The organism is Bacillus cereus group sp. BfR-BA-01408 (assembly GCF_022663305.1).
GTDB classification, from domain to species: Bacteria; Bacillota; Bacilli; order Bacillales; family Bacillaceae_G; genus Bacillus_A; species Bacillus_A pacificus.
Genome location: NZ_JAKUFF010000017.1, coordinates 1 through 57,671 on the forward strand (window position 1 = coordinate 1; position 57,671 = coordinate 57,671).

A 57,671-nucleotide genomic window follows, 5' to 3' on the forward strand; every position below is an offset into this window, starting at 1 on the left:
AGAAGAAGAAAAACGTAAGCAAGAAGAGAAGAAAGCTCAGCAACAGCAGTCTACACAACAGGAGAGAACACAAAAACAAGAAAAACCAACACAAGCAACAGGTGGGAAACCAACAAGATCACAAATTTCAGTTGGTTCGCATGTAGTTATTCAATTGGATAATGATTATAGTAAAACTGTAAGTGGCGTTGTAAAAGACATTTTGACACATAGTGAAACACATACATACGGCATTAAAGTTCGACTACAAGATGGACAAATTGGCCGTGTTCAAAGTGTTAAATAATGAAAAAAAGATTTGACTACTTTTCAAAGAAATAAGAACTACAAAAACCGGTTCTTTCGTAAAGGAACCGGTTTTTTGTAGCGTTTTGTTGATGCCACCATACCTGTATCAAGTTATCACATACAAGGCAATAGATGTTTTTATAATTTGACATAAGAGGAACCGAACTTGGAGGGAGTACTGGAACCATATAATCAATACACTGATGGGCATGTTTGAGCTATGGACCTATCCTCTCGTTCTAATCCACTAAAAAAAGAACTTCCCCATACCCATTAGACTACTAAGCATTCCAATTCCATTCATAGTGCCTTTTCCTACTGTAAGTAAGTTTCCAAGCATTCCTGGCTGACCGTAACCGCCGTTATTCCCCCATCCCATGGGACTTATCTGTCCTCCCCATCCGGGAGAGTTTCCGAAAATACCCCAGTTATTGCTATTAAATTTAAAAGCCTTAGCTGGCGGTGAGAGTAAAGCGGCAAGATGACCTTGTGCGAACATCCCTGTATGGTTGAATGGTTGAGCCCAGGGTAAGGGAGGTTTTTGAAAATTACTTGCATGGCCTGGGAATGGAGGCCAATTAGCGGGATGTCCTTGGGGCATCATCCCTGCATAATGGATTGGCTGATCCAAAGAGAAGGGAGGGGACTGAGGATGGAAAGCTGTATAATTGATTGGTGAATCCGAACCAACTGGATAGAAGCGATAACTCCAATTCTCAGGAATCTTCAAATCATTCATTCCCTCAGCTTTAGCTATTTGGGGCTGTACATATAATGATGACATTGAATTTTGGTGATTATAATGCTCCTGATTTCCTTTTGAATTCAAATACCGATATTGGTGCATAAGCTTATTCCCCTTACTGTAAAAATGTAATGTTAGACTTAGCCTATGTGATATTCCTTTTTATGGATGGTTACATAACTAGATTTACAAGCCTGTATTTAAAGGAATAGGTGTGGTCTTGTCTTGTTGATTTATCCTGCTATTTGTGAGCGATAAGACAACTTTACCTCAAAATGCAGCCTAATTTAATTTCGGTTAACAAACGCGCTTATAAAGGTTTAATCAATAAAAAAGATTTTCAGATGTAACGTTGAGCAAGTAGAATTGCTAAAAAGAGAATATCCATTCGAAGAGTTTGGCAAAATACTGCAAGGGCAATGTATTCTTGTGCAGATATGCAAACGGCTTAAACGAATTAATGGAATATATAATGAAGGGGTAAATGAATATATGAGTGAAACATTACATAAAAGAAAGCCACCATATTTAATGCTTGTCATCCTTTTTATTGGAGCATTTGTTTCATTTCTAAATAACTCGCTTTTAAATGTAGCCTTGCCATCAATAATGAAGGATTTAGACATTCAAGATTATTCAACGATCCAGTGGCTTTCTACAGGATATATGCTTGTAAGTGGTATATTAATTCCGGCATCAGCATTTTTAATAACCCGCTTCTCCAATAGGAGTTTATTTATTACATCAATGTTGATTTTTATCCTTGGTACGGCCTTAGCGGCTGTAGCACCGAACTTCGGTTTATTACTTACTGGCCGGATGGTTCAAGCAGCAGGTTCTTCAGTCATGGGACCTTTGTTAATGAATATTATGCTAGTAAGCTTTCCAAGAGAAAAAAGGGGAACAGCAATGGGGATTTTTGGATTAGTTATGATTACAGCTCCAGCCATTGGGCCAACATTATCAGGTTATATTGTAGAGTATTATGACTGGCGTTTGCTTTTTGAAATGATTTTACCGTTAGCAATCATAAGCTTACTGTTAGGGATTTGGAAATCGGAGAATGTCATGAGACAAAACAAAAATGAAAAACTGGATTATCTCTCATTACTATTATCTTCTGTCGGTTTTGGCGGTCTGTTATATGGATTCAGTTCTGCAAGCTCCAATGGTTGGACGAATAAAGTTGTCTTAACAACCTTAATCGTAGGCGCTATTGCCCTAATTGCTTTCATTATCCGTCAATTAAAAATGAATGAACCGTTATTGGATTTACGTGTTTACAAGTATCCAATGTTTGCACTTGCGTCTGTAATTGCAATTGTCAACGCAGTAGCCATGTTTTCGGGTATGATTTTAACACCAGCTTATGTACAAAATGTCCGCGGTATTTCACCGCTGAGCTCTGGGCTGATGATGCTTCCAGGTGCGGTAATAATGGGAGTTATGTCACCAATTACAGGTAAACTATTCGATAAATATGGCCCTCGGATTCTTGGTATAGTGGGACTTTCCATTACAGCCGTTTCAACTTATATGCTGGCAAACCTGCAAATCGACTCTAGTCACACACATATTATTCTTATTTACACGCTGCGGATGTTTGGGATGGCGATGGTGATGATGCCACTTATGACAAATGGTCTTAATCAATTGCCAACTCGCTTAAATCCGCACGGTACAGCTGTTAATAATACAGCTCAACAAGTGTCCGGTTCAATTGGTACTGCTATTCTTGTTACGATTATGAATTCTGTAACAAAAACAAAAGCTGAAAGTCTAATGTCTGAATTAGATCCAACAACCTTCACAGAAGCTACGAAGGTAATAGTAACGCAGAAGGCTTTATTATCTGGAATCCAATATTCGTTCTATGTAGCGCTTGGCATGAATGTTGTTGCACTACTATTAGTTTTTTTCGTTAAACGTGTAGATACAAGCCCGGAAGCAGTCGAGAGATTAAATCGATAGAGTGAAATAAACTCTACATAATGATTTCTACGAGTTTTTTGCTGCTCAGAAGCTGATAATTAAAATGGGAAAAGAACTGAAAGAAACAGTGAAATAATTACACATAATGAAAAAGGATCTGATCTTCATATCAGATCCTTTTTTATTAGCAACACAGTATACTTGGTTATCGTATTTGTTTGAAGAGACATTAGAAACTATTTGTTTTCCCAATACTACAATTTTTGATAAACATTATAATAATACCCCTTATTTTAATTTAGTATTTTTTCTGCAAGTTATAAATCTAATATCAACCTTATAAGCAATATCATAATCATGAATAGTTAGGGGAAAGATAAATTAAGGTAATTAATTACATATTTTTATCCCAGGCGATTCATTGCTAGCTTCTTTTTATTGAATGGGATATTTTATTTCATACTTTTTGAAAGGGTGTTTTTAATGGATAAAAAAGTATCTGCCATTCCTCAGCCGAAAACATATGGACCGCTAGGGAATCTCCCATTAATCGATAAAGATAAACCGACCTTATCCTTTATCAAGATAGCGGAAGAGTATGGTCCCATTTTTCGAATGCAAACTTTAAGTGATACGATCATTGTCGTTTCTGGACATGAACTGGTAGCAGAAGTCTGTGACGAAACACGATTCGATAAAAGTATAGAGGGTGCTTTAGCAAAGGTTCGTGCCTTTGCTGGAGACGGATTATTTACAAGTGAGACTCAAGAGCCTAACTGGAAAAAAGCTCATAATATTTTGATGCCTACATTCAGCCAACGGGCAATGAAAGATTACCATGCCATGATGGTCGATATTGCCGTACAACTCGTTCAAAAATGGGCAAGACTGAATCCGAATGAAAACGTAGATGTTCCAGAGGATATGACTCGCCTTACATTAGATACAATTGGTCTATGTGGTTTTAATTATCGATTTAATAGCTTTTATCGTGAGACCCCTCATCCTTTTATTACTAGCATGACCCGTGCTCTAGATGAGGCAATGCACCAATTGCAGCGGCTGGATATAGAAGATAAACTCATGTGGAGAACGAAACGTCAATTTCAACATGATATTCAATCCATGTTTTCTTTAGTAGATAATATTATTGCTGAACGTAAAAGTAGTGGGAATCAGGAAGAAAATGATTTACTTTCCCGTATGTTACATGTGCAAGATCCGGAAACTGGTGAAAAATTAGATGATGAAAATATTCGTTTCCAAATTATTACCTTCTTAATAGCTGGACATGAGACAACAAGTGGATTGTTATCTTTTGCAATCTATTTTTTATTAAAAAATCCAGATAAATTGAAAAAAGCCTATGAAGAAGTAGACCGTGTTTTGACAGATCCTACTCCAACATATCAACAAGTTATGAAACTTAAGTATATACGTATGATTTTAAATGAATCGCTACGTCTATGGCCTACTGCTCCAGCATTCAGTCTCTATGCAAAAGAAGATACAGTGATTGGTGGGAAATATCCAATTAAAAAAGGAGAAGATCGTATTTCTGTTCTTATTCCACAGTTACATAGGGATAAAGACGCGTGGGGAGACAACGTGGAAGAGTTCCAACCTGAACGATTTGAAGATCTGGATAAGGTTCCTCATCATGCTTATAAGCCATTTGGAAATGGTCAACGAGCATGTATCGGTATGCAGTTTGCACTTCATGAAGCGACACTCGTAATGGGAATGCTTCTTCAACATTTTGAATTCATCGATTATGAAGACTATCAGCTGGATGTAAAACAAACATTAACGCTAAAGCCTGGTGATTTTAAAATTAGGATTGTACCCCGAAATCAAACTATTAGCCATACTACTGTTCTTGCGCCTGCAGAGGAGAAACTGAAAAACCATGAAATTAAGCAGCGAGTTCAGAAGTCTCCTTCTATTATTGGAGCCGATAATCTTTCGCTTCTTGTTCTGTATGGCTCGGATACAGGGGTAGCAGAAGGTATTGCAAGAGAGCTAGCAGATACAGCTAGTTTAGAAGGTGTTCAAACGGAAGTGGCAGCTCTTAACGATCGAATTGGAAGTTTGCCAAAAGAAGGAGCGGTTCTTATTGTAACTTCTTCTTATAATGGAAAGCCGCCAAGTAATGCAGGACAGTTTGTGCAGTGGTTGGAAGAATTAAAACCGGATGAGCTAAAAGGTGTTCAATACGCAGTTTTTGGTTGTGGAGACCATAATTGGGCTAGTACCTATCAGCGAATACCAAGATACATTGATGAGCAAATGGCTCAAAAAGGAGCAACAAGATTTTCTACACGTGGAGAAGCGGATGCAAGTGGTGATTTCGAGGAACAGCTCGAGCAATGGAAAGAAAGTATGTGGTCTGATGCGATGAAGGCATTTGGATTGGAACTTAACAAAAATATTGAGAAAGAACGCAGTACTTTGAGTCTGCAATTTGTCAGCCGTCTTGGAGGATCTCCTCTTGCGCGAACATATGAAGCAGTTTATGCATCTATACTAGAAAATCGTGAACTTCAATCATCTAGCAGTGAAAGAAGCACGCGACATATTGAGATATCCTTGCCAGAAGGCGCTACGTATAAAGAAGGAGACCACCTTGGGGTGCTGCCAATTAATAGTGAGAAAAATGTCAACCGAATTTTAAAACGCTTTGGATTAAACGGGAAGGATCAAGTCATATTAAGCGCAAGTGGGCGCAGTGTAAATCACATACCTTTAGACAGTCCTGTTCGTTTATATGACCTTCTTAGTTATAGTGTCGAAGTGCAAGAAGCAGCCACTCGAGCACAAATACGAGAAATGGTGACATTCACAGCATGCCCTCCTCATAAAAAGGAATTGGAATCATTATTGGAAGACGGAGTTTATCATGAACAAATATTAAAGAAACGTATTTCAATGTTAGATCTTCTTGAAAAGTATGAGGCTTGTGAAATTCGATTTGAACGTTTTTTAGAACTTCTTCCGGCGCTCAAACCGCGTTACTATTCAATTTCAAGCTCTCCACTCATTGCACAGGATCGTCTGAGTATTACGGTTGGTGTTGTGAATGCGCCCGCATGGAGCGGGGAAGGGACATATGAAGGAGTCGCTTCTAATTATTTAGCTCAGCGTCATAATAAAGATGAGATTATCTGTTTCATTCGAACGCCACAATCAAACTTTCAATTACCTGAAAATCCAGAAACACCAATTATTATGGTTGGACCAGGTACTGGAATTGCACCATTCCGTGGATTCTTACAAGCGCGTCGCGTTCAAAAGCAAAAAGGTATGAACTTAGGCGAAGCACATCTATACTTTGGTTGTCGTCATCCTGAAAAGGATTATCTCTATCGTACAGAACTAGAAAATGATGAAAGAGATGGATTAATCTCTATACACACAGCTTTTTCTCGCTTAGAAGGACATCCTAAAACATATGTACAGCATTTAATAAAAGAAGATAGAATGAATTTAATTTCGTTATTAGATAATGGGGCCCATCTTTATATATGTGGTGATGGAAGTAAAATGGCTCCTGACGTAGAAGACACCCTTTGTCAAGCCTATCAAGAAATTCATGAAGTCAGTGAACAAGAAGCAAGGAATTGGTTGGATCGAGTGCAAGATGAAGGGCGATATGGAAAAGATGTTTGGGCTGGTATATGAATGTTTCTTAATTAGATAAGTAATATGTAACGAATGAAAAAACGAAAGAAGCTGGAGGCATCTATGTATTTGAAGAAAAACAAGATGCTGAAAAATACGCCGAAATGCACAACCATAGACTTCAAGGATCTCGTGTTAAAGATATTAGAGTAAGAATTTTTCACATCAATGATAAGTTAACGAAATTGAATCATGGTTATAGTAAATAATAAGGGACACAGGATGCAAAAAAGAAGGGATTATCCCTTCTTTTTTGCATTCTTCCTTTATAAAAAAATTCCTATATAAATAGGAATACGTATGTCGGCATATAGTTCCTTAGAAAAGGGTACGCCCCTTACTGGGAGGTAAGGGGCACAGGAAATGCAAATTTATTGTAATTTGCTAAGTTGATTATAACATATATACCTGTCTATACATGTTACGAAATTATGAACAAAACTATTATTCAGTAACTAGGGGAGGGAAGGTTGTATGATTTAAGCTGTTTTTAAAGGGGATAACAGAGAAAATACAAGAAAAGACCTGGTAACAGGTCCATTTTTTTATTGCTTTTCAGAATTCCCTTGTTCTAGAATATATGCTTCTTCTTGTTTTGATGTCGCTAATTCGTATGCTTGACCAGTGCTGTTATTTTCCAATTCCCATAATAAATTATGCTCCTCAACGGATTGAGAGAAATCGCCTTCATACCAACGAACCAAAATCTTGAGGTACTGTTCTTTATGTTGTAAGGTTCCACTATTACTTTCATCAATTACTTGACGTACTGTTTCGATGTTTTCTGGAGTCATTTTAATGAATCCTTGCTTTTCATGAGATAATACTTTTTGATGAGTCATTTTGTGCATTGCACTAATTATATGACGATCAGAATTGAGGTCAAGTATTACCTCTTCCCCTTTAATTTTATCAGTCTGCTTTTCCTTAACGTCTGAACCTGCATATGTACCGACTTTGTAACCAGTAAAACTACCAACTGCTATAGCAATAACGAAGCTTGATGTGATTTTAATCTATTTTTTCAAAATTATTCCCCCTTTTGATTGAAGTGTAACAAAAAAGAAGAGCTGTATACCGCTATCTATCTGTGTGATTTACATAAAGTATCATTATTGGTCAATAGATGCATACCGTCTTACTCCGGATGGTATTGCAAATAAGTCAAATTGGTTATCGGCGTTAGTTAGTACCGGGGATTCTGATCGAAAAGGAAAGATTTGTGGTTGTATAACGGAAGTCACTTTAGAAAGAAGTAAAGCTTTAAAGGCTGCTGGTCATGAACCTGTAGGACGTTTTAGGTGGTAAAAATAAAAAGGATAGTAGTAAGTTATCCTTTACACTTCAACTTGCTGAAATAGCGAGATATACGTATTATTATGATTGTAAGACTGAAGGACTCTCTGGATATTATCATGATGTAAAACGCTTCAAAGAAGTAAAAGAGTTATAATAAAACTACTTCTAATAGGGATACAATACCCTTATAGGAAAAGGGAGGAGACTTTTATTTGTGAAAAGATTGATTCAAGTCATCTTAGTAAGTACATCATTCCTAATTCTTAGTGGCTGTTATTTCTCTAAAGATAAACTGAATCACCCCATACAAGAATATTTAAAAACAAACTATGGAATACAAGGGGAGTTTTCTGTTATTCAGACAGATAATAATTGGTTTGGAGGAATTGGTCATCAAACTTATGTAGAAATGAAAAAGCCATATCATGCTTATCCGTTTTTAATGATTGAAAGGGGTACTTTGAAAATTTTAAATGATGACAGTGACGATATCTATTTTGAACAATTCAAGGGTGCATATATTGAGCAACATCCAGAAGTAGTTCAAGTAATTGAACAGATCATAAAAAAATATGGATTAGTGAAATATCCTAATAAATTTATTTCGGTAGAAAATGGTCCTGTTTATATATTTCCTTACGACAACCTTAAGTTTAATATAATTTATTCTCAAGAGCTACTTGATGATTTTAAAAAGACCCAAAAGATAGATACTACTAAACTTTTACCTACATTAATACCGAGTGACCCACGACGTGAAAATTATAATGTCAGGTATTTAGGTGTAGTAAATTTTCTATTTAAATTTGACATGTCTAAAAATAAACATCCTATTCCAAAGGCCCAAGATCTAATTGAGGACTTTCAAAAAAGTGGAGTATTAACAAAAGGGATATACAACATAGATATGCTCGTAGATGATTCAAATGGGGGATCGGAATATAATAATGTAGCTTTGTTTGAAGTCGATGAAGGTGGTAAATACACTATAATTGCTACTCCTAAATATGATGAGTTAGATAATTCTTACTTTTACGGAGATTATGCAGCAAAAACTCTAGAATAGAATCTTAGGTTAATTTGTTCAATCTTTTTTTTAAACACGTTTTTAGTTTTTACACGTTTCTCGGCTGTACCCCCTTTAAGGATTATGGTATTTTGATTAAATCCTTAAAGGGGAATTGTTTTCAAATATATTATTCGTAGTATTAATAACTAAAGTCACTAAATATTTTCGACTATCCTCATTATCTTAACTTGAATAAGTAATACTTTTAATTGCAAATCAATCGTTTAGCATTTCATGTAATCTCGTCTCTACTGTGGTGTGTGCTCTAATCCAATTTCCCTAATATTTGTTTATGGCATCTGACATCGTAGATTTCATTGTTTGTAACAATTTTTCTTTTGTTATTATGTTTTGTACATTTTTAAAAGGACCACCTAAAGATTCACCATTTTGATCCTTAATCTCTAGTTCTGTTATCTTTTTATTATTCCTCTGAATGAGTTGAAATAGAGCATATAAACGATCTAATTCTACTGAATCCAATTGGCTAAAGTCAATCTCGTTACTCATTTGTAAAGTTAATAATAATTCATTAGTTGGTTTTCCTTCATCTGGATTTTTATTATCTAAAATATATTGAAGAACATTTTCCGTTTCAGATTCCACGTAGCCTAATTTTTTTATTTCTTCTAGTATTGGTTTGAATTTCTTATATTCCTCATATGTTTTTTTTCCATATTGGTATTCATCACCTACTGGATATGAATAGAGGAGACCTTGTACCTTTACTCGGAATTTTAGATATTTGTTATTTTTTTCTTGCACAGTATGGTAGGTATCACCCCCATTATTTTCATTTATCGGGCTCCAATGTGTTACAACAACATCAATACCGTGTTTTTTTTTTATATATTCTTGTATCTCAGCTCCATTTTCTTGATTACAACCACTTAGACATAAGAAACATAATAATAGCAATATTACATGTTTCAATCTTTTCATATAAGCACTCCCTACGTAAGAATTAATTCTTGAATGCGCAGCACACTACAAAACCTTCTTTTCCTGAGTCGTATACTTTAACTTTTATCCCGCTTTAATGGGCAGTAAGACCCCCACCTCAAAATTCGGCGAAAGCAAAGAAGTTAGGCGGGGGTCGGGCTGCCCATATTTGAATCTTAAATCATTTAAGTTCCTGACGTTCTAACTATATTGCTTGGAGTATTACTGTCTTAAAATATATAACTTATTTGTTTTAAAGTCTTTCTCAATTCTATAAGCACATGGTTTATTGGGTTCATATGTAAAACGTACATTCATACCATGGTATTTATTTTACTATAAAATCTGGTTCTATTATTAAAATATTCCTTTATCTCTCCGTCTCAAAAAACTCAATCCACTCTCCATCAGGACCCGCGAAGAATATGTAACGTGTTCCATCTGGTAATGTTTCAATTTCCTCTCCTAGTAGGAAGGTTACGCCGTGTTTCTGTATTCTTTCGATTTCATCCTCTAATGAATCCACTTTAAAGCAAATGTGATGTACTTTTCCTTCTGCCGGAAGGGAAGAGTTGTAGCCTTCAATTAATTCGAGTATCGTTTCTTTTGATTCCTCCACACCTAAAAAAGCGAGTTTTAAGTCTGGATTCGGGTGTCCCATACGTTTAATGAGTTGTAAGCCAACTACTTCTTCATAAAATGCGATAGATGTTTCTAGGTTTGCAACCATAAGTCCGACGTGTTCAATTCTTCTAACTGGCATGTAGATTCCTTCTTTCTGAAAATTATATACAATATGTTATTGAAAATTAAGAAAATAAGCAAGATAAAAACCTTACAAATTTTAGCGTGTTATATGGTATAGTGAGAAAGTATGTTTGGGGAGAAGGAAGGAGATTATACGATGAATACACCTACTCAAACTCCTTCATTATCGGAAACGATGAAAGAGTGGCATTATGCATTAGCGTATGAAATTAAACATTGGAAAACGATAGGTGGTAGTAAAATTTCTATCATGAACGGTCGTTTTTTATATACAGATTATGAAAGTACAGTATACGTATTTCAGCTTATTTCGGAAGTAAGCTTACCTGAAGGTTCACCGATTCGAATTGAGTTCGATGGTGAGGAAGCGACAGGGGAAGTATTATCTGTACATGGATTAGAAATAGAACTGAAATTAAATGATTATATACAAGGTGAAATACGAGAAGCGGTTTTATATAGTGAACCGTGGCAATTGTTAGAGCAGCTGCAAGAGCGATTAAAAGAGGCACGTAAAGATAAGCTAAAACGTAATCGTATAAAGCGTCTTGTTGAAGGGACGAGTAGTCCGAAACATATTGAGAAGATGAAAAATCCGAAAAATGAATTGGCGTATCGTTCGTTTTACAATCCGACGACGTACGTGTGGGGACCGCCTGGAACAGGGAAGTCTTACAATTTATCACGTATTATTTCGGCTCATTATCAAAAAGGAAAATCGGTACTAGTATTAGCTCATAGTAATGCGGCAGTAGACGTATTAATGAGCGAAGTAACGAAGCAAATTGAAAAGAAAAAGAAATGGACGCCGGGTGAAATTGTTCGTTACGGTTATAGTCAACATGAACATATACGAAATCATGAAACGTTACTTGCGTCGAAGTTAGTTGAAACGACGAACGGATCTTGGGGAGAAGAAAGACTCTATTTAGAAGAAACACGCCAAGAGCTTCGTGAAAAGATTTTATCATATAAAGCGACGTCTGCTGATAAGAAGCGTATACAAGAGATTGAAAGTGATCTTCGAAAGCAAAAAGCGAAAATTAAAGAGGTAGAAAAAGAATACATTGAAAATGCGAAAGTAATCGGCGCAACTTTATCGAAATGTGCCATTGATTCACTTATTTATGAGCGTACATTTGATTTAGTTGTTGTAGATGAAGTAAGTATGGCATATGTTCCGCAAATTGCATTAGCTGCTTCACTTGGAAAACGCATCGTCGTATGTGGTGATTTTTTACAGTTACCTCCAATTGCGATGGCGAACCATGAACTCGTTCGAAAATGGCTTGGAGAAGATATGTTTTACCATGCCGGGATTGTTGAGTCTGTTAATAAATCAGAAGCACACCCGAACCTGTTTATGCTGCAGGAACAAAGACGTATGCATGCGGATATATCTAAGTTTACAAACTCGTTTATTTATAAAAATAGAGTATACGATCATCCGTCTGTTTCAGAGCGTAAAGAACTTGCAAAACTACAACCGTTCGCAAATGAGGCGAGTGTTTTATTTGATATGAGTTTAATGGGAGCTTTTTCGTTAAAAGACGCTGCTTCTGGTTCTCGTTTTAACATTATGTCTGGTTTAGTAGCGATGCAAATGATGTTAATCGGACTGTTAGACGGTGTTCAATCGATCGGTGTTGTTACACCTTACAGGGCGCAATCCCGCTTTTTATCAACGTGTATGAGAGAAATGTTGCAAAAAACGAAGTATCGTCACATACCTGTTTTAGCAGCAACGGTTCATAAGTTCCAAGGTTCTGAAAGGGATATGATGATTTTTGATACAGTAGATAGTTATCCGCAAGAACGACCTGGCGTGTTATTCTTTGACCATAAAAACCATCGCCTCGTCAATGTAGCAGTGACAAGGGCGAGAGGAAAGTTCATTCAATTATCGGACTGTCATTATATGCGTAAAAATCTTTCTAGAAAACAAGCGTTATCACAATTAACAGCTCATATAGAACGTCACGGAGATGTGTATGATCGCACGACATCAAGACAATTGTGGGAACGAAAAATATCGAAACGATTACGCTGGTTTATGGAAATGAATCTTGAAGAGCCGAAAGGGTTATTGAAAGATATTTTAGCCGCAAAACGAAAAATTATTATTTCACTTCCAAGTACAAAACAAGTGGATAAGCGAGTATGGCAACCGTTAATGCGCACAAATGCACAGATAACAGTGTATAGTGACGGACCAGTTCCACTGAAAAATGTAAAGTTACAAAGACAAAATAAAGCTTTCCCGTTTATCGTAATTGATGATGAAATCTTCTGGGCAGGCGCACCGCTCACATCTCAAATGATATTTGAAGGTAGTACGGAATTCCCGTACATATGTGCAAGACTGCAAGCACCTGAGACAATTGGTGTATTAAAAGGATTTTTAGATATTCGGTAAATTCGGATAGGAATTCCTTGACTTTTATTTGAAATGAACTTAGAATGAAAATAATTTAATATAATTTTATGAAAATTCTTATCACGAGAGGTGGAGGGACTGGCCCTACGAAACCTCGGCAGCGGATTCGTTATGAATACTGTGCCAATTCCAGCAAGGTAACTTGAAAGATAAGAAAGAAGCTCATTTTGACTGTATATACAGAAGCCTCTTTCTATCTTTTAGAAAGAGGCTTTTTTACGTGAAAATAAAAGGAGGAAGAAAAATGGGAGCGACAGGAGTAGCGTCACAAAGAAAAACAATTGAAGAGAGTATCGAAAGAAATAAGGAAAAGTACATAGAAACAAGTCATGATATTCATGCGAATCCGGAGATTGGTAACCAAGAGTTTTATGCATCTAGAACATTAAGTTTATTACTAGGTAGTGCAGGATTTCAGTTGCAGCACAATATAGCTGGACATGAAACGGGATTTATCGCGCGAAAAAGCTCTGGAAAACAAGGGCCAGCAATCGCATTTTTAGCGGAGTACGACGCTTTACCAGGACTTGGCCATGCATGTGGTCACAATTTAATCGGCACAATTAGTGTTGCAGCAGCAATTGCATTATCAGAAACGCTTGAAGAAATTGGGGGAGAAGTTGTCGTGTTTGGAACACCAGCTGAAGAAGGAGGACCGAACGGTAGCGCAAAATCGAGTTATGTAAAGGCGGGTTTATTTAAAAACATTGATGCGGCGCTTATGATTCATCCGAGCGGAAAAACAGCAACAACGAGTCCTTCACTAGCAGTCGATCCACTTGATTTTCATTTTTACGGAAAAACAGCTCATGCTGCAGCTTCACCTGAAGAAGGAATTAACGCATTAGATGCGGTGATTCAGCTGTACAACAGTATTAACGCACTTCGCCAACAACTTCCGTCAGATGTGAAGATTCATGGTGTTATTACAGAAGGCGGAAAAGCACCTAACATTATTCCTGACTACGCCGCAGCAAGATTCTTCATCCGTGCAGCGACGCGAAAAAGATGTGCGGAAGTAACAGAAAAAGTAAAAAATATTGCTCAGGGAGCAGCGTTAGCAACAGGCGCAAAAGTGAAAATCCATCAATTCCAAAATGAAATCGATGAACTACTCGTAACAAAAACATTTAATGAAGTCGTAGCCGAAGAACTAGAATTACAAGGTGAAGACGTAAATCGGAAAGAAAGATTTGGCATCGGCTCAACAGATGCAGGAAATGTAAGCCAAGTCGTACCGACCATTCATCCGTACATTAAAATCGGCCCAGATGACTTAATTGCACATACGAATGAATTTAGAGAAGCAGCACGTTCAGAATTAGGAGACAAAGCATTAATTACATCGGCAAAAGCGTTAGCAAATACGGCGTATCGATTAATTACGGAAGAAGGGCTGTTAGAGAAGGTGAAGGAGGAGTTTAGAGAAGCGCAGAGAAATCAGGGGTAGGGGGATTAAGGTGCTCTTTTCGCAGCGCAATTTAATTAATAAGTAGAGATATAAAAAAAGAACATTGAAAATCAATGTTCTTTTTTTGTTTAATAATCATTAATTTTGTTGGTTTTTCTCATAAAGGAAAAACTTTTACTGTTAGCGGAGGATAATATGTATCTCTTTATTAGAACGACAATTTCTCCTCAAACTCACTCTTTAAAACAATTAAAGGAGACGATAAGCCGAATTGCATTAAAGAGTCTAAAAATGCAGCGAGAGAATCCATCGAATCGCTCATGACATTCATCATATAATTAAATTCTCCGCTAATTCGATATAAATCTGTTACTTCAGGAGCGGCATTACAATACTGGATAAAATCAGAGCATTGGCTCGTTTTAAACATGATGAATGGTGGAACTTTTTTAATCAAACTTTTTTAAAAATTAACATAAATACTTGCAATGTTTAAATTAGTACTATATAGTCCTATTTATGACAAAGATAAAATTAATGAATCAAAAACGTGTGATTGAAGTAGCTGCAACATTATTTTTAGAAAAAGGGTTTGCTTATACAAGTATGGATGAATTAGTACGTGTAAGCAAAGTTTCAAAGTCTAATGTGTATTATCACTTTTCTAATAAGGAAGTATTATTAGAAGGGGTCGTTGATTATTGGATTGAAATGTATCAATCTGCAATTGATGACGTAATTTCTCAGAACCAATTTTTAGTTGAAGATCGTATCCAACTGTTTTTAAAGCAATTAGCACAAGGAGTTCAGTCGAGAGAGTATAAGGGGAGCTGTCCATTTATTACTCTTTATATTCAAAGTCCTACACAGGCCACGCAAATAAAAGAAAAAATAGGTCTTTTTTTTACAGGATTACAAGAGAAAGTTTCTCTATTACTTAAACAAGGGATAGAGAATGGAGAATTCAGAAATACGATTCATATTGATGAGGTTGCATCACTTTTTATTACAAATCTTGAAGGGGCGTTATTTATTTCAGAAACATTGAAGGATGCAACTGTAATCACGAAAACAGCAGATCATTTTTTTAAATTGCTTCGATAAAAGAAGCATTTTTTTTACATCAAATTAGTACCAAGTAGTACTAAAAAGGGGGTCTTATATGAGAACAGTATTTTTAACTGGTGGAACAGGCTTTATTGGAAAGCAATTAGTGAAAGAATTAGCCAAAGAGGATGTTAAAATTCTTCTTTTAGTAAGGTCGAAAAGTCAAGCCATACGCATTTTTCAAGAAAGAGGCAGCTTAAAAAAGGCATTCATGCACTTTATTGAAGGTGATTTGACGAAAATAGATTTAGGTCTAAGTGCTGAAGATAAGGAGAGGGTATTGAAAACGGATGTGATTATTCACGCAGGAGGCTCCATGGATATTCAAGCGACAAGTAAAGAGGCAGCGTCCGTATTTTTAAATGGCGCCAAACATATTAGTGAATTAGCTAAAAGTATTCATCAATTGAAGGGCTTGCAACAATTTATTCATGTTGTAGGTTATATGAGTCCCTTTGATGATAAAAATAGCAAGATTGCAATTGATGTGTTTCAAGAAGGAAACAATTATTTGAAAATAAAAAATCCATATGAGAGAACAAAATTTTTAGCAGATCTTTATATCCGTCAGCAGGCATCAGCAGTAGGTTATCCGCTTTCTGTAATTAATCCGCCAACTGTAGTCGGTAGTAGTAAAACAGGGAGTACAGAGCAGATAGCAGGATTAGGTTTGCTTGTGATGAGTATGCGAAGAGGGCTCATGCCAGTGATTCCTGGAGGTAAGGGATATAGGTTACCACTTATTTCAAACGATGAGCTTGCGAAGTTTATTGTGCAGGTTTTCAGATTGGAGCAACCGACTATTCAAACATATACACTTGTTGAAGACAAACAGCACGATCAAAACATTGCTGAATTATTAAGTATTATGTCGGAAAGTATGAATATGAGGGCACCAAAAATCTCTGTTCCAATGCCATTTATGAAAGCAATTATGAATAGTGGAGTAAGTAAAATAACAAAAATTCCTTCTGATGGACTGAATTTTATTACAAAACGAAAATTTTCAAATGTTTCAGCGAAAAAAATTATGGGAGGAGATTGGTTTAAGAAGACGAGTGTAATGAAATTTCTCCCTGCCGTAGTAGCTGATCTGGATTATCGAATGATGTATCAAAATGGCCAGCATAATCATTTATTTAAACGAACATTATGCGATAACACTACCCTTTACCAATTACAAGGAGAGGGTAAACCGTTTATTTTATTACATGGTTTATTGAGTGATGGAGAGGATTTATTTCCTTTAGCACAAGAGCTTCATGAAAAAACTGGTCAACCTGTATGGATCTTGGATCTTCCAGGTTTGGGACGTTCTCCTTTTAAACGAGAGAACAATCTTCTAGATATCTATTTGAATGTAGTGAAAAAGTTATTGGAGAAAGCTACGAATGGTGCACATCTAATTGGACATTCATTCGGTGCGTTTATTCTTCTGGAAGCATTGGTACAAGAGTACATGGATAAGAAGTATGCAATCACTTTACTTCAGCCACCTGTTGCTAAAAAAAATGCTAAATCGCTAAATGTTCCTCAATTTATGAACAAATGGATATTAAAATTAGCAACTACTAATTTGATAGGGCGTTATTTACTAAGTAATGGTTTGTTTGAAAGTATGGAGAGCATCCCCGAACATTATATTGAAAAAATAAGTAACAGTTTTACTTCCCCTAGAATTTTAAATACTACGGTTCAGCTTAACAGTTTACTACTGAAACACGATCAAGGTGATTTCAATGGAGTAACAAAGTATAATCTTCACATTATTTGGGGGGATCATGGCAGAGGCTATTCTGCTCCATCGCATCTTGGTAAGGTTGATTTTGTTCCATATGGCCATCATTTTCCTCTTAGCCATCCGAGTGAAACGGCAACATTAGTAATAAAAAATAGTAATACTAGCATATGAGAGTGTGGGATAAATAAAAAGTGTGTAGTAAGATCATTGTGTCTTTGAAATAAAATCGTACTGTTTGGGGTCCCACCCCATGCCAATCAAGCTAAGAAAAGCAAATACACCAAAACGAGAAAATGGGCATCTTCAGGTGAAAATACGTAATTTTTTTGTTTTAGGGGCATTATAAAGCCTTCAAGTTGATGGATGTGGGGTCCCGCCACAATACTATCAATATAAGCAGTATACCGTTGTATCTGTACTGGATTTATCAAAAGAGGATGCTGAAATGATACCATTGCTTCTGGCTTGTATAGCAGAGGCATTTATTCATTTCAATCCAGATTCTTTTTTAGTTAAGGATGAATTTAATCTCTTATATTGGTGTAGAAAGAACTTCAAAGGATTTCATAGTATCTCTGATGATGGATTCTTACAGGATTTTAAGCAGGTATACGAATGTTATCAAGCATTGCAGAACGTTGGGAAACAAGAGAACAATATAAAAATAAATATGTAATAGCAAGGAGAAGAGCAACGCATGTATAATATACTTAAACGTCAATATAATTACTTTATCCGAGGAGTGATTCGGATTAACGAAGAAGTACAAAGGGAATTGGACCTATTGGTTCAAAAGATTCGTGAAACTGTGTCTTCTGTCCAAAAAATCATCCTTTTTGGCTCTCATGCATATGGCACACCAAATGAAGACAGTGAATTTGATCTCTGTATTGTTGTAGAAGGTGTAGGAGCAAGAAAAAGGGGAGTCATTAATCGTATCAATTGGGGTATTTACGATGTTATGGAAACACAAGTTGATATTTTAGTGTATGGGCCAGAAGAGTTTCTAGAACGTGCTAGTCGTACCGTAACTATGGAACATAAGATTGCACTAAACGGTAGAACAGTCCCAAAAACTCATAACCTTTTAATGCTGCACAAATCGTGTCGGAAATTAGATGAGGAATCCTCATTGATTTTAGAACAGTGCGTGCAGCTAAATGGTTATGCTACAGATATTCGTTTATCCGTATTTTGAATCACTTACTGTTCAAGATAGATTAATGACTATACAACATGCTCAAAAAGTACTGAGTTTTTATAAAGAAAAGTTAAACATGCTAAATATACATGAAATCGTAATCGATTAAAAATAGAGGATATACATAAAAGAGAGTGCCTATAAAGGGACTCTCTTTTTCTATCTAAAAAAGAGGAGGAATGCTTCATAGTAGAATGAAATGATACTTTGCTATGGGGATAACAATATAATGATGGATATTTATCAAGAGATTAAAGAGGAAATGAAAAAAATATAATTATCACACAATTGTTGTTTTGTAGGTACAATGGCGGTACTTTTAATTAAAGCACAAGGAATCAATCACGATGAATTTCTTTTAGTACCTGTTCGTGAAGCAGAGGAATGCCTTCTTCTCGAAACCAAGCACCTACACGTGAAAAAGTAGAAATATGAGGCACAAATGATAAACCACAAAACTCATGAAAAAAAGGTTATCATACAATCCGTCCCTTCTGTAGATAGTTCAGGTTACTCTTATTCTTTCAGGAGAACGAATTTCTTTATGTATTTTTGAATGTTTGTGAGATTTATAACACCATTTCTATACTTTAATATCTGAAAAATCTGTCACGAAATATTCCGAATTTTGAAGTTGCTAATTACATATGATTCCATTTATTATAATTATTGAGCCGGCTCCAAATAATGGAAGTTTTCTGGTACAGCAAAGTAATTTTTAATGTTTATCAACTTATTTTCATAAAGCTATTTTATATCAGAATCCACTTTCATTTTACTTTATATGAAAACAAAGCAACTATAAAAGAGGGGGATTTAAAAATGGAAAAAAAATCTTTTAAAATCCGTTCAGTTAATGACAATGAACAGCTTTGGACAAAGTTAGCTGATCAAATGGAAACACTTGAAAACAGGGATGAAATGAAATGCTTCAACTGCTCAATTTGTTGTGATAATTGCTGTTTTAATTGTTGCTTCCAAATCTAATTTATACTTACAGTAAATAAACACTCGAAATACTTATATCTTTTAATAAACTTAGTTATTAAATTCATTATTTTCTGTTCTTGCCTAGCAAGAACAGAAAATAATTATACAAGGGTGATTTGATGATTATTAACAAGTATCATTTACGATATCCTTTAAACGAGGAAGTTCTAATGATTAATACCTTAACTGGTGCTGTAGATTTTTTTTCTCATGACTTAATTAATTTAATCGATACATTGTCATATAGAGATTACGAAAATTTAACTAACGAAGAGAAAAATGCTACTAAAATTTTAATTGATAGAGGTTACGTATTTAAGAACACAGAGGATCGGGACCATAGACTATGGCAGGCTAAAAATATTGTGGACGCTGGAAATGAAATGCAGTATGTTATTTGCCCTACATATACATGTAACTTTCGTTGCCCATATTGTTTTGAAAGCCATAGCCTTCATGAGAAAATAACAGCTTTAACCGAAGAACAACTCCAAGCAGTTATGCAAGCCATAGACATCTTTCATAAAGAAAGTGGTTATAAAATCGGTATGATTAACCTTTTTGGAGGCGAACCACTCCTTCCTTTTACCAAAAAAATAGTCAAACAAATCTGTGAAGAAGCTGTTAAGCGTAACTTCAAAATTGGTTGCAATACAAATGGCTATCACCTTTCTTCTTTTGTAGAGATTTTCCAAAACTACCGTGATCGACTGAGTATTATGGTTACAGTTGATGGACCGAAGAATATTCATGATCAACGACGTATTATGACGGGAGGTCAAGGTACATTTGATCAAATTCAAAAAGGTATTTGTGATTCACTTAATCATGGTATTCGTACCATTGTAAGAGTCAATATAGACCAAACAAATATTGATTATGTTTCACTTCTTGTAGACTATTACAAAAAAAACAAGTTATTTGAAAATGAAAATTTCTCAATTTCTTTTTCGCCTGTCACAGATCATACATGTAAAGGCTTAGGAGAAGATTTAATGAAGGGTTATGAAATCGTAAAAAAATTACAAAAAAATATTCCTGATTTTGAAAAATTAGAAAAACAAAAATCTCTTAACTTCGGAGCTGATATGTACCGTTTCTTTAAACCAATTATGCAGTTAGATTCAGAATTAAAAAACAAAATTGAAATGGTTGTTCCCAATATAGTCTATTGTGAATCTGCTGAAGGGAAACGAGTTGTATTTGGACCTGATAACCATATATATGCTTGTCCTGATTTAGTTGGAAGATCAGAGTTCAAAATCGGCGATTATTTCCCTAAATTCTCTCGCCAAGATTGGAAGTGGGAAAAGTGGAAACAATTCAATTCCTTTACCATTCCACAATGTAAATCTTGTGCCTCATCACCTATATGTGGAGGAGGGTGTGCTGCTGAAGCTCTTATAGTTCATGGGAACTTGAATCAACCAAACTGTCCACAAACAGATAAACAGGTTTTCGAATATTTAAAAACTATTAAAGAAGAGATTTCAATATAAGGAGAGGAACTAAGCTATGATAGCAAGTACCTATAATTCAACATATAAATTATCTGATGGAAATTATGTTCTAATCAATTCACTAAGTGGCGCACTCGATGTAATTAATACAGACATAAAAAAAGTATTAGATGATATTAAGCGTAATAAAAAATTAACTCTTTATCCTGAATTAGAAGAACTTCTCTCATTTTTAACAAAACGTGGCTATCTTTTTAATGACCGTGATGAAGAATTAAATAAACTTACTATTATTCGTGATCGGATGACTGAATCTTTAGCAAATAGTAATTCCGGAGTTACATTCAACGTATGCACAACATATATGTGTAACCTTAGATGTCCTTATTGTTACCAAGGTCATGAAATACATAAAATTTCACATGCTTTAACCCCTGCTGAAGTAGACAAAATGTTCCAAGCAGTTGATAAAATTTTGTCTATGGAGAATGAACGTGGTCGATTTGAGAATGCAACCCACCGCATGATGTTATATGGTGGTGAACCATTGCTTCCAACAACTCGAAAGACAGTTGAACAAGTTGTTAAACGTGGAATAGAAGAATACGGTTTTCGTATGTACGCCATTACAAATGGTACATTCTTGCATGAATTCTTAGATTTTCTAGAGCCTTACAAAGAGAACTGGGATTATTTTCAAATTTCTATTGATGGACCGAAACATATTCATGATCAACGACGTATTACAGCTGGTGGCACAGGAACATTCGATCGAATTGCTGCTAATATTTCACTAGCATTAGAGCGTGGTTTCGCAGTAGGCTTACGTACTAATGTGAATAAAGATAATCTTGCATATGTAAAAGAATTAGCAACCTTTATCGAAGATCAACATTGGAATACTTATCCTAATTTTGGTTGGCAGGTATCTCCTGTTACTGATCATTACGGAGATAATCTACCAAATCACCTTCCAGAGCATGAATTACTCGCCGAAATTTATAATATTTTCGGAGATTTAGAAGAATTTATGGATAAATTTAACGCAAAACTGGGTACAGACCTTAACATTCGTACTTCTAGAATCCGTCAATCCATACGAACTTTTGACTGGGAGAAGGTAAGTGAACTTGATTCCTGCTCTTCTGTCATGCATAGTTTACCTTATTTTAAAGAATGTAGTGCGAGAGAACAGCGTTTCTATGCATTTGGTGCGGAAGGTTTAATATACGCTTGTCCTGAGGCCGTAGGTAAGCCAGAAACTGCAGTGGGTTCCTTTTTTCCTGAATACAATTTAGATGCTGATAAGCATGCTATTTGGGATCAAGATATTACTGACTCCGAACAGTGTAGTAGTTGTAGTATCTCACTATTTTGTGGTGGAGGATGTGCTTATGCTAATTTAATGCGAAATGGTGCCATTAATAAACCTTACTGTAATGATTCACATCAAACCATTTCGACTTATATTAAGAAAAATGAAACTGCCTTTTTAGAACTAATTAAATAAAAAGATATAACTCCACAAATACCTTCACCATTGTGGGGTTACTTTCTCTTAAAGGATGTGATCAATTTGACAGCATCGCAAAATATCTTTCCAAAGTTAATTCCATACGAAGTTTATAATATGGATGTTTGGGAGGAGGGGCCTCGTTATTTAATAAAATTTGATAACGGATTACAATTAAAAGTCACTGAATCACTGAGAAATTTATTCAATTATATGGATGGAACCACATCCATAGGGGATATATGTACAATGGTACAAACGAATCACGATGGCAATATTACTATAAATGAGTTAACAGAACTGATAAATGAACATCTATTACCAAAAGGGGTTTTAGTTGGTTCTGAAAAAAAAGCATCTCATCACTCTGCAATTACATTTAGAATAGCAATTTTCCACGCTTCTTACTTAAAAAAGGCATCCGAATATTTCGAATTCTTATTCTTTCGGGGCGTATTTGTTTTATTTAGTATTTTCTTCAGTATAAGTCTAATACATTATTTTTTTCAGGCTAATACTGAAAATATATCAAACACATTTGGATCTGTTTATAAATTTACTATTGCAATTTTACTGCTATTATTTTCCATGATTGTCCATGAACTTGGTCATATAGTTGCTGCTTATCGATATAAAATACAACCTAAAGACGTCGGAATGGGTCTTTATATGATGCGGCCTGTTTTATTTGTTGATTTAAGTGATACCTGGCGATTGCCTAGACGACAAAGAGTAGTTATTGACCTGGGCGGAATTTACTTTGAATTATGGATATTTATATTATTTGAGTTGTGTTATTTTATTTCAGGATTCCAGGAATTTTTTGTAGCAAATCAATTCATACTCATTACAGTTCTATATAACTTATATCCATTTTTACAATATGACGGTTTTTGGGTTCTTACTGACATTCTAGGAATTGCAAACTTGCATACTAGAACCTTCCAATTGGTGAAAAGTGGTCTCCTGGGATACTTTTTTTTCAAGCCTGATTATCGAAAGCAATTTAATGATACAATTAAGAGGATGAACAGGCACTATAAAATAGCATTTCTTACATATGCTAGTATATATTTTTGTTCAGTTATCACTGCTATCTGGTTCATTCTTCGATATACCATCTATTTATTCACATCGCTAGATTCGTTCACATGGGGAAATGCAAAAGGTGCCATTATTGTAATAATTATAGTTTTAATTAGAACAATAGTTGTCTTTACATTAAAATTTAAAAGGGCCGGGAGGGAAAAGGATGATAAACAAACAAACCATCCTTCAAGTAGAAAAAATCAAGAAAGCTTATGAAACCGAAGCAGGAACAATTCAAATTTTAAAAGGGCTTAGCACTAAATTTTATTCTGGAGAGATTGTTAGTATTATTGGTCCTAGTGGAAGCGGAAAATCCACACTACTTGGAATACTGGGATCATTGGATACCCCTACCGAAGGACGTATTATTATTGAACAACAAGATATTACCTCCATGTCAGAAGAAAAGCTAGCTGATTTCCGTGCAAAAAAGATTGGTTTTGTTTTTCAATCGTATAATTTAATCACAACAATGACCGCTCAAGAAAATGTTATGATGGCACTTATGTGCGCTGGAGTAAGAAGCCAAAAAGAAATGATAACAAAGTCTAGGGAAATGTTGGACCTTGTTGGGATGAAAGAACGATATCATCATTTACCAAGCCAGCTATCTGGAGGTCAACAGCAGCGTGTAGCAATTGCTCGTGCATTAATAAATAATCCAGCCATTGTTATTGCTGATGAACCAACTGGGAACTTAGATTCCAAAACAGGAAAAAATATTTTGGACTTAATTTTTCAACTACGTGACCAACTCCAGATGACGTTTATTATTGCTACACATGATACGCATGTGGCAAAACTTTCAGATCGTGTTTTAAAAATGGAAGATGGCCTCCTCGTTCAAGAAACCTTTAACGACCATACAAAATCTAGTGAGCAAGAAGGTGGCATAACACCATGCTACTAAAATCTGCACTACGTAGTTTAGCACGTAATCGTTTAAGAACTTTTTTTACTGTGTTCAGTATTTTAATAGGAGTAGCTAGTTTCTTTTCTATGTCTATGTTGGTAGAGCTGGTTCCGCGATCTATTCACGAATCCTCTAAAATTCTTTTAGGAGGGAATGTGTCAGTTCAATCCTATTTAAAACCGATGGATCGCGAAACTCTTATTTCTTCCATTCCTAAAGAAGAACAGAAAGCGCTCACAACTTCTTTATTAGGTCAAAGTATGGTCAAATCTGATCGGAAAACAACAAGTTTAATTGTAAAGGGAATTGAAACGAACCACTATCCTTTCTTTGGTGATAATCTGTTTCCTAATATTCGTACTTTACATAAAGATGAACTACTACTTTCCAAAAATACAGCTGACCGTTTGCAAGTCAAAGTAGGAGATAGAGTTGAGATTCCTAACCGTTTTACTGGGGCAATGACCTCTTATAAAATTAGTGGTTTAGTAGAAGGTGTCCAAGAATCCTATGGCGATGCTTCGATTTTTGGAACTGCCTATTTACCTTTAGATCAAGCACAGCAGCTCTTAAATGTACCTGCAGGCACAATTAATGAAGCATTAATCTTATTAAATGAAAATGTTAATATCTCTTCTTTTAAAAAGAATATTCAAAAACAATTACCACAAAGTAGTGTAATAGATGTTCAGGATAAAGAGCTAGAGAAACAGAAAGATTTACGGATGTTGTTACCATTTCTTCAGCTTTTCAGTATATTAGCTCTTGGAATTGCCGCTATTACTACTTCTAATACAATGAAAGTCATTATTGCTTCACGTACGCATGATATCGCTGTTATGAAGTCCGTAGGAATGAAAACTAAATATATTATTCGATATTTTCTATCAGAAGCATTATGGCTAGCGATTCTCGGAACAGTTGGTGGGATTGTACTCGGCTTATTAGCTAGTGTTTGGCTGACGTCCTATCTAGCAGACGTGCTTTCACTACCGCTACATTGGGGAATTTCATGGTCCGTAATTTTTACAACAATTATTGTGGGATTAATTGTAACCTTCTTAGCTTCTTGGATACCAGTAAAAAGTGGAATGTGTGTATCACCACTTCAAATGTTACGTGATACTGAGAACACAAGTGTGAATTATGCTTTACCATTTAAAAAGAAATTTCAACTTTTTATATTTACTTGTGGCATTCTTTCTATTTATGTTTACAATATAGCTTTCACAACAAATACAAATGGCAACGCAGTCTTTAAGTGGTTTCTTGCTCTTTTACTTACAACTGCAGTTCTGTTATTTATTTTTACTTTTGTCCGATTTATAGGGTTTATATATTCTTTATTATTCAGATTAATTGGCGCCATGAAAAGCATAATGCCACAAAGCCTCTTTCTTGCTTTACACAACATGGCTACTACAAGTAAACGAAATGGTTTATTAGCAGTTACCTTAACTATTGGTGTTGTTTCTGTTGTCTCTAGTCATGTATTTGCAGACAATTTAATTGAGTCAGTTCAAGGTCAATTGGAAAGAGAGGCAATGGGAAATATCCTTATTACAAGTTCCATTCATGACGAAGGGAACGTTGAAAAGCAGCTACAATCTATTAAGGACATAAAAGGATCGAAAAAAGGTTATCAATTAGATGGAAGACTCCAAAATATTAACGGAGTGGACGCAGCATCTATATTCATGAAAAATATAAAAGATGATAAATTTTTTAGCTCAACTAAAATTTCAATAGAAGGGGTAGATACCTCTCTTAACTCTAGATCCTATATGATATCTGAAGGGCGTGATTTAGCTCTATCGGATGCAAAGGGGAAAAAAGCAATTCTTTTGGACAGCTATAAGAAATTAGGTGTAAAAGTCGGGGATACAGTTGACATTCAAATTGGAAATGAATTAATAAACTGCGAAATTATAGGTTTCTTTAAATCTGGTGTAGTTAAAACCGTTGGCATCCGTATTCCAACTGAAACATTAGCTACATATGGGAAACCAAGCCGAATTACTTATTCCTTAGATAGTGATCCTAAAAAAACAAATGCTATATTAACAGAATTAAATGAAAAACTTCCTGGTTCAGCAATGGCATATTCAATTGCCGCTACAGCAATCGATAGTCTTCAGTATATTATTCAAATGCAAAGTGCTTTCTTCTCAATTGTAGCGTTGTTCGCATTTTTAACAGCTGTTCTTACAATTGGAAATCAAGTTGTCATTCGCTTAATGCAACAGACACGAGATGTTGCTATTATGAAAACAGTTGGTATGTCTTCTAGTAATTTGATGAAGTCTATCTTATTAGAAAACACGATTATCTCCCTATCGGCTGGATTAGTTGGTGCTGGAATTGCCCTAGCCTTTTCAGGCATCACTTTACGCTTCTTATTCCAAATGCCGATGAAAATAGATATGACTTGGTCCATTTTAGGCATACTTTTATCTGTTATAACAACAATAATTGTTGTATGGATAGCAGCAAAACAATCATTATCGGCTAAACCTATACACCTTTTACAAAATAAATAAAGAAAGAAAAAAGTGTATTTTGATCATCTAGTCAAAATACGCTTTTGCTATTTTCTTTAAAACAACACATATCCTATGTCTATCAGGTTAAAATTAAAGAATACCCCAGAACGAAAATCTGGGGATCCCTCCCTCACATGCTTGTTCCCATTTAAAAACTGGATTAGATTAAACCTAGTTGATTTAAACGTGTTTCTTATCCCTTATCCTTCTAATTTATTGATTAATAAAATGTAGACTGATCATTAGGTTTTATATTATAAATAGTTTTTATTAAAATAAAGTATTAGACTCAATAGTAGCTATGCAATTATTATACAGTTAATAAGAACAATTCTGAGAAGATGTACGTAGTAATAAAATGGGAGAGGAATAATTTGACTCAAAATAAACCGATAGAAACAGAAGAAAAAATATCTATCATACAAAAAATGAAAAAATGGGCTAGAAACTAAAAAAAACAACTTCTTGTACTTTATTTGGCATATCGAGATGAAAGAGTCCCTTGGTATGCTAAATTATTTACAATGCTTGTTGTTGCCTATGCTTTTAGTCCTATAGATTTAATCCCAGACTTCATTCCTATCTTGGGGTATCTTGATGATTTGATTCTTGTACCATTAGGTGTATACTTGGCATTAAAACTTATTCCTAAAGAAGTGTTGGAGGATTGTAAAAGAAAGGTAGAGGAAAGACAGATAACAAGCAAACCAAAGAATTGGATAACAGGCATTATTATCATTACTCTCTGGATCCTTGTCTTTGTATGGGCTGTAAAAATTGCAAACCTGATTATTTTCAGGATGGAAGAATAAAGAAAGGTACAGAGTATATACAGCTAGATATGGAGGTATTAATGAGCTCTCTCCAAACAGGACAAACATATGGAATATCCAATGCTTATGTAGGTATGACTGATAAAGTACTAACCCGTGCAATTTTTACAAGATAATTTATCAATAATTATTCTTTTTTCTCCGGCTGATAGGAAAGAATAACGACACCTGAACTGGTCGTTTTTGTTTCTATAAGTTTTAATGGTTTTGTATTGTTCTGGTCTTTAAAGAGACGCTTTCCGCTCCCTAGGATAACGGGATTGACTATAAAGTGATATTCATCAATGAGGTCATGTTGCATTAATGTTTGTGTAAGCTCACTGTTGCCATAGATTAAAAGGTTCTGACCGGGCTGTTCCTTCAGTTTCGATACTTCTTATACAATATTACCCTTGATAAGATTTGCATTCCATTCGGTTTTTTCCAAAGTTGTTGAAGCAACAAATTTAGGCATGCTGTTCATCTTATCAGCAAAACCCTCTTCATCAGTCATAGAAGGCCAGGCAGCTGCAAAACCTTGATAGGTTACTCGCCCTAGTAGAAGCGCTTCACTTTCAAACAGTAAATCGGATTGAAATTTTGCTACTTCTTCATTGAAGTATGGAGCAGTCCAAGCTGGTTTCTCCATGACACCATCTAGTGAGAGGTACATCGATACAATTATTTTTCCCATTTTGTTCTCCTTTAGTTTTAAATTGAGATTTTTACATATTGGTAACACAATTATTAATTCTTCAACTAGAGAAATTCTCCCTTTTTAATAGTTTCGACAAAATGTATTTATGTATGTTTCGGAATAATCCAATATATATTAATACCTTCGAAGTATTGTATAACAGATAATTTTTATGCATTATTGATTAGCATTACTTATTGTACTAACGAGTCAGGATAGTGTGGTGACCGACCTACTAAAAAGTTGCTTATCCTCAATTATTAGAAGGGAAGTGCTATCATTTCGCGAATTGATTAGACATAGACGAGTGCTATAATTTTCTATATCTACATAAAGAGGTGACTACGCATGAATCAAAGACCGTCAGAAGAAGAATACGCTGGGAGCTCCGGCGAATATATCCGTTTGGTGCCGGACGGTAACATCATCGACATTCTGCTTGCCCAGGAAAAGCAAATGATCGAGCTCCTGGCATCGTTGACCGAAAGCCAGGCCGCATATCGGTATGCGGAAGGAAAATGGACACTGAAAGAAGTTGTGGGCCACATTACAGACGCGGAACGCGTCATGACCTACCGCCTGCTCCGGTTCGCAAGAGGGGACCAGACGCCTTTGACCGGTTTCGATCAGGAATTATTCATACCTCCTTTCGGAAGCTGGACAACCGCGCAATTGGCCGAAGACTACCGGGCCGTACGACAATCAACGATTACATTGCTGCGCGGGCTACCAGCGGAGGCGTGGACCCGTAAGGGCACAGCCAACAACCTAAGCATTACGGCGCGCGCCCTCGCGTACGGCATTGCAGGACACGAAATTCATCACATGGGGGTCATCCGAAACCGGTACTTGAGTTAATTGTCGGCTGAGGCCTTTGGAATGGAACTAACATCTCGCATACAACCTTAGATACCGTTCTTATTGGGGGTCCGCCCCACAACCATCAACTTAAGGATTTAAACTATTTTTGAAATTAAAAACACGTTACCATTCTCTTATGTTAATGAGAAAGGGTGACGTGCTTTTTATGAATATGCACCAAAAACAAGAGTTATCTTTATTTGCCGAAGAGTTATATCGATTTTTCTCATATTGGGGTATTTGTTTTTCTTAGATTGAGGATGATGGGGCACTACTCTATAATGGTCAAATTAAAATTTAAAACAGTTATAGAGACTCCATTCCTCCGAAATATTGTAACTATTAAATTGTAAAAAGAACCGTAGTTTTTCATTTTTGAAAAGGCTATGGTCTTTTTTAATTGTAACAAAGTTATGATGCGAGGGAGTTTTTTTGATAAATCAAAAAAACTTGATTAATAAGTTGCATATAGAACTCATCTACGTATATACTATAAACATCAAAAAAAGTTGATGAAGGGAAGTGAACTACAGTGGCGCAAAATTTCCAGCTCTATGAGAAAAAATTCAAAGCATTAGCGGATCAAAAGCGTTTAGAAATCATGTATGAACTTTGCCAGCGGGGGCAGACGTGTGTATGTGATTTAACAGAGATTTTTGAAATGACACAATCTAAGTTGTCCTATCATTTAAAGATTTTATTAGATGCAGGTTTAATTGTAAAAGAAACAAAAGGTACGTGGAGTTATTATGATTTAAATGATGCGGAAGTAAATAATTTATTATCAGAAGAATTGTGCTGTATTTTTAGAAAAACAGGAAAAGGTAGCTGTTGTTAAAATTTTGCGCTATTAATCAAAAAAACTTGATCAATGACATATAAAGAGGAGGAATAAGGTATGAGATATGTTCACGTTGGTATAAATGTTACGAATTTAGAGAAGTCTATTGAGTTTTACGAAAAGGTATTTGGTGTATCGCCAGTTAAGGTGAAAACGGATTATGCAAAATTTTTATTAGAGACGCCAGGGCTTAATTTTACGCTGAACGTACGAGATGAAGTGAAGGGAAATCAGGTAAATCATTTCGGTTTCCAAGTGGATACAGCTGAAGAAATCACATTACATAAAGAACGATTAGAAAAAGAAGGTTTCTTCGCTCGTGATGAGATGGATACGACTTGTTGCTATGCGGTTCAAGATAAGTTTTGGGTAACGGATCCTGATGGGAATGAGTGGGAATTCTTTTATACGAAAGCACATAGTGATGTTCATCAAATAGAAGAGTCATCTTGTTGCACGACTTCAAATGAGGTAGCTAAAAATTCTTGTTGTTAATAGGAGATGGAAAATAAAATGAAACGTTTATCTTTTCTAGACCGATATTTAACACTATGGATTTTTCTAGCGATGGTTGTTGGGATTGGTTTAGGATTTGTATTCCCTAGTGTAGTAGACGGACTGAATACATTACAGGTTGGAACGACGTCTATTCCGCTTGCTGTTGGTTTAATTGTCATGATGTATCCACCATTAGCAAAAGTTCGCTATGAGGAAATGGGCCGAGTATTTAAAGATGTAAAAGTGTTAGTTTTATCTTTAGTACAAAACTGGATTATTGGTCCGGTACTTATGTTTGTGTTAGCAATTATTTTTCTTCCTGATAAACCAGAATACATGGTTGGTCTCATTATGATTGGGTTAGCACGTTGCATTGCAATGGTCATTGTTTGGAATGATCTAGCTGATGGTGATAAAGAATATGCGGCAGGTTTAGTGGCTTTTAATTCGGTATTTCAAATGTTATTCTTCTCGGTTTATGCATACGTGTTTGTAACAGTCATTCCAGAATGGTTAGGGATTGAAGGTGCTATTGTTAATATTACAATGGTAGAAGTAGCGAAATCAGTATGTATCTATTTAGGAATTCCTTTTATAGCAGGTATGTTGACACGCTTTGTACTAGTTAAGTTAAAAGGAAGACAGTGGTATGAAAAGGTATTTATACCTAAGATTAGTCCACTTACACTACTCGCATTACTATTTACAATCATCGTTATGTTCTCCTTAAAAGGGGAAATGATTGTTAGCGTACCATTAGATGTTGTAAGAATAGCGATTCCGTTATTAATCTATTTTATTGTAATGTTTTTCGTTTCTTTCTTTATGGGGAGAAAAATTGGTGCAAACTATCCGGTGACTACAACGTTAGCGTTTACAGCAGGTAGTAATAATTTTGAGTTAGCGATTGCTGTAGCAGTGGGTGTGTTTGGTATTCATTCGGGCGCAGCATTCGCAGCTGTCATTGGACCGTTAGTTGAAGTACCTGTCATGATTGCACTTGTAAATGTTGCTTTTTGGTTTAAACGTAAATATTTTAATGATCAATCAACTTAAAAACAAAGGTGGAACACAACATGGAAAACAAAAAGATAATCTACTTTTTATGTACAGGAAATTCATGCCGAAGCCAAATGGCAGAAGCATGGGGGAAACAATATTTAGGGGATAAGTGGAATGTGTATTCTGCGGGAATCGAAGCACATGGAGTGAATCCAAATGCTATTAAAGCAATGAACGAAGTAAATATTGACATAATAAATCAAACATCAGATATAATTGATGCAAACATTTTAAATCGTGCTGATTTAGTCGTTACGCTTTGTAGTCACGCAGATTCTGTCTGCTCTTCAACACCTCCGCACGTGAATCGTGTTCACTGGGGATTTGATGATCCAGCAGGAAAAGAGTGGGCTGAGTTTCAGCGAGTTCGTGATGAAATTGGTGAACGTATAAAGCGCTTTTCTGAAACAGGGGAGTAAATAAAGGAAAGAGTCAATCTTCTATTTTATAGGGGATTGGCTCTTTCCTTTATTGATTTAAAACAACTATTAAAATAAATAGAGAATATTCTGTCATGGTGGTAAAGTTAAAATAGAGCAGTTTCAGGGGGGCGGAACATATGATTTCTGAATTGAACAAGGATGATTTTTATAAATGTAATGGTTTAGTAAATGCAAAAGGTCAATTAGAAGTAAAGGCTGTAATTGCAGGAGTGAATCCGGGGCGTATATTTGTAGATCACATTTCTTCTCCTAATGCAGGACTTATTTGGTTAGGGAATAATGATGGCTTCTTTTTTATTGGCAATGCTGAAAATGAAACATTTAATAATGAAATGAATAGCTTTATTGATAATGTAATAATACCTGAGGCTAGAAAGGTTGGACTAACTTGCTTTGAAGGAATCGGAAATCATTCAAAATTGAAAGAATATTTCAGCACCGTAACTTAAAGAGTTGGAATCAAAGAGTGTATACGCTAAAGGAAGAAGATTATGTGGGGAATCATGAGCCTAAAATTGAACATGGGTATATAGTGTTGAAAATGAGTAAAACTCTTTATGAGAATCAAAGAGATTCATTGAAAAATATTGAGTTTTTACAATCGAAAATTTTAGAGTTTTGGTCCTCAACGGATGAATTTTTTAACGAGGGAATAGGTTATTGTATAGTTTTTGACAACATGATTGTAAGTGTTTGTTTTTCGGGGTTCGTCTTTGACAATATACACTGTATAGATATTGAAACAATAGAAGGTCACCAAGGGAGAAAATTAGCTCAAACGGTGGCTCATAGTTTCGTAACAGAGTGTTTGGAGAATAATATCATTCCATATTGGGACTGCATGGAATTAAATAAGCCTTCTGTGGCCGTTGTAGAAAATGTAGGTTTTACCAATGTGTTTAATTACGTAGGATATTATTTTCCTTTTGAGTAAATGAAATGTATTTTACAAACCTATCATCGAGGATTTTTACATGTAAGGAGAATCGGATGAAACACATAATAAGAAATGTAGTAATGAATTATTTTAAAGAAATTCATACATTAGTAGTGGAAGAAGAATTACATAAGAATAGTTGGCATACAGATTTACACTATAAAATCATCGTAAATGGAAAGCGATATTCCGCAAGATTTATAAACAGCAAGCGAACAATCAATCCAGCTTTTGGGCCGTTATCAAATGAACAATTGAATGAGCAAGTGCGGTTTACGTATTATTTACGAGAGCATGGAATTCCATTTATGCAGGTTAAGGAGAATAAGGCAGGGGATTCCTTTACATGTGTCACTTGGAATGAGGAACAGTACCGGTTTGTATTGTCTACTTGGATAGAAGGGGAACATGTTACTCATTGTACAGAAACGATGGCAGAAGTCTTTGGAAAGGAAGCAAGAAAGATACATGATATTTCTAGTACGTTTCAAAGCTCGACTTTTCAAAAGAAATCTCATTTAGATGGATATGGTGAGTTTATCAAGTTATTAGAAAATAAGGGGTGTACAAGTAAGGGATTGAGAGGTTATATAGATTTCGCTAAGTACCATATAGAATGCGCGCATAAGAGTAATTTAGAGTTTATTGTACAAACTGATTTAAATCCTTTAAATGTCTTATGGGATTCAAATCAGTCTGTAAAAGGAATTGTAGATGTTGAATCGATTGGCTATGTTGATCGTATTGAAGGACTAGCCTTTTTACTAAAGTGGTATTCTCGCACAGAAGGAATACAATCACATGAAGTAAGTCCGAGTGTTGCTAGAGCATTTTTAGAAGGGTATGGAGCTCATAATATTGTAACATCAAATGATTACAAAAGACTTTCTTCGTTACTATGGTTATCCGGTAGTTTAAATTGGAATTTTGTGAAGAAAACACTAAGTGTAATAAGTGATAAGAGGAAATTAGAAGAACATTTGGAAGTTTATAGAGTAAGAGGAGAAAGGCTATCTTCATTGTTAATTTGTACATAACATGCATTCTCCTAATTTGCGATTCACATAAGAATCGATATGAGGTGTTCTAAAAATGAAAATACAAATTGTATTGTTTGATGGATTTGGAGAGCTCGTCTCCTTTGCACCTTTTGAAGTACTGAAAAGAGCGATAGAAGAAGGGGCTCCGTTTACAGTTGAATTCGTTTCAAGTGAGCCAAAACAAGAAGTTACTACTTCGTTTGGAGTGACGGTGAAACTACATGATTTTTTACGCATGGATAATCGTCCAGATTTGTTAATTGTACCTGGTGGTGGCTGGAATCATAAAGCTGAACATGGGGTACGAAAGCAAGCAGAGCTTGGTATTTTAACCAAAATGATTAGAGAGATGAACAATGAAGGAACGATTGTTGCTGGAGTTTGTACAGGAGGTATGCTACTAGCTGCATCCGGTATATTGAACGGTCAAAAGGCAACAATGCATCATTTGGCGCAGGGTGAAACGAGTGAATATGGAGCAGAACTTCTTCCTTATAGAATTGTAGATCAAGGGAATGTTATTACTGCAAGAGGAGTTACTTCAGGACTTGATTTAGCTCTTTGGATTACGGAAAAGTTCGCAAGTCCTAAAATTGCAGCTGCTGTTGAATATAGAATGGAATACGAGCGGCGAGGAGTTGTTTGGAAATAATTTGATTTTAACCATGTTTTTATACTCTATAGCGTATTAGATATTGTAAAAGAGAAAGAGCCAACTTATACGAGCAGGCTCTTTTTTTTTGTATTCATTCTCTATGTTTAATAATTGGGCTGAATATAACCTAACTTTATTCCCTTTGTGACAGCTTCTAAAATAAGGGAACTTCAACATAATGGACATAAGCCGTGCTTATACATGTAAAGTAAGAGGCCATGAAAATGAATAAAGACTGCTAATTTTTGTGCACTTTAATTATGTAGAAATAGGGGAGATGACATGAAAGACAATACGCCTAAGAAAATTTTATTTATTCAATCGGGAATTCCTTTTTATTATCCAATGATCGAAGCCGCAATTTTGAATAGTTTACAAAAGGTAAATAGCAATACCATTATGGTGAATCCGGAAAAAGCTATAAAAACCGCATTGAAAGTGAAACCTGATTTTATTTTGGTACTAAGTGGTTTAAGCGAAGAATTTAGTAGTATCATGCCAGTCCTAAAGAATGCGGGATTTACTACTGGACTTTGGCTGACAGATGATCCTTATTATACGGATGTAACACAACATCTTGTGCCGTATTATGATTACATATTTACGCAAGATTTAAATTGTATCAAATTTTATAGAGGGTTAGGATGTAAGAATGTGTTTCATCTTCCGTTAGCAGCAAATCAAGATGTGTTTAAACCTTCTCAGAAAGAAGATACATATAAGTATGATCTTAGTTTTATAGGTACAGCATTTGAAAATAGACTTACCTTTGTTGATTCTATTTCAGAGTATGTAGCAGAAAAAAACATAAAAATTGTAGGATTTGGTTGGGAGAATTTAAAGAATTATGAAAGGTTAAAGGAGAAAATACAACTCCTGCCACTTGCGAAGTATGAGGATGCATTGCAATTTTACGTATCGACTAAAATCAATATAAATTTACATCGCTCACCAAGTGATCAGGAATTGAATTGTAATGCTGCAAATATCCAAGCATATTCAGTAAATAATAGGACGTTTGAAATTAATGCTGTAGGTTCTTTTCAATTAACTGATATACGCCCAGATGTAGGAAAGCATTACATACCGGGTGTTGAAATAGAAACTTTTAATAGTGCATCGGAGTTTATAGAAAAAGCGGAGTATTATTTGGAACATGTACAAGAAAGAAAACAAATAGCAAAAAATGGACTGGATAGAACTCTGAAACATCACACATATGATAAACGTATAGTACAATTATTAAACTATATTCATTTCATAGGTGTGAAGATGTAGTCTAACCATTAACTGAAATGATAAGCGGTTAGTACTTTCTAACTTTCGTAGTCTATAAAGACCATTTATGAAAAAGGGATTTGAGTAATTTTGTAGAATTTATTTATTCTGAAAAAACAATTTTTCATTCAAACTAATTTACATATAATAATTAGAGGAGATTAAAAATGAATCACTTTTTTGTAGAATTTGGTGAATATGAAGCAAGTGTTTGTGAATGGGGAGATAAAAGTAATCCTCAAATCATTTGTTTTCATGGTTTAGGAAGTACAAAATTAAGTTTTATAGAAGTAGCGGAACTTTTAAAAGATAGCTATCATATTGTATCGTTTGATCTACCTGGACATGGGAAAACCCAAAATTTTGAGAAGGATGAAGATTACGGTGCATCCCATTTAACAAATTGGGTAGTAGCATTACTTGAGCATATAGGAAAAGAAACCTTTCATATAGTAGCACATTCATGGGGAGCAAGTGTTGCGCTTCACTATGCAGCAGAATGTCCAGAAAAAGTGAATAAAATAGTATTGTTAGATGGTGGTTATCATCATGGCAAAATGAATGCGGATTATTTTGCGAATCTATATAAAGATGCGAAAGAAGGAGAGTGTCCACCGCGATCATTAGAAGAAGAAATTACCCATTACGAAAACGATTTTGATGAATATATTTTTGATAGTAAAGAAACATTCATCCAATCAGAAAAACTGGCTTACAGCAGATGGTCACCATTACTAGAACGTGCGGTTTATGATTTAATGAGAGAAGAAGATAGTAAAGTGAAATGGCATGCTACTGGCGATACCGCTAGAGGTGTAATTAAGTTTCAATATACGGTGTATAAAACATTGAAACCGCATAAAATTAAAAGCGATATTTTATTGTTGTATTGTGATCTTCCCGATAATTATTTAGAAATAAGAGAATTGCAGATAGTAGAATTTAAGAAGCGTATTAATATTACGACTAAGCTTTACAAAGATACAGGGCATTTAATGCATTGGGATAGACCGGAAGAGATTGCTGAGGATGTTTTACATTGGTTCAAATAAAGAAGGTCCGTTGTTCGCATTTGAGCAACGGATTTTCTTTTGAAAAACTGAATTCAAGAGTGATAGAGGGATAAGCAAGAGCATTACAGTTCTATTACCAATTCATTTTTTGATATAATAGATGCGTGGCAGGACATAGATAGAAAGATACTGCTAGTAATTTATACTTAAATGTAGGGTAACTAACTGTTACGATTTATTTAACCAATTATAACGAAAGTTAATTAAATATATCAGTAAGCCCTGCTAGTCAAGTGATTGGCTAGTAGTGAGGGTTAACTGCGGGCAATCCCTAAAGCTGATTGAACTACAACGTGGCTAGAAATAGCGAGCGTGAATGTCGCGAAAGCAGAAAAAATCAATCAGATGGTGCAAGGTTAAATCCTAAACACTAGAACAATGGGTCTTCCGCCTCGAATCATCTAAGTCAAAATGGATAAGATGAACGTTCAACGACTATCTCGTATAACTGGCGAGAGTACATCACAAGCCTATGGTGATGGAAAAATCCTCTATCTCTAAGTAGATAAACATATAGTCTGCGCTCATGTGAAAACATGAGAAGTTCATAAGAGAACTGGCTAAGGAATTGCGCCCTTAGTTGAACGAGATACATTTAATTAAATCTATCAAACCGCATTGAATTTATCGAACGTATGTTCTATTGTGAATTTAATGAGGTAAGAATGATAATGAAATTTTTACGAGTTAGTCAAGTATCAGAATTAACAGGTTTGCATCCGAGTAGTCTCAGGAGAATGCTGGTGGAACACGCTACGATTCAGAAGAACAAATCTTTCATTAAAGGAGTTACATTCTGATGATATTGGCGAAGAAAGTTAGACTGATTCCAACGCCTGAACAAGAAAAGTTGCTTAGAAACCATGCTGGCGCTGCAAGATTTGCTTATAACTATTGTAAAAGAATGAGTGATAGATACTATAAGCTATTTGGAAAATCTGTTTCACAGTTAGCTTTACAGAAACGATTTACAAAGATCAAGAAGCGAAAGAGATATGAGTGGTTAAAAGACATTAATGCACAAGTTCCCAAACAGGCTTCAAAAGATTTTGATACGGCGAGAAAACATTCGTTCAAAAAGTACAAAAATGGGTATCACACTTCTTATAAATCCAAAAAAGATGTAATCCAAGGATTTTATGCCAATTATGAAAGACTGGTTATAGGAAAGAAAGTCGTTCATATTCAGTCTATTGGAGAAGTGAAAACAAGCCAACAACTACCAAGGAATAAAAAACCATCCAATCCAAGAGTTACCTTTGATGGTCGTCACTGGTGGATTAGTGTAGGGTTCCAAGAAGACTTTGAATTACAAGAACTAACGAATGAGTCGATTGGTGTGGATGTTGGTTTAAAAGAACTTTTTTTAGCTTCTAATGGTATGAAAGAACGAAATATAAACAAAGATGCTAAGGTTAAAAAACTTTTGAGAAGGAAAAAGTCAGCGCAAAGAGATATGTCTAGGAGATTTAAAAAAGGTGTAAAAATTCAATCTGCCGGATATGAAAAAGCGAAAGCGGAGCACCTGCGGTTATCTAGGAAAATTACGAATATCCGAAATAACCATGTCCATCAAGCAACAGCTAAATTGGTGAAAACCAAACCAATGAGGATTGTTGTGGAAGACTTATCTATCTCAAACCTGTTAAAAAACAAAAAACTATCGAAAGCATTTTCCTTTCAAAAATTACACTTCTTCTTTCAATGTTTATCATACAAGTGCGAGAAGTATGGCATTGCGTATGTAAAAGCTGATAAATGGTTCGCCTCAAGCAAGATTTGTTCATGTTGCGGAGTTCAATACGACCATTTAGTTCAACCAGAAGGACAGTGGAGTTTAAAAATACGTGAGTGGCGTTGTGTTCAATGCAATAGCCATCACAATAGGGATTTAAATGCTGCGATAAATTTATCAAGATGGGTAAAATAAATGCTTGATAATAGGAGGTAACGATACTGCCTCGTGTGGAGTGTTATACCCCTCGTCCCTTCGGGGTTGCGAGAACACTTTGAAGCACTAACTTGTGTAAATTTGATTGAATTGTATAGATTTAGTTAAGTTTATCGTATCGGAGATTGAACAGAGTTATGGGGAATGAAAAAGAAATTAGTTCCGCTAAATTAATATGGAAGATGACGCGCCCGCATACGTTAACGGCGACGTTTTCTCCTGTAATTTTAGGGACAGTGGCATCACTTTATGTTGCCAAAATTGATTGGCTTTTATTTATTGCGATGATGGCTGCATGTTTAGCATTGCAAATAGCCACGAATTTATTTAATGAGTACTATGATTTCAAACGTGGATTAGATACAGCTGATTCTGTTGGAATTGGTGGCGGAATTGTCCGTCATGGATTGAAACCAAAAAATGTTTTAACAGTCGCACTTTTATTGTACGTAGTAGCAGCACTTATTGGCATTTATATTTGTATGAATAGTAGCTGGTGGTTAGTCGTCATTGGTTTAATTGGGATGGCAGTTGGTTATTTATATACAGGTGGTCCATTACCAATTGCGTACACTCCGTTTGGAGAATTAGTTTCTGGATTGTTGATGGGGACATGCTTTGTACTCATCGCTTTCTTTATTCAAACGAATACGATAACGACTGAAAGTGTATTAATTTCCATTCCAATTGGAATTTTAGTCGGTGCAATCAACATGTCGAATAACATCCGAGATATCGAAGAAGATATTAAAGGTGGAAGAAAGACATTAGTCATCCTCCTTGGGAGAGAAAAAGCAATAGTAACACTAGCGGTAGCCTTTTTCATTGCTTATTTATGGATCGCGGTAATTGTATTGATGGGTTATATAAGCCCTTGGGCATTAGTGATGTTCCTAGGTTTGAGAAAGCCAATCTCCGCCATTCAAAGTTTCCAAAAAGGAGCAAAGGATCCAGGGTATATGCGCATCGCCATGAAATCAACAGCGATGACAAATACGATTTTTGGCTTTTTATTATCAGCAGGATTATTAATAAGTTACTGGTTTTAAATAAAAATATTGTTAAGTAACTTAACCCCAATTTCTCAATTTTAATATGGAGAGATTGGGGTTGTTATTTTGACTATGTTTAACGTTAAGAGTCGAAATGCAAATACCAATAAATTGCAACTTCATCACTTGTCATATTTAAGCCTTTATAAACAAGAAAATCAAACCCACCAATTACAAATCCACATTTTTCATAGAACTTACATGCTGCGACATTATTATTTTGCGTTTCAAGCATGATACCTGGCATGTTGCCTTCTTTTGCCCACTGTTTTGCTTGAACAACTAATCTTTTACCAACCCCGAGTGTACGATATTTTTTATCCACCGTTATATCTTCTATGTAAGCATAGTGATTCCAATTCTTTTTCAATACTATGAATCCAATGATTTGGTTATGTAACAGTGCTATGTAAATTATTTGATTTGGCTTATTTATATATTCATTGTACGCCAGTTCTTCATTATCATTTTGTAAATAACTTTTTTCATAACTCGGAACGTCTTCTACTGTATATTCTATGCGTCTATTTACTTTTGAAAGAGAAAGCATTAACCGAGCATTCATTATAAAACTGTCATCAATCTCCGGGAAATTATCTAAATCATTTGTTTCTAACTCCCTAATTAAAAGGCTCATCGTGATACCTCCAAATCATATTATTTCTTCTGGTTCTTTATGTAATCCAAATTCATTCCAATTACAAAATTATAATAGAATTTCAATAGTAAGGTTATCTCTGTATTTTATCTTAATACCGATATTCTCGTATCTTAATATGAAAATGATGTTTAGAAAGATTAGTGTTTTTTATTTTGGGTGTATATTCAGTGTTCAAATTTAACTGTATTAGAGAAACAAATATTTTGCAGAAGAGTGAATGTAATAGGCTATTCTTTAACTGGTTTCGACATTATCTGCATTTTATCTTTATCCGTCTCTATTAATCTATTTATTGTAAATACCGGCTGAAACTAACGATTCAGCCTTATAAATAATTAATAGGGAAAGGATCAAAACATCATGAAAGAATCGCAAAGTAAGAAAAAAACAAGTGTAGTAACAAAGGCAATAATATCTCTAGGAGTTGTTTTAGCAGCGACCTTCTTCACGTTCTTTTTAATTGGAAAATGGAATGCTATCCCAGCGAAGGGAGTAGCGAATGAAAGTATGAATCAAGTTAATACGCAGCAACAAGAAAAGAAAAAGGAAACATCAACAACAAAACAGAAAAGACCTGATGGAAAACCGTTAGGAAAGGTTGTTTATTTAACATTCGATGACGGTCCTAGTGAATTAACGGGGAAATTTTTAGATGTACTAAAAGAGCAAAATGTTGCTTCGACATTTTTTATGCAAGGTAGTAATTTACAAAATACAGGTTTTCAGGAAAACGTAAAAAGAGCGGTAAAAGAAGGACATTATATTGGTGCTCATAGTATGACACATAATAGTGATAAGCTATATAAAAAAGGACAATTTGTACCGGAGATGAAAGAAACGTTAGCTCTAATTCATAATATCACAGGCACAACTCCTAAACTGGTTCGTCCACCATATGGATCTGCACCAGGATTAAAGAGTGATGAAATTCGTAATCAAATTGTAGAAGCAGGAATGAAAGTTTGGGATTGGACTATAGACTCAAATGATTGGAAATTAAAAGATAATTCAACTCAAATTATTGAAAATGTAAAGAAACAAACAACAGAAGAGGTAGAAGTTGTTTTAATGCATGAAAAGGTGCAAACATTACAAGCTCTCCCTGAAATTATTAAATTTTATAAAGAGCAAGGGTATGAATTTGGGGTATATAATGATGAGGATCATTTTTGTCTAAACTTCCAGAAAGATCAACGTCTATAGTATAAATATAGTTATTTTAAAAAGATGTTTTTATTACTAAAACAATAACTAATACAAAGAATAACTAATACAAAGTCGATTTCCATGAAGTGTCCCCCAATTGTTAAGCACATTCTAACAATCGGGGCATTTTTTATATTCAAATTCTCTTAGCGTACGAAATTCGCGTTTTTCTCCGTAGCGAAACAGGGCTCATATGCTCTAACCTCATTCTATTAGTAAATAGCCTGCAATCATTATCCTCTGTACATGAAATAAATTTGATTTGTAATATAATCTGAACTAAAATGAAGTCCATTTTTTATCCACCACATGATGATTCCTACCAATGAGGCAGTTTTAATCTCAATAGCGACATAATCTGCTGGTAGCTCTGTCTCACTATTATTCCTTCTCGTTTCTACTAATCGCTTTATTAATAGAAATAATTGTTCTTCAAAATGATTCATATTAAATAAAATGGATAAATAATTTCGATGAGTATATAAATAATCAAGCAATTGTGTTAGCTGTTGTTTTTCGGATAAATCACTTACGTGTATTAAAGCAGTAATTTTATTAGAAAGTTCATTTAAAATTTCATCAGTGAGCTGCATGAGTAAATCCTGAATATCTTGATAGTGTAAGTAAAATGTTGTCCGATTTAACCCAGCTTTGTTTGCTATTTTCTGGACTGTTAAATTTGAAATAGTAGATTCCTCTTGTAAAAGGGAATAGACGGCATTTTTAAACATTTCTCTTGAACGAAGTGTACGAGGATCCTCTTTTTTAGATGTAGACATTTTTAAACTCCTTTATAGATTTTTCTTTGACTTTCTCGACAAAGCATATTTTCAATGTCGATTAATGAACATTTTCAACAAAATTGTTCATGGTCAGGAATATGTATCTTTGTTACTATGAATTTTATCGACACTGTGTCGATAATGCAACTATGGAAAAAGGGAGTTTACAAATGGAGAAGGGAATAACAGAAAGAAATAAGAAAGTTTTATTAATTGTACTAATTGCTGGATGTTTTTTATCGACATTAAACCAGACGTTACTTAATGTGGCAATGAGTAACTTAATGGAGGTATTTGATGTTACAGCTGCAACTGTACAATGGTTATCAACAGGTTTTATGCTCGTAAACGGTGTGTTAGTGCCAATTACGGCATTTTTAATGAAACGTTTTACAACAAGGCAATTATTTACTAGCTCAATGCTTTTTTTATTCATCGGAACATTACTATGTGCCGGTGCCATCAATTTTGGCATGTTATTAACAGGAAGAATGATTCAAGCAATTGGGGCGGGAATTATTATGCCGCTCATGATGACAGTTATTTTATATTTATACCCTAGTGAAAAGCGCGGGAGTGTTATGGGAACTATCGGCTTTGCCATGATTTTTGCGCCAGCAATCGCTCCAACGTTATCTGGTTTTATCATTGAATATGTATCATGGAGATGGTTATTTATTGGATTAGCTCCATTTGTATTCATCGTCATTATTCTTGCACTGAAATATTTAATGAACGTTGCAGATACGACAAAAGCAAGGTTGGATATTGTAAGCGTCATTTTATCAACGATTGGCTTTGGTTGTGTTTTATTTGGATTCAGTAGTGCAGGAAGTAAGGGATGGGGTCATCCAATTGTTATTACAACAATTATTACCGGGATAATTGTTACAGCGTTATTTTGCTTACGTCAAATAAAGTCTAACGATCCATTATTAAATTTATCCGTATTTAAGTATAAAATTTTTACTCTTACATCAGTGATAAACGTACTCGTCACGATGATTATGTATGCTGATTTAATTCTTTTACCGATTTACTTACAAAATGGAAGAGGCTTTACCGCATTTGAAACAGGTTTGCTTCTATTACCTGGAGCTGTTATTAATGCATTCTTATCACCTATTACAGGTAAAATGTATGATAAATACGGAGCAAAACCACTCTTTATTACAGGGTTAGTATTTATTATTATTTCGATGTGGGGTGTAATTGATTTAACTGAATCTACAACGTATATGTATGTAATGGTGCGCACTATTATTTTGCGAATTGGGTTAAGTTTCATTTCAATGCCTTTAAATACAGCAGGACTAAATGCTTTACCTAGAGAATTAGGTTCACATGGTTCAGCGGTAAATAATACGATTCGTCAATTAGCAGGTGCTATTGGAACAGCAGTTGTTATTACTATATATACGACTCAAGCAACTTCACACGCTTCAGAGTTATCTTTAGAAAATGGAAGCATTGCCGCTATTCAACTAGCGAAATTATCTTCTATTTTCGGCTCAGGTGATGCCTATCTATTTATGTTATTCTTATCTTTTGTAGCATTAATCTTTGCATGTTTCATGCCTAAAAAGGTGGCGACTCAAAAACTTGAAAAAGAAGCAAGTAATTAGAATGGTTTATAGGGTTGTTTAGAAAGTGTATGATGAAAGAAAAGTAAGTGATCTAATATTGAGGTACTTGTTTTTCTTTTTATCGAAATAATATAAAAAGGACTCTTAATTTTATAAGAGTTCTTTTTTGCTACCCCAATAAATTCTTCTCAATAATTGAAAATAAAATCAATCCAGATTATTATATTGTTATTGTAAATTTATTTTATTGAAGGAGGATACATAGATGAAAAGCTCAAAAGGCTCTATTGAATCAGAGATAAGCAAAGCAATTACGCACTGGGAGAAGGACTACTTAGGACGCGGGTCTATATCCGTTAAGACAGATATATTACGAGATATGATTATCGTAAATTTACAAGGTATTTTAACACCGGCTGAATATACTGTTTGCGAAACAAAAGACGGTATGCTAACGATAAAGAAAAATCGTTCGGAGCTAGTTGAATCTGGAATTGACGATTTGAAAGGGATTATACTCGAATTGACTGGAGAAAAAGTGAAAAGTTTCCATACGGATATAAGTTCGCGTACAGGTGAACGAGTAATGATTTTTAAATTGTTTCATAATCTTGAGGAAAAGTTTTAAAAATTAAAACCACCGTAGAGTTAGAGGGAGATAATTAAGAAACCTAAAAATTTCGCACTTTATTTACATTTATTAACATGATAATAATTAAAAATTTGAAGTTATTTACGTATAATAAATCTTAAAAACAGATAAAAAATTGACAAACTGCTTAATATGGTTTATCTTATAATTGTTTTAAAAATTAATAGATGCTTATTTTAACTGTTTGCTATAATTAAGGCTTTAGCATTTTTTTAATATGTAATATTGACTAAATGAAAAAGTTTCTTAATGAAAAGATGGCGCATAACATAAATTGATATATTGGTTGTATAATCTAGGAGATCAGAAATATACTTTTCTTTTTAATAGGAGTAATACATACATTCTTTTATAAAATGGGAGCTCTTCAAAAAACTTTATTGAAGTTAGTTGAAGGGAAACCGACAATCTCCATAATTCAATGATGATATAAAATCATTGAATTATGGAAGTTGTCGGTTTTTTTTATGGAAAAAACGATGTACTAAAAAGAGTGAATGAAAATTGAAATTAAAAAAACTATCGTAATGAAAAGGAATTTTTATAGGTTATTTTCGTTTAGAAGGGAGTATTGTACATGTTAATTTCGCTAAGTTCATCAACATTGTTAATATTATTTTTTATCGCGCTTAGTGCTTCTTGTCTAAGTGGATTATTGTTTTTACATGCAAGGATGCCTTTACGTTTTGTTCATATCCATATTGGTATCGCTGCATTGCCTTCATTGGTTTCTTTACTCGCACTTGTTAATCACAATGGAGATAGGGTTGTAGGGCCTTGGCATTTAGATACTTTAGCTTGGTTCATGGCTTTCTTTGTTCTTACAATTGGTTTAATCATTCAACGTTTTTCTATACGTTACTTACTGGGGGATCGCTCATATCGAAAATACTTTGCACTTTTTACATTTACTACAGGTGTATCTTCGGTTGCATGGTTAAGTAATGATCTTCGTTTCATGATTATTTGTTGGGGAGCAACTCTTATAGGATTGGTTTTACTCATAGGTCTAAATAAAGGATGGAAAGTAGTTAGTGAAGCAACAAAAATCTCTGGCTATTTATTTACAATAAGCTGGATCGCCTTGCTAGCAGCTATCATTTGGCTTTTTCAAATCACTGGACAGTGGCAGTTAACATCAGTTGTAACGAATGAAAATGTAGCTCAATTTGGAAAATTGGAGAAAACAGGAATTAACTTATTCATTATAGTAGCTGTGATGATTCCAGCAGCACAATGGCCTTTCCAAAGATGGTTAATTGAGTCGGCTGTTGCTCCAACTCCTGTTTCTGCTATTATGCATGCGGGGTTAGTAAATGCTGGCGGTATCATGTTAACTAGATTTTCGCCACTGTTTCATGATGATATTGCACAAATCATTTTACTAATTTTCTCTAGTATTTCTGTCTTAATCGGAACAGGAATTAGCCTAGTTCAAGTTGATTATAAACGTCAGCTAGTGGGATCCACTATTGCACAAATGGGGTTTATGCTGATTCAATGCGCATTAGGAGCTTATTTAGCGGCTGTTATTCATTTAATTTTACATGGTTTGTTTAAAGCTACACTGTTTTTACAAGCTGGTTCTTCCGTACAACGTTTTGGGGAAGTGAAGCAGTCTAATGAAAAGATGTCCAATTTATGGATGATAGTCGGGCGTGTTTTCGGATTATTTATAGTGATTGCATTTTGGTTTACGACTTCTGGAGAAGGGTATCAATTCGTTAGTGCGTTCGTCTTAGGGTGGTCATTATACTTTTCATGGAAACAGCTTGTTGTTTTTGGAGAGGGAAGAATGGGAAGAATTGTTGGCCTATTTATTTTAGCTGGATTTTCTCTCATTTACTTTACAGTTCATAATTCTCTTTATAAATGGTTGCATACTGACATGTATCAAAGCGTTCAACCTTCAGCTCCAGCCGTTATCTTTGTTATATGTCTCTTATTATTTGGTAGCGTTATTAGTACTTTCGTTACTCGTAATCAATCCTCTACAATATTTGCTGTAATGTACCTTTGGTTCGTTCGAGTAGGTGAGGCGAGAAGAAAGTCAGTAGAAAGTCATCCAAGTTATCTGAAACATTATGTATCAAAGGGAGGTAATTCGTGATGAGCATACCGTCAATATTAAGGAAAGAGACTTTAAAAAAGAAAGATAAAAATATTAATCTACAAGAAAATAATATAAATGATTTAGTTGTATCTGCTAGCCGAGTGATTGCACCACTTTGGCCGATTGCTACATTTGCAGCTCATCACCCTTGGATGGGGCTTGAAAAGCAATCATTTGAACAAGTTGCAGATTGGTTAAAAGAAATTCGTAATGTGGATATATATCCGAGTGCTTCTATGATTCATTCGGCAAAGGAAAAAGGGGAGATTGAGGAATCATTTTTAAAAAGTGGCTTGTCTCGGTGGCTTGATTCACAATCTTTTCATATTCCGCGAGAGAAAGCGGAGCGTTTTTGCCAAGAAGCTTTAAAGTTAGAAAGATTACCTTCTAGTTTGTTATCATCGCCAGAAGTAAATAAACTGGCAGAAGAAATGAGCTATATAAATACAAGAAGTATGAAAGACTCTTCTATGCAACCTGTAAGTACACTTATAGAGAATCAAAAGGGTGAAAACCTATCTGATATTCTTAATTATCACATCATTAAATGGTGTAAATTATATTTGGATGACTCCGGGGCAAGCTGGACGATGCCAAACCGAGAGAAAGGCTTGTATCGTGCATGGCACCACCTTATTACATTTGATCCAGCGCTCAGTAAAAATGAGCGTAAAGTTTTAAAAGAGTGGCCACAAGATGCCCAGGGAGCTTTAACAAAAGCATTATCTGAACTAGGAATTTCTGAATCTAACAAGCAAGCTTACCTTGAAGGTCACTTGCTTGCTTTGCCTGGATGGGCAGGAATGATACGATGGCGTTCCCAACAATCAATTCAGGAACAGGAACTCGTTATAGAATATTTAGCAGTTCGAATTTCTATGGAGCTAGCCATTGTAAAACCTTATTTACCTATAAAAATTCAAAAGGTTGAGAAAAAAGTTGAGGTTGTCCCACTTATAGCTTCTTGGATCTATTGGGGGGATATTTCAATAGAGGAATGGTTACAAATGTCTGCCACTGAACAAAGTGAATTATTAGCATTTGCCTATCGTTTTGATGAAAATATTCGCAAGAAACTTTGGCTGGAAGCTTGGGAACAGACGCATGCTGAGCAATTAAGGGAGAAGATCGCTTCTAAACAACGTGCAACGAATGATAAAAAACATGTATTAGCTCAATTAGCATTCTGTATTGATGTACGTTCAGAACCGTTTCGTCGCCACCTAGAAAAATTAGGTCCGTTCGAAACGTTTGGAATAGCCGGTTTCTTCGGGTTACCAATTGCGACTAGTGAACTAGGTAGTAATGAAAGTCATCCTTCTTTGCCAGTTATATTAAAACCGAAACATCAAATAAAAGAACTCACGGATGAAAAGGAATTTAAAAATTATAAACAACGCAAGAAGATAGACAGCTCAGTAAGTTATACGTTTAAGACGATGAAACAAAATGTATTGACAAGTATGTTGTTACCTGAGGTAAGTGGCCCTTTACTTGGCTTACAAATGGTGACAAGAAGTTTTGTGCCAAGAAGAGTAGGCAGTTTCATTCGTAACCTTCGTAAAACGATGTTACAAAAACCTGATACAACATTCTCACTTAATCATGTTCATGATACAAAATGTGAGATACCGATCGGTTTTACGAAAGAAGAAAAAGTGAACTATGTGCGTCAAGCTTTAAAAATGGTGGGATTGACAGAAAAATTCGCGCCTTTAGTTGTAATGTGCGGACATAGTAGTCAAAGTACGAACAATCCTTATGCTGCAGCGCTTGAGTGTGGTGCTTGTGGCGGAGCAGCAGGAGGATTCAATGCAAGAGTTTTTGCTACTTTATGTAATCTTCCAGAAGTAAGAGAGGCATTGTCTGCTGAAGGTATTAAAATTCCTGAGGATACCATTTTTGCAGCAGCTGAACATAAAACAACAGTGGACGAATTGGAATGGATTTACGTCCCAAAACTTTCGGAAGCTGCGCAAGAAGCATTTGATCGTATTGAGTCGGTTATGCCAAATGTGAGCCAACATGCAAACAGAGAGCGTTTAACACAATTACCTAATTTTAAAATGAAAATAAAAAATCCGAGTAAAGAGGCACATCGATTTGCAGAAGATTGGAGTGAAATACGTCCAGAATGGGGATTAGCCCGTAATGCATCTTTTATTATCGGACAGCGAGAATTAACGCAGGATTGTGACTTAGAAGGTAGGGCTTTCCTTCATAATTATGATTGGAAACAGGATGAAAGTGGCGATATATTAGCTAGTATCATAGCGGGACCAGGAACAGTAGCGCAGTGGATCAATCTACAATATTACGCTTCAACTGTAGCCCCTCATTATTATGGTAGTGGGAATAAAACAACACAAACTGTAACGTCAGGTCTCGGTGTTATGCAGGGAAATGCAAGTGATTTGTTATCAGGCTTACCTTGGCAATCCGTTATGCAGTCAGATAATGAGACGTATCACTCACCACTTCGTTTACTCATTGTAATTCAAGCGCCTACTAAATATATAGAACGTTTGCTAAAGAATGATTTCACATTTCGAGAAAAAGTTAAAAATGGGTGGGTTAGACTGGCGAGTGTTGATCCAGAAGGACAATGGAAAAATTGGTAACAATCATGTCATGAACAATCAACTATCGTTACTAGTTTAAAAGTTTCATAAATACAATCATGAAGAAGGAGTGCTATATATGAATGCAAAGAATAAAAAGGTTTTATTGTTAACAGACATTGAACACGGGATAGAGCCTATTATCCAACAAGTAACTAACGTTCAACGAGAAAACATGTTGACTATACACAGCTACGATTCTGTAATTGTACATCCTTATGGAGATATAATGAGATCTATTATTATTGCTATTTATGAAGAAAATGTGGAAGAAATTTTTGTTGTCGGAATAGAGGATAAAGAAACTAATGTAGTTAATCTACAAATTCAACGTGATTCCATAAAAAATAACAAGGAACTAGACTATCTCTTTAAAAATTGCATGCCTGAATTTTCAAGTGGTAGTCTTGAGGAATGGCTAAGTGGAAAAGAAAATGTTAGTGAAAATATTGAGAAGAGTATAGATATGATTCGTCATCATCCGTTAGTGCCTTCTAATGTTAAAGTTCATGGTTTCAAGATTGATAGAACAGGTGGAAAAGAAACAGTTGTTGAAGTTTCTGCTAATCAAGTAGTAAAACAAATGCATTCTTATGTGTAAATTATCGATAGATAAGCAACTTTTATTTGGACTTATGTCTTTTACAAAGAGCAAAAGAAATCTTCTATAAATGGGGATCTTTTGCTCTTTTTGTTTGAATTTTTAATGTGTTTTATAGGAGATATCTAATATGTACATAATAAAAATATATAACCTTTTGGATGAAATTTTAAGGACGGATTAGCAGGTGGGAAATAAAAGTTTATGTTGTGATTTATCCCGCTTTAATGGGCAGTAAGACCCCCACCTCAAAATTCAGCGAAAGCAAAGAAGTTAGGCGGGGGATCAACTGCCCATAAAAGTCCGATTGGTTCAACTAATAATCAGTGGGGGATGAAGAAAACCCCCACTGATTAAAGTTTCACTTTATTTTAAGATTATTATTAAAAATAATGGAGATTCTTTAATTATGACAATAAAACAGTTAAAACCTAAAATAATATGGAAAAAAAGAATGTTGCTAACTATTTGTATTGTTTTCGGATTGATTATTGCGGGAGTTGTTTTTTGGAATGTTTCACCTATTCCAAAAGCGTTTCTCATAAAAAAAGCATTTGAAGGTGGAATGTTTGTTCAATCTAACAATTATAAAAATGCTCTAAAAGAGACACGAATTGTTAAAGATATCAATTATAATTCTAAATTTCCTGATGGTACATTAGATATTATTTATCCCAAAAACCTTACGGGAAAAAAATCTGTTATTTTTTGGGTGCACGGGGGTGGGTTTGTAGGTGGAGATAAATCAGACATTACTGGTTATGCAGTAGAATTAGCTGCTCGTGGTTATACAGTAATAAATATAAATTATGCTCTTGCTCCTAAAAGAAAGTATCCTACACCAGTACTACAACTTGGTGAGGCTTACGAATATATAAAAGAAAATGCAAAGAAATATAATGTGAAACTAGATGACCTGTATTTTGCCGGAGATTCTGCTGGAGCGCAAATATCTGGACAATTCGTTACTATTCAAACATCTCCAGATTATGCGAAATTAACTGGAATCGACGCTATTGTTGGTCCTTCTACAATTAAAGGTATACTGCTATTTTGCGGTCCGTATAATATGCCTGCATTAGCTAAAATGGAAACATCCAAAGAAGTACAAGACTTTATGCGTACTACTGGCTGGGCTTACTTTGGGAAAAAGAAGTTTGAAACATTACCTGAAATGGAAATCGCCTCTATTTATCAACACGTTACAAAAGATTATCCACCAACGTTCATTACAGATGGAAATACTGCATCATTTGAAGAGCAAGCTAAAGCATTAGCTTCTACTTTACAAAATAAAGGAGTACCTGTAGATACACTTTTCTTCGATAAAAATATCTCTGGGAAGTTAGCGCATGAATTTCAATTTAAAATGAACACTCCAGCAGGTCAAGAAGCTTTTAACCAAGTTCTTAAATTTCTAAATGAAAATAAATAATATATATACTATTAACTTTTTATAAGCTTAGTTTAATACCAAATATGAGTGGACAAACATATTGTACTAATAATTTAATGATAGCAAGAATAATTTTGATAAGAAGTATATAGTAAGAATGATTTGGAGATACAGATGGGGATATAACTATTTTATTTAGGACGGTGCACTTTAAATGGATTTACAGACAGGGAAATTATATTGGAACACAACTTTTTCTAATACACCTTCTTATCCTCAATTGGAAGAAGATATAAAATGTGACGTACTAATAATAGGAGCAGGGAGTTCCGGTGCTCAATCCGCATACTATTTAAGTGAATCAGATTTAAAGATTGTTGTCGTTGATAAAAGAAAGGTAGGACACGGAAGTAACCTTACAAATACAGCACTTATTCAATATTTAGGTGACAAGATGTTTTTTGAACTTGTAAATACATTTGGAGAAGAGTATGCAGTTAAGCATATGAAATTATGTGAACAAGCTATTAATGATATTGAATATGCTGATCAAAATTCACCTTATTGCTCTGACTTTAAACGACGTGACAGTTTATATTATGCAAGTTATGAAGAGGATATAAAGAAATTAGAGAAAGAACTGTATTATTTACATAAGCATGATTTTAAAGCGACTTGGCTATCAGAGGAACAAATTGGACAGAGATATCCATTTAAAAAACGTGCAGCTATTTATACGTATAACGATGGTGAAATAAATCCGTATAAATTTACACATAGTTTATTAAAACAAGCTTCTAATAAAGGAGTCCACATTTATGAAGATACAGAGATTGTTGGCAAAAAGTTAGAGAAAGAACGTGCTGTTTTTTATACAAAAGGGGGCAATTCTATTACTGCCGATAAAGTAATTGTGGCTGCAGGATATGAAGGTTTGGAATTTAAAAAGGAAAAGAACGCTACACTAATTAGCTCGTATGCAATTGTTACTAATCCTGTAGAAGATTTATCTTCTTGGTATAAACGTACTCTCATTTGGGAAACTGCGAGACCATATATTTATATGAGAACTACTGCAGATAACAGGATTATTATAGGTGGGTTAGATGAAGATACAAACATTGCTCAAGAAAGAGATTCAAAATTAATCCATAAAAAAGAGAAATTAGTGAATGAATTTAATAAGCTCTTTCCAAATATTACGGTTGAACCTGAATTTTATTTAAGCGCTTTTTATGGTGGTACTCATGATGGTTTACCTATAATTGGAATGTATGAAGAGTTTCCAAATTGTCACTTTATCTATGCGTATGGAGATAATGGATTAGTATATAGTATGGCACTTTCTAAAATGGTTCGAGATGTAATTATTAGCGGTTCAAGTCCAGATTTGAATTTATATTTACAAACTAGACCAAAACTAAATGAATAAGCTATATGTACGCAAAATCACAGTAGTATAAAGAAGTGATCGTTTTAACGGTTTTAATTATTTTATATAAGAAGCAATTCTACATTTGTAATCTCTCCAATATATTTTGGGGGGATTTATTTTTTTATTGAAAAATAGTCTAATTAAACTATAATGAGTATATAGTTTAATTAGACTATTTATTCTGTTGGGTGTGAAAAAAGGAGGAAAGAGGTATGGTTGCAAAAGAGACCAACTTACGCTTAGTAATAGCTGGTTTAATGCTAGGCATTTTAATGGCTGCAATGGATAATACAATTGTTGCTACTTCAATTGGTACAATTGTCTCAGATTTGGGTGGATTGGATAAATTCGTCTGGGTTACTTCTGCTTATATGGTTGCAGTTATGGCTGGTATGCCTATTTTTGGGAAATTATCTGATATGTATGGTAGAAAGAGGTTCTATATTTTTGGTTTATTAATCTTCTTAATTGGTTCTGCATTATGTGGTACTGCGCAAAGCATTGTTCAGCTAAGTATTTATCGTGCAATTCAAGGTATAGGTGGGGGTGCACTTATGCCAATCGCCTTTACCATTGTATTTGATATTTTTCCTATTGAAAAAAGAGGAAAAATGACTGGATTATTAGGGGCCGTATTTGGTTCTTCAAGTGTATTAGGACCTTTATTAGGCGCGTATATAACAGAAAATATTAGTTGGCATTGGATTTTTTACGTCAATATTCCAATTGGTTTAATGTCATTAATTTTTATTTTAAAAGCTTATAAAGAAAATAATCCACCTACTAAGCAAAATATTGATTGGTGGGGGGCGATAACGCTCGTAATAGCAGTAATTAGCTTAATGTTCGCTTTAGAATTAGGAGGAAAAAAGTTTAAGTGGGATTCGATACAAATCATTGGGTTATTTACATCGTTTATTGTATTTTTTATTGGCTTCCTATTGGTAGAAAGAAAAGTGAAAGATCCGATCATATCATTTTGGATGTTTAAGCGTAAGGAGTTTGCAATATCTCAAATTATTACATTTTTCTATGGAGCAACATTTGTTATTTTAACAGTATTCATTCCTATTTTTGTTCAGGCTGTATATGGTGGAACAGCAACTAATGCTGGATTAATTTTAACACCAATGATGTTAGGTTCTGTCGTAGGTAGTGCCATTGGCGGAATATTTCAAACGAAAATTAGTTACCGCAACTTAATGTTATTATCTGTAATATCCTTTGGGATAGGTATGTATTTATTAGGAACGATGGATCCGCAAACAAGCCGTGCACTTTTAACGATATACATGATTATAACGGGATTTGGGGTTGGATTTTCGTTTTCTTTACTTCCTACAGTTTCTATTCATAATATGGAACCGAGATTCCGTGGCTCAGCTACTTCAACAAATTCATTCTTTCGTTCACTAGGTATGACAATTGGGGTAACGATTTTTGGCTCCATTCAAAATAGTACCTTTACAGCTAATTTAAAGGATGCTTTTAAGGGAATAGAACACGGTTCCAACATGTTAAATAATTTAGGTGATCCAAGTGCAATATTTCGCTCAGATATAAGGGCCAGTATCCCTACTTTTATTCTTGAAAAAATTATAGCCGCTATGTCATCTTCAATTACTACTGTATTTCTATTAGCTTTAATTCCAATTATCGTTTCATTTATGGCAATATTATTTATGGGGAATGTCAAAGCTGGTACAAAGGATAATAAAGTGAATTCGAATTCATAAATTTTATAAAACAAAAAGATTCTTTGCTTATTTTTAGCTTATACTATTGGTATAGGTTATTAAGGAGTGGAGAATTATGAATACAAAGCTTTTTATGCTGGGTCTTCTTATGGAGAAGAATAGACATCCGTATGAAGTCCAGCAACTTTTAAAAAATAGTGAAATGAAATATTATATAAAAATTACAAAAGGCTCTTTATATTATACATTTGAGCAACTTGAAAAGAAGGGCTTTATAGAAGTTGTTGATATTATTCGTAATGAACAACGCCCTGAACGAACTATTTACGGTATTACTCAAAGTGGTAAACAAGAATTTGAGCATTTATTATTAGAGCAAATGATAAAGAAAGAGGATATGCATCGTCCTATATATGAAGCGTTACTTTTTGCACAATATGGGGAGGAACAATTAATTCTAGAACAGCTAAAAATTAAAATCTCTCAACTGACGTTATATCTTACTACTCTTCAAAAAGTATATGAAGAGAAGTGTGGAAAAGAGAGTTTAGCTAAGCTATATATATTATCTAGTGTCATTTTACATTTAAGAACAGAGTTAAAGATTTTACAGAGTTTATATAATAACGTAAAAAATGAAAAGATAGATAATATAGGAAATGATGTACTTAGAGAGATAGAAAATCAATGTTTATAATGAAGAAGATTATAAAATAAAAAGAACGATTGTTATAATCATTTAAAAATAACAGAAGTACTTGTTCTAATAAAAAATGAATTGTGCTTTAAGAATCAGAAGGGATAGCCATGCAAAATAAAATTATTGTTATGTTTCAAAAAGATTTTCGCTTATATGATAACCCAGCTCTATTTGAAGCTACTCAGTCCGGTGAGGTTGTTCCGGTATATGTACATGATGAAACTTTTTCAATGGGAAGTGCGTCAAAGTGGTGGTTACACCATGCAATAATAGATGTAAAGAAGCAACTTGAGGCATTGGGCTCTACTTTAATCATTCGTAAAGGAAGTACGGAGGAAGAAATACTTTCTCTCATAGAACAGTTAGGTATAACGGCTGTATATTGGAATATTTGTTATGATCCGGACAGATTACAATTTAATCAAAACATGAAAATGATGTTAGAAGATAAAGGTATTACATGTAAGGAATTTAATTCACATTTATTATTAGAACCGTGGATGATTAAAAAGAAAGATAACACTGAATATAAGGTGTTTACGCCTTTTTATAATGCATTTCAAAAGCAGGTAATATCTAAACCTATTAGTAAAGTGCAGCGTATAAAATGGGGAAGTTCTTTACCAGAAAGCTTATCTGTTACAGAATTACACTTGCTGCCGACTATACCGTGGACATCTCATATAGAATCAATATGGGATCCTACAGAAGAAGGGGCATACAAAACATGTAAGAAATTTTTCTCTAGCAAATTAGCCTCTTATAGTGAAGGAAGAGATTTTCCAAATCAAAATGCTCATTCGATGTTGGCACCTTATCTTTCATTTGGTCAAATATCAGTGAGGTGGATGTATCATTACTTAATCAATAAAAGTACCGAAAGACAATGTAGTCTTTTTGAAAAACAAGTGAATAGCTTTATCCGTCAATTAATTTGGCGAGAGTTTTCTTATTATTTACTATATCATTACCCATTTACAGTATATAAACCTCTTAATAAGAATTTTGAACATTTTCCGTGGAATAATGAAGAGGAGTTATTAACAGTATGGCAGAAGGGTGAAACTGGTTATCCGTTTATTGATGCGGGAATGCGGGAACTATGGCAAACAGGTTTTATGCATAATCGAGCAAGAATGGCTGTAGCCTCTTTTCTTGTAAAGCATTTATTAATTCCGTGGCAAGAAGGAGCAAAATGGTTTATGGATACACTACTAGATGCTGATATTGCAAATAATACCATGGGGTGGCAATGGGTTGCTGGAAGTGGAGCGGATGCATCACCGTACTTTCGTATTTTTAACCCGATTACACAAGGAGAAAAGTTTGATAAAGATGGAGAATATATAAGAAAATGGGTACCAGAATTAAAAGATATGCCTAATAAATATATACATAAACCGTGGGAAGCACCTGAGCATATTTTACAAAAGGCTAATATAAAGCTAGGAGATACATACCCTTTGCCAGTTGTTGATCATAAGGCAGCGCGGGAGAGAGCACTTTGTGCATATAAAAGTATGAAAGAATTCGTATGAAATAGGTTAAACAATATGTATTTGGAACTTGAATATTAGAATTTCATCCATTACAAGGACATACTAATCATATAAAGTTTTTATAACCTTCGAGTAAAAAGGAGAATGTTTATGAAAAAATCTAGTATTCTAGTATTTTTACTAACATATGGTTTGTTTTATGTTTCTAGTATTTTATTTCCAATTGATCGTATGTGGTACGATGCGCTGGAAAAGCCGTCTTGGACGCCTTCTGGCATGACAATCGGAATAGTTTGGACGGTATTATATGGACTTATTGCATTATCAGTTGCAATTATTTACAACAAATATGGATGTAAGCCAAAAACATTTTGGTTTATATTCCTTTTAAAT

43 protein-coding genes, 10 pseudogenes and 1 riboswitch (1 of these 54 running past the window's edge) are annotated in these 57,671 nt (G+C 34.7%); of the genes and pseudogenes, 44 read left to right on the forward strand and 9 right to left on the reverse strand.

The annotated features are described in order from the left end of the window. Window positions 1-286 (forward strand): YwbE family protein (locus MR083_RS10270; RefSeq protein WP_242269135.1); only part of this gene is annotated, 286 nt, incomplete at its 5' end. Between the two features lie 249 nt (window positions 287-535). Here MR083_RS10270 and MR083_RS10275 read toward each other — a convergent pair. Continuing rightward, window positions 536-1,135 carry a hypothetical protein gene (locus MR083_RS10275; RefSeq protein WP_242269137.1) on the reverse strand — a complete coding sequence of 200 codons (600 nt, stop codon included), beginning with the start codon at window positions 1,133-1,135 and terminating at the stop codon, window positions 536-538. Between the two features lie 390 nt (window positions 1,136-1,525). Between MR083_RS10275 and MR083_RS10280 the strand changes: the two genes are divergently transcribed. From MR083_RS10280 to MR083_RS10290, 3 genes and pseudogenes are all read left to right on the forward strand, one after another. Then, complete coding sequence (locus MR083_RS10280) at window positions 1,526-3,004, forward strand: DHA2 family efflux MFS transporter permease subunit (RefSeq protein ID WP_242269139.1); 1,479 nt, start codon at window positions 1,526-1,528, stop codon at window positions 3,002-3,004. A gap of 444 nt (window positions 3,005-3,448) precedes the next feature. Further along, on the forward strand, window positions 3,449-6,646 hold the full coding sequence (gene cypD, locus MR083_RS10285) for a bifunctional P-450/NADPH--P450 reductase (protein WP_242269141.1): 3,198 nt from the start codon (window positions 3,449-3,451) through the stop codon (window positions 6,644-6,646). A gap of 32 nt (window positions 6,647-6,678) precedes the next feature. After that, window positions 6,679-6,855: pseudogene (locus MR083_RS10290) on the forward strand (YdhR family protein); the annotation flags it as partial. A 336-nt stretch (window positions 6,856-7,191) separates the two neighbouring features. On the opposite strand, the gene MR083_RS10295 reads toward MR083_RS10290, so the two are convergent. Then, the gene (locus MR083_RS10295) at window positions 7,192-7,662 is read right to left on the reverse strand and encodes a PRK06770 family protein (protein ID WP_242269185.1); all 471 of its coding nucleotides are present in this window, start codon (window positions 7,660-7,662) and stop codon (window positions 7,192-7,194) included. A 76-nt stretch (window positions 7,663-7,738) separates the two neighbouring features. Here MR083_RS10295 and MR083_RS10300 point away from each other — a divergent pair, with 76 nt between their 5' ends. Further along, window positions 7,739-7,954, forward strand: coding sequence for a hypothetical protein (locus tag MR083_RS10300; protein ID WP_011040494.1), 216 nt, complete (start codon window positions 7,739-7,741; stop codon window positions 7,952-7,954). 205 nt (window positions 7,955-8,159) lie between these two features. Further along, window positions 8,160-9,011: a hypothetical protein gene (locus MR083_RS10305; RefSeq protein WP_242269143.1), complete on the forward strand. Its 852-nt coding sequence runs from the start codon at window positions 8,160-8,162 to the stop codon at window positions 9,009-9,011. A 105-nt stretch (window positions 9,012-9,116) separates the two neighbouring features. On the opposite strand, the pseudogene MR083_RS10310 reads toward MR083_RS10305, so the two are convergent. Both MR083_RS10310 and MR083_RS10315 read right to left on the reverse strand, forming a co-directional pair. Next, window positions 9,117-9,956: pseudogene (locus MR083_RS10310) on the reverse strand (hypothetical protein); the annotation flags it as partial. 370 nt (window positions 9,957-10,326) lie between these two features. Then, on the reverse strand, window positions 10,327-10,719 hold the full coding sequence (locus MR083_RS10315) for a VOC family protein (RefSeq protein WP_001145272.1): 393 nt from the start codon (window positions 10,717-10,719) through the stop codon (window positions 10,327-10,329). Between the two features lie 111 nt (window positions 10,720-10,830). Here MR083_RS10315 and MR083_RS10320 point away from each other — a divergent pair, with 111 nt between their 5' ends. Both MR083_RS10320 and MR083_RS10325 read left to right on the forward strand, forming a co-directional pair. Continuing rightward, window positions 10,831-13,140, forward strand: a complete 2,310-nt coding sequence (locus MR083_RS10320) for an AAA domain-containing protein (RefSeq protein WP_242269145.1) — start codon at window positions 10,831-10,833, stop codon at window positions 13,138-13,140. A 75-nt stretch (window positions 13,141-13,215) separates the two neighbouring features. Further along, window positions 13,216-13,317: riboswitch (SAM riboswitch) on the forward strand. Between the two features lie 88 nt (window positions 13,318-13,405). Next, the gene (locus MR083_RS10325) at window positions 13,406-14,611 is read left to right on the forward strand and encodes a M20 family metallopeptidase (RefSeq protein ID WP_098922658.1); all 1,206 of its coding nucleotides are present in this window, start codon (window positions 13,406-13,408) and stop codon (window positions 14,609-14,611) included. Between the two features lie 169 nt (window positions 14,612-14,780). Here MR083_RS10325 and MR083_RS10330 read toward each other — a convergent pair. Beyond that, window positions 14,781-15,023 (reverse strand): annotated as a pseudogene (locus MR083_RS10330) (Lrp/AsnC ligand binding domain-containing protein); the annotation flags it as partial. Between the two features lie 86 nt (window positions 15,024-15,109). Between MR083_RS10330 and MR083_RS10335 the strand changes: the two are divergent. The 5 genes and pseudogenes from MR083_RS10335 to MR083_RS28160 all read left to right on the forward strand — a co-directional run. Continuing rightward, window positions 15,110-15,676, forward strand: coding sequence for a TetR/AcrR family transcriptional regulator (locus tag MR083_RS10335; protein WP_001072316.1), 567 nt, complete (start codon window positions 15,110-15,112; stop codon window positions 15,674-15,676). A gap of 58 nt (window positions 15,677-15,734) precedes the next feature. Next, complete coding sequence (locus MR083_RS10340; protein WP_242269147.1) at window positions 15,735-17,591, forward strand: alpha/beta fold hydrolase; 1,857 nt, start codon at window positions 15,735-15,737, stop codon at window positions 17,589-17,591. A 193-nt stretch (window positions 17,592-17,784) separates the two neighbouring features. Beyond that, a pseudogene (locus MR083_RS28010) lies at window positions 17,785-18,096 on the forward strand (hypothetical protein); the annotation flags it as partial. Window positions 18,097-18,117: 21 nt separating this feature from the next. Beyond that, a pseudogene (locus MR083_RS10345) lies at window positions 18,118-18,489 on the forward strand (nucleotidyltransferase domain-containing protein); the annotation flags it as partial. Beyond that, a pseudogene (locus tag MR083_RS28160) lies at window positions 18,466-18,730 on the forward strand (HEPN domain-containing protein); the annotation flags it as partial. The pseudogenes MR083_RS10345 and MR083_RS28160, both read left to right, overlap by 24 nt. Window positions 18,731-18,927: 197 nt before the next feature. On the opposite strand, the pseudogene MR083_RS10355 reads toward MR083_RS28160, so the two are convergent. Further along, window positions 18,928-19,094 (reverse strand): annotated as a pseudogene (locus MR083_RS10355) (ISNCY family transposase); the annotation flags it as partial. A gap of 687 nt (window positions 19,095-19,781) precedes the next feature. Between MR083_RS10355 and MR083_RS10360 the strand changes: the two are divergent. The 7 genes and pseudogenes from MR083_RS10360 to MR083_RS10390 form a co-directional block, all read left to right on the forward strand. Further along, window positions 19,782-21,110 carry a radical SAM/SPASM domain-containing protein gene (locus MR083_RS10360; protein WP_000611138.1) on the forward strand — a complete coding sequence of 443 codons (1,329 nt, stop codon included), beginning with the start codon at window positions 19,782-19,784 and terminating at the stop codon, window positions 21,108-21,110. A gap of 16 nt (window positions 21,111-21,126) precedes the next feature. Then, window positions 21,127-22,581 carry a radical SAM/SPASM domain-containing protein gene (locus MR083_RS10365; RefSeq protein ID WP_000562081.1) on the forward strand — a complete coding sequence of 485 codons (1,455 nt, stop codon included), beginning with the start codon at window positions 21,127-21,129 and terminating at the stop codon, window positions 22,579-22,581. Window positions 22,582-22,647: 66 nt separating this feature from the next. Continuing rightward, window positions 22,648-23,889 (forward strand): zinc metalloprotease, encoded by a 1,242-nt coding sequence (locus MR083_RS10370; RefSeq protein ID WP_000127302.1) that lies wholly within the window; start codon window positions 22,648-22,650, stop codon window positions 23,887-23,889. Continuing rightward, window positions 23,837-24,583 (forward strand): ABC transporter ATP-binding protein, encoded by a 747-nt coding sequence (locus tag MR083_RS10375; RefSeq protein WP_000608859.1) that lies wholly within the window; start codon window positions 23,837-23,839, stop codon window positions 24,581-24,583. Before MR083_RS10370 ends, MR083_RS10375 begins: the two co-directional genes overlap by 53 nt. Then, window positions 24,574-27,126: an ABC transporter permease gene (locus tag MR083_RS10380; RefSeq protein WP_242269149.1), complete on the forward strand. Its 2,553-nt coding sequence runs from the start codon at window positions 24,574-24,576 to the stop codon at window positions 27,124-27,126. The genes MR083_RS10375 and MR083_RS10380 overlap by 10 nt, the downstream gene beginning before the upstream one ends. A 479-nt stretch (window positions 27,127-27,605) precedes the next feature. Continuing rightward, window positions 27,606-27,941: a YkvA family protein gene (locus MR083_RS10385; RefSeq protein WP_230306239.1), complete on the forward strand. Its 336-nt coding sequence runs from the start codon at window positions 27,606-27,608 to the stop codon at window positions 27,939-27,941. Further along, window positions 27,902-28,075 (forward strand): annotated as a pseudogene (locus MR083_RS10390) (IS4 family transposase); the annotation flags it as partial. The gene MR083_RS10385 and the pseudogene MR083_RS10390, both read left to right, overlap by 40 nt. A 14-nt stretch (window positions 28,076-28,089) precedes the next feature. Here MR083_RS10390 and MR083_RS10395 read toward each other — a convergent pair. Beyond that, window positions 28,090-28,635: pseudogene (locus tag MR083_RS10395) on the reverse strand (dihydrofolate reductase family protein). Window positions 28,636-28,986: 351 nt separating this feature from the next. Between MR083_RS10395 and MR083_RS10400 the strand changes: the two are divergent. The 12 genes and pseudogenes from MR083_RS10400 (at window position 28,987) to menA (ending at window position 40,326) form a co-directional block, all read left to right on the forward strand. Further along, complete coding sequence (locus MR083_RS10400) at window positions 28,987-29,496, forward strand: DinB family protein (protein ID WP_001076309.1); 510 nt, start codon at window positions 28,987-28,989, stop codon at window positions 29,494-29,496. A gap of 535 nt (window positions 29,497-30,031) precedes the next feature. Then, window positions 30,032-30,337 (forward strand): arsenical resistance operon transcriptional regulator ArsR, encoded by a 306-nt coding sequence (arsR, locus tag MR083_RS10405; protein WP_000068188.1) that lies wholly within the window; start codon window positions 30,032-30,034, stop codon window positions 30,335-30,337. A 60-nt stretch (window positions 30,338-30,397) separates the two neighbouring features. Then, on the forward strand, window positions 30,398-30,835 hold the full coding sequence (locus MR083_RS10410) for an ArsI/CadI family heavy metal resistance metalloenzyme (RefSeq protein WP_001271016.1): 438 nt from the start codon (window positions 30,398-30,400) through the stop codon (window positions 30,833-30,835). Between the two features lie 18 nt (window positions 30,836-30,853). Beyond that, window positions 30,854-31,894, forward strand: coding sequence for an ACR3 family arsenite efflux transporter (arsB, locus tag MR083_RS10415; RefSeq protein WP_242269151.1), 1,041 nt, complete (start codon window positions 30,854-30,856; stop codon window positions 31,892-31,894). A 20-nt stretch (window positions 31,895-31,914) separates the two neighbouring features. Further along, complete coding sequence (gene arsC, locus MR083_RS10420; RefSeq protein ID WP_242269154.1) at window positions 31,915-32,319, forward strand: arsenate reductase (thioredoxin); 405 nt, start codon at window positions 31,915-31,917, stop codon at window positions 32,317-32,319. Window positions 32,320-32,459: 140 nt separating this feature from the next. Beyond that, window positions 32,460-33,277: pseudogene (locus tag MR083_RS10425) on the forward strand (GNAT family N-acetyltransferase). Between the two features lie 56 nt (window positions 33,278-33,333). Next, window positions 33,334-34,317: a phosphotransferase enzyme family protein gene (locus MR083_RS10430; protein WP_242269156.1), complete on the forward strand. Its 984-nt coding sequence runs from the start codon at window positions 33,334-33,336 to the stop codon at window positions 34,315-34,317. 55 nt (window positions 34,318-34,372) lie between these two features. Further along, window positions 34,373-34,972, forward strand: a complete 600-nt coding sequence (locus MR083_RS10435; RefSeq protein WP_000701559.1) for a DJ-1/PfpI family protein — start codon at window positions 34,373-34,375, stop codon at window positions 34,970-34,972. Window positions 34,973-35,257: 285 nt separating this feature from the next. Beyond that, window positions 35,258-36,253, forward strand: coding sequence for a CgeB family protein (locus tag MR083_RS10440; RefSeq protein ID WP_000654561.1), 996 nt, complete (start codon window positions 35,258-35,260; stop codon window positions 36,251-36,253). Window positions 36,254-36,420: 167 nt separating this feature from the next. Further along, complete coding sequence (locus MR083_RS10445) at window positions 36,421-37,305, forward strand: alpha/beta fold hydrolase (RefSeq protein WP_001015264.1); 885 nt, start codon at window positions 36,421-36,423, stop codon at window positions 37,303-37,305. Window positions 37,306-38,125: 820 nt separating this feature from the next. Continuing rightward, entirely contained in the window at window positions 38,126-39,256 is a 1,131-nt protein-coding gene (locus tag MR083_RS10450) for an RNA-guided endonuclease InsQ/TnpB family protein (RefSeq protein WP_242269158.1), read from the forward strand. Between the two features lie 158 nt (window positions 39,257-39,414). Continuing rightward, the gene (menA, locus tag MR083_RS10455) at window positions 39,415-40,326 is read left to right on the forward strand and encodes a 1,4-dihydroxy-2-naphthoate polyprenyltransferase (protein WP_242269160.1); all 912 of its coding nucleotides are present in this window, start codon (window positions 39,415-39,417) and stop codon (window positions 40,324-40,326) included. A gap of 85 nt (window positions 40,327-40,411) precedes the next feature. Here the strand turns inward: menA and satA are convergent, their stop codons facing one another. After that, the gene (gene satA / locus MR083_RS10460) at window positions 40,412-40,966 is read right to left on the reverse strand and encodes a streptothricin N-acetyltransferase SatA (RefSeq protein ID WP_242269161.1); all 555 of its coding nucleotides are present in this window, start codon (window positions 40,964-40,966) and stop codon (window positions 40,412-40,414) included. 384 nt (window positions 40,967-41,350) lie between these two features. Between satA and MR083_RS10465 the strand changes: the two genes are divergently transcribed. Then, complete coding sequence (locus tag MR083_RS10465) at window positions 41,351-42,193, forward strand: polysaccharide deacetylase family protein (protein WP_242269162.1); 843 nt, start codon at window positions 41,351-41,353, stop codon at window positions 42,191-42,193. 236 nt (window positions 42,194-42,429) lie between these two features. On the opposite strand, the gene MR083_RS10470 is transcribed toward MR083_RS10465, so the two are convergent. Then, entirely contained in the window at window positions 42,430-42,975 is a 546-nt protein-coding gene (locus MR083_RS10470) for a TetR/AcrR family transcriptional regulator (RefSeq protein WP_242269164.1), read from the reverse strand. Between the two features lie 173 nt (window positions 42,976-43,148). Between MR083_RS10470 and MR083_RS10475 the strand changes: the two genes are divergently transcribed. From MR083_RS10475 to MR083_RS10525, 11 genes are all read left to right on the forward strand, one after another. Beyond that, window positions 43,149-44,603, forward strand: a complete 1,455-nt coding sequence (locus MR083_RS10475) for a DHA2 family efflux MFS transporter permease subunit (RefSeq protein WP_242269166.1) — start codon at window positions 43,149-43,151, stop codon at window positions 44,601-44,603. 226 nt (window positions 44,604-44,829) lie between these two features. Next, window positions 44,830-45,192 carry a Na-translocating system protein MpsC family protein gene (locus MR083_RS10480; RefSeq protein WP_242269167.1) on the forward strand — a complete coding sequence of 121 codons (363 nt, stop codon included), beginning with the start codon at window positions 44,830-44,832 and terminating at the stop codon, window positions 45,190-45,192. A gap of 601 nt (window positions 45,193-45,793) precedes the next feature. Further along, the gene (locus tag MR083_RS10485; protein WP_242269169.1) at window positions 45,794-47,326 is read left to right on the forward strand and encodes an NADH dehydrogenase subunit 5; all 1,533 of its coding nucleotides are present in this window, start codon (window positions 45,794-45,796) and stop codon (window positions 47,324-47,326) included. Continuing rightward, complete coding sequence (locus tag MR083_RS10490) at window positions 47,326-49,950, forward strand: DUF2309 domain-containing protein (RefSeq protein WP_242269171.1); 2,625 nt, start codon at window positions 47,326-47,328, stop codon at window positions 49,948-49,950. The genes MR083_RS10485 and MR083_RS10490 overlap by 1 nt, the downstream gene beginning before the upstream one ends. Window positions 49,951-50,029: 79 nt before the next feature. Beyond that, a complete protein-coding gene (locus tag MR083_RS10495; protein WP_000992255.1) occupies window positions 50,030-50,551 on the forward strand; it encodes a carbonic anhydrase in 522 nt (173 codons plus the stop codon). A gap of 409 nt (window positions 50,552-50,960) precedes the next feature. Further along, window positions 50,961-51,986 carry an alpha/beta hydrolase gene (locus tag MR083_RS10500; protein ID WP_016717917.1) on the forward strand — a complete coding sequence of 342 codons (1,026 nt, stop codon included), beginning with the start codon at window positions 50,961-50,963 and terminating at the stop codon, window positions 51,984-51,986. A gap of 175 nt (window positions 51,987-52,161) precedes the next feature. After that, window positions 52,162-53,379 carry an NAD(P)/FAD-dependent oxidoreductase gene (locus tag MR083_RS10505; RefSeq protein ID WP_000365728.1) on the forward strand — a complete coding sequence of 406 codons (1,218 nt, stop codon included), beginning with the start codon at window positions 52,162-52,164 and terminating at the stop codon, window positions 53,377-53,379. Window positions 53,380-53,594: 215 nt separating this feature from the next. Then, entirely contained in the window at window positions 53,595-55,118 is a 1,524-nt protein-coding gene (locus tag MR083_RS10510) for an MDR family MFS transporter (RefSeq protein WP_016717916.1), read from the forward strand. A gap of 76 nt (window positions 55,119-55,194) precedes the next feature. After that, a complete protein-coding gene (locus tag MR083_RS10515) occupies window positions 55,195-55,776 on the forward strand; it encodes a PadR family transcriptional regulator (protein ID WP_001093178.1) in 582 nt (193 codons plus the stop codon). Between the two features lie 110 nt (window positions 55,777-55,886). Then, window positions 55,887-57,317 (forward strand): cryptochrome/photolyase family protein, encoded by a 1,431-nt coding sequence (locus tag MR083_RS10520; RefSeq protein WP_242269174.1) that lies wholly within the window; start codon window positions 55,887-55,889, stop codon window positions 57,315-57,317. 111 nt (window positions 57,318-57,428) lie between these two features. Continuing rightward, window positions 57,429-57,671: the 5' portion of a TspO/MBR family protein gene (locus tag MR083_RS10525; RefSeq protein ID WP_000749772.1), read on the forward strand. Its footprint extends 213 nt past the window's final position; the window shows 243 of its 456 coding nt (coding positions 1-243); its start codon is at window positions 57,429-57,431; its stop codon lies off the right edge, out of view.

Coding starts and splice junctions, on each gene's coding strand:
- MR083_RS10275 (WP_242269137.1), bottom strand. CDS start 1,135: ATGCACCAATATCGGTATTTGAATTCAAAAGGAAATCAGGAGCATTAT.
- MR083_RS10280 (WP_242269139.1), top strand. CDS start 1,526: ATGAGTGAAACATTACATAAAAGAAAGCCACCATATTTAATGCTTGTC.
- cypD (WP_242269141.1), top strand. CDS start 3,449: ATGGATAAAAAAGTATCTGCCATTCCTCAGCCGAAAACATATGGACCG.
- MR083_RS10315 (WP_001145272.1), bottom strand. CDS start 10,719: ATGCCAGTTAGAAGAATTGAACACGTCGGACTTATGGTTGCAAACCTA.
- MR083_RS10320 (WP_242269145.1), top strand. CDS start 10,831: ATGTTTGGGGAGAAGGAAGGAGATTATACGATGAATACACCTACTCAA.
- MR083_RS10325 (WP_098922658.1), top strand. CDS start 13,406: ATGGGAGCGACAGGAGTAGCGTCACAAAGAAAAACAATTGAAGAGAGT.
- MR083_RS10335 (WP_001072316.1), top strand. CDS start 15,110: ATGAATCAAAAACGTGTGATTGAAGTAGCTGCAACATTATTTTTAGAA.
- MR083_RS10340 (WP_242269147.1), top strand. CDS start 15,735: ATGAGAACAGTATTTTTAACTGGTGGAACAGGCTTTATTGGAAAGCAA.
- MR083_RS10360 (WP_000611138.1), top strand. CDS start 19,782: ATGATTAATACCTTAACTGGTGCTGTAGATTTTTTTTCTCATGACTTA.
- MR083_RS10365 (WP_000562081.1), top strand. CDS start 21,127: ATGATAGCAAGTACCTATAATTCAACATATAAATTATCTGATGGAAAT.
- MR083_RS10375 (WP_000608859.1), top strand. CDS start 23,837: ATGATAAACAAACAAACCATCCTTCAAGTAGAAAAAATCAAGAAAGCT.
- MR083_RS10380 (WP_242269149.1), top strand. CDS start 24,574: ATGCTACTAAAATCTGCACTACGTAGTTTAGCACGTAATCGTTTAAGA.
- MR083_RS10400 (WP_001076309.1), top strand. CDS start 28,987: ATGAATCAAAGACCGTCAGAAGAAGAATACGCTGGGAGCTCCGGCGAA.
- MR083_RS10410 (WP_001271016.1), top strand. CDS start 30,398: ATGAGATATGTTCACGTTGGTATAAATGTTACGAATTTAGAGAAGTCT.
- arsB (WP_242269151.1), top strand. CDS start 30,854: ATGAAACGTTTATCTTTTCTAGACCGATATTTAACACTATGGATTTTT.
- arsC (WP_242269154.1), top strand. CDS start 31,915: ATGGAAAACAAAAAGATAATCTACTTTTTATGTACAGGAAATTCATGC.
- MR083_RS10430 (WP_242269156.1), top strand. CDS start 33,334: ATGAAACACATAATAAGAAATGTAGTAATGAATTATTTTAAAGAAATT.
- MR083_RS10435 (WP_000701559.1), top strand. CDS start 34,373: ATGAAAATACAAATTGTATTGTTTGATGGATTTGGAGAGCTCGTCTCC.
- MR083_RS10440 (WP_000654561.1), top strand. CDS start 35,258: ATGAAAGACAATACGCCTAAGAAAATTTTATTTATTCAATCGGGAATT.
- MR083_RS10445 (WP_001015264.1), top strand. CDS start 36,421: ATGAATCACTTTTTTGTAGAATTTGGTGAATATGAAGCAAGTGTTTGT.
- MR083_RS10450 (WP_242269158.1), top strand. CDS start 38,126: ATGATATTGGCGAAGAAAGTTAGACTGATTCCAACGCCTGAACAAGAA.
- menA (WP_242269160.1), top strand. CDS start 39,415: ATGGGGAATGAAAAAGAAATTAGTTCCGCTAAATTAATATGGAAGATG.
- satA (WP_242269161.1), bottom strand. CDS start 40,966: ATGAGCCTTTTAATTAGGGAGTTAGAAACAAATGATTTAGATAATTTC.
- MR083_RS10465 (WP_242269162.1), top strand. CDS start 41,351: ATGAAAGAATCGCAAAGTAAGAAAAAAACAAGTGTAGTAACAAAGGCA.
- MR083_RS10470 (WP_242269164.1), bottom strand. CDS start 42,975: ATGTCTACATCTAAAAAAGAGGATCCTCGTACACTTCGTTCAAGAGAA.
- MR083_RS10475 (WP_242269166.1), top strand. CDS start 43,149: ATGGAGAAGGGAATAACAGAAAGAAATAAGAAAGTTTTATTAATTGTA.
- MR083_RS10480 (WP_242269167.1), top strand. CDS start 44,830: ATGAAAAGCTCAAAAGGCTCTATTGAATCAGAGATAAGCAAAGCAATT.
- MR083_RS10485 (WP_242269169.1), top strand. CDS start 45,794: ATGTTAATTTCGCTAAGTTCATCAACATTGTTAATATTATTTTTTATC.
- MR083_RS10490 (WP_242269171.1), top strand. CDS start 47,326: ATGAGCATACCGTCAATATTAAGGAAAGAGACTTTAAAAAAGAAAGAT.
- MR083_RS10495 (WP_000992255.1), top strand. CDS start 50,030: ATGAATGCAAAGAATAAAAAGGTTTTATTGTTAACAGACATTGAACAC.
- MR083_RS10500 (WP_016717917.1), top strand. CDS start 50,961: ATGACAATAAAACAGTTAAAACCTAAAATAATATGGAAAAAAAGAATG.
- MR083_RS10505 (WP_000365728.1), top strand. CDS start 52,162: ATGGATTTACAGACAGGGAAATTATATTGGAACACAACTTTTTCTAAT.
- MR083_RS10510 (WP_016717916.1), top strand. CDS start 53,595: ATGGTTGCAAAAGAGACCAACTTACGCTTAGTAATAGCTGGTTTAATG.
- MR083_RS10515 (WP_001093178.1), top strand. CDS start 55,195: ATGAATACAAAGCTTTTTATGCTGGGTCTTCTTATGGAGAAGAATAGA.
- MR083_RS10520 (WP_242269174.1), top strand. CDS start 55,887: ATGCAAAATAAAATTATTGTTATGTTTCAAAAAGATTTTCGCTTATAT.